The organism is Streptomyces katrae (assembly GCF_000717655.1).
Classification (GTDB): Bacteria; Actinomycetota; Actinomycetes; order Streptomycetales; family Streptomycetaceae; genus Streptomyces; species Streptomyces katrae_B.
Genome location: NZ_JNZY01000020.1, coordinates 56010 through 102323 on the forward strand (window position 1 = coordinate 56010; position 46314 = coordinate 102323).

Consider the following 46314-nt stretch of genomic DNA (forward strand, 5'->3'; position numbering starts at 1 on the left):
GGCCGGGCTGATCGAGGTCGTCGGGCAGTCGGGCGAACAGCGCCGCGGCCCCAACGCCAGGCTGTACGGGATCGTCGCCCGCCGTGCGTACCTGGCGGCCCTGGACGTACGGACGGACAGCGCGACCGCGGTGGTCGCGGACCTGCTCGGCCGCCCTCTCGCCCAGGCCGAGCTCCCGGTGGACGCCGTCGAGGAGGCCGTGGACCTGCTCGAGGCGCTCGCGCGGGAGGCCGGCGCGGACGGGCTGCACACCGTGGTGGCCGGCGCGCCGGGCCTGGTGGCCCCGTCCGACGGGGTGCTGCGCAGCACCGCCGGCCTGCCGGTGTGGCACCGGGACCTGGTGGCGGCCCTCCGGCGGAGGCTGCCGGCCACGGTGGTGGTGGAGAACGAGACGAACCTCGCGGCCCTCGCGGAACAGCGGGTCGGGGCCGCGCAGGACCTGGACTCCTTCGTGCTGCTGTGGCTCGGCGCGGGCGTCGGCGCGGCCGTGGTCCTGGACGGGCGGCTGCGGCGGGGCGCGTCGGGCGGGGCGGGCGAGATCGGCTTCCTGCCGGTGCCGGGCACGGGCCGGCTGCCCTCCGCCACGGACTGCGAGGGCGGCTTCCACGCGTTGGTCGGCCGGGAGGCCGTGGTCGCGCTCGCGGCGGAGCACGGCTGGGCCGGGCCGGTGGAGGAGGCGGTGGCGGGCGCCGCGGGCGAGGCCTTCATCGAGGCCCTGGCGGAACGGCTCGCGCTGGGCGCGGCGGCCGTCGCGGCGGTGCTGGATCCGGGGTGCCTGGTCCTGGCGGGTGGGCTGGGCCACGCGGGCGGCGCCCCCCTCGCCTGCGCGGTGGCCCGCCGCCTGACGACGCTGACCCCGGTCCCGATGGAGGTCCGGGCCACTGCCCTCGGCGACCCGGCGGTCCTGACGGGGGCGCGGCTGGCCGCCCGCGAAGCCGCGCAGGCGGACCTCTTCGCCCCCTGAGCCGCACCGGCCGGCACCGGCCGCACCGGGCCGGTGCGGCCCGGTGTGCATCGGGCCGGACCATGCCGCACCGTGGTTGCACCCGGCCGGACGGCCTACTCGTCGTCGACGCTTTCGTCGTCGTGGAGCCGGCGCCAGATGCGGGTGCGGTGCAGTACGTAGAGCGCGCCGGCCAAGAAGACCACCTGGAGGCCCACGGCGAGCACCCAGAAGATGACCCGGCTCTCCAGCTCGTCCGTCAGGTAGGCGAAGTTCATGCCGAAGAACCCCGTCAGGAAGGTCAGCGGCAGAAAGATCGTCGAAACGATCGCCAGCCGGTTGATCACGCCGTTCTGCTCGCCGGACACCAGCGAGGAGTAGGTGCCGAAGCCCCGCCGGGCGGCCTCCTGGAGTGCCTCGATGTCCGTCAGCACCAGCCTCGACACGCGCTGGTACTCACGGGCGAGCCGCTGGCGCTCCTCCGGGAAGTTGCGGTTCAGCACCCGGCGCGTGATGGCCTCCTCCGCCGCCTGGTGGTAGGGGAGGAGCGTGTGGTGCAGGAGCGCCGAGGTCCGGCGCAGCCGGGCCAGGCTGTAGAGCTGCTCGGGCTCGCGCTGCCGGAACATCTCGTCCTCCAGGTCCTCCACCTCCAGGAGGGCCTGGACGGCGGATCGCCGGTAGGTCTCCAAGGCCTCGCCCAGCAGCAGGAACAGCGTGGCCACCGCGTCGGGGGGCCGTTCGTGCGGGAAGCGGGCGACGAGGCTCTCCACCAGCCCGGCCGGTCCCCGGTGCACCGTGACCAAATACCGCTCGGTGGCCACGACATGGAGGTGGACGACCTGGCCCGCCTCGATCGCCGGGACGACGAACGCGGCGGCGTCACCGAGGAACTCGGCGCGGGCGGATTCTCCCTCCCGGCCCAGCCACGGCAGGTCCTCGGCCTCCAGGCCGAGCAGGTGGGCGATCGGCTGCTCCCCGGGCGGTGCTTCCTCGGGCAGCTCCGCGTCCACCAACACGAAACGGGATTCCGCGAGTCGCTGACGGGCTTCGGAGACCGGGGTGCGCCGCGCGATGCCCTCCGGCATGGACACCACCGAAACGATCATCGCCCCGCCGCTCCGGCCCGCGCCGCCAGGAACTCCGCGAACGTGCCCTTGCCGGACGCGTGGGACGGGGTCAGGTTGCCGCCGCGGCAGAAAGCCGCGTACGCCTTCCCCGCGAGGGGCAGCGGGAACACCTTGCGCCGCCGTCCCGTCGCCGCCAGGTACGACCGGCCCAGTTCCACCAGCGTGTGGATCTCCGGGCCGCCCATGTCCGTGACCCGGCCGGCCGGGGCCGGGACGGCGAGTTCCGCCATCCGGTCGGCGACCTCCTCCACGGCGATGGGCTGCACCCTGACCCCCCTCGGCAGCGGCAGCGGCACCAGCGGCACCTTCGCCAGCCCGTCCACCGCCATCGCCACCAGGTCGTGGAACTGAGTGGTCCGCAGGATCGTCACGCCCAGCCCCGACGCCTCCAGCATCCGCTCGACCTGGTACTTCACCTTGTAGTAGCCGAACGGGACCACATCGACCCCGACGATCGAGATGTAGACGATGTTCGTGACCGTCCCGGCCCGCCGGGCCGCCTCGATCAGGTGCCCGGCGGCCACGTCGTCGCCGCCCCGCGGGGTGCTCGCGCAGTGCACGACCACCTCCGCGCCCGCCATCGCGGCATCGAGCCCGCTGCCGTCCCGGAGATCGACCGGGTGGTCCTTCGCGTGCCGGCTCAGGACCCGTACGTCGTGGCCCGCGGCCCGCAGCCGGCTGACGACCAGCGCGCCGAGGTTTCCGGTGCCTCCGGTGACGAGGATCGTGCTCATGGTGTTCGTTCCTTCCCTGAAGGGGGTGCGTTCACCGGCTGAGACCGGACAGCCCTCAGGAATGTGACAGCTGCCGCTGAAGGAACTCCAGCTTCTCCGGATTCACCACGCTGCGCACCTCGCGCACCAGCCCGTCCTCGATCTCCACCTGCAGGACCGTCCCGCCCACGATCAGCGCGGGCTCCCCGTTGACCTCCGCGAAGGAGATCGGCATCCCGGCCGCGAACTTGCGCAGCACACCCACCAGGAAGCGGGCCACCTTGTCCGGGCCCAGGATCGGCCGCCGTGCCGCGCCCACGATCCCGCCGCCGTCCGCCACGTACCGCACGTCGGCGGTCAGCATGCCCTCCAGCCGGGCCAGGTCGCCGTCGCGCGCCGCCGTCAGGAAGGTCTCCACCAGGCGCTGCCACTGCGCCGGATCCGGTTCGAAGCGGGGGCGCGACTCCCGTCCGCCGGACGGCCCGGCCGTCCGGCCCGCAGCGACCCGGGCCGCGGCCCGCCGGTAGAGCTGCCGGCAGTTGGCCTCGGTCAGGTCCAGGAGCCCGGCGATCTCCCGATGGCCGTACGCGAACGCCTCGCGCAGCACGTACACCGCCCGCTCCACCGGCGTCAGCTGCTCCAGCAGCACCAGCAGGGCCATGGACACGCTGTCCCGCTGCTCCGCAGACTCCAGCGGGCCGAGGGTTCCGTCCCCGGTGAGGACCGGCTCGGGGAGCCAGGGGCCGACGTACTCCTCGCGCCGGGCCCGCGCCGAGGTGAGGCGGTTCAGGCAGAGGCGGGTGACGACCTTGGCGAGCCAGGCCCCGGGGTGCTCGATGTCCTCGCGCCCGGCGGAGCTCCAGCGCAGCCAGGCGTCCTGGACGGTGTCCTCGGCCTCGGCGGCGGAGCCGAGCATGCGGTAGGCGATGCCGAACATCCGGGGCCGGTGCTCCTCGAAGTCCGCGACGGGTGCGGCGTCCTGTGTGATCACCGCAGCAGCCTACGAGGGGCCGCGCCGGCACGTGCGAGGACCCGGTGACCGCCGGGCCACCGGGTCCTCACGTTCGCCCGCCTACGGGAACCGACGGGGTGTCAGCAAGCGCCCTGGTCCTTCCAGACGCCCCACTCACCGGTGGTGCCGGGCTCCTCGTTCTGCGTCCACCACTGGGCCTTCCAGCCGTGGCCCTTGTGCGAGACGACGTCCCCGCCGTTGTAGACGGTGCCCGCGACGTACGCCGGGTTGCTGCAGGTCCCGCCCGGCGGCGTGGTCGGGGGAGTGGTGGGAGGCGTCGTCGGGGGAGTGGTCGGCGGGGTCGTGGGCGGGGTGGTCGGCGGGATCGTCGAGCCCCCCGGCTCGACGAGCGCCGTGCCGCGTGCCAGGTCACCGGCGAGGGCATAGGTGGTGCCGGAGATGTTCACCGTCCAGTTGGAGGGCGTGGACACCGGCAGGTAGTAGTTGAACGCCAGGTCGACGGAGGCGCCGGGGGCCAGCGCCTGCCACGCCGGCAGCTTCAGCGAGACGCGCTGGAAGTCGCCCTTCAGGCCGCCGACGTTGGTGCCGGTGTGGCCGCTGCTGATCACCTTCGTACCGAAGCCGGACTGGTCGGACGCGTTGTCCGGGGCCGAGGTCCCGTAGTCGAACCGGAACTCGGTGCCGCCGGGCAGCGTGGTCTTCGTGTTGTTGGTGATCTTGAGCTTCGGGGTGATGGGGTAGTTGGAGTCGCCCAGCTTGAACTCGGTGAACTCCGTCTTGATGTCCACGGCCTGGGCCGGCAGTGCGCTGCCCGCCTTCTTCGCGCCGTACGGCGCGGCCGCCTTGAACTTGTCGTACATCAGAGAGGTGAGCGTGTCGCCCATCTCGTACTGGCCCTTGGCGGAGTCGTACGCGTAGTCGCCCGCCAGCTCCCAGACCATCGTGCCGCCGATGCCCTTGTCCACCACGTAGTCGGCCTTGGCGGCGACGGACTGCTCGTCCTCCGTCGACAGGAAGACCTTCTTCTGGGCGTTCCACAGCCACGGCGCCACCAGGGTGGAGTCGTACTTGCGGGCGTAGGTGCCGGTCAGCGTGGTGTTCGCCGGGAAGCCGTACCTGGTGACGTAGTCGCCGACGACGCCCTTCTCCAGGTTCTTGGCGTGCCACATCGGGTTGGAGCCCGCCGGGGACTCGGCCCCGTTGGTGTCCAGGTCGTGCCACAGGTTGTCGATGCCGACCGCGCCGTCACCGCACTTGGTCAGCCCCGCCCCGGCGGGGCAGGTGGTCGCCGGGGCCTTGCCCCACATGCCGTCCGTGCCGCCCTGCACGTTCTTGAAGCCGCGGGTGTAGTACGGCAGGCCCATGTTGATGCGGCCGGCCGGCATGGAGCCGCGGAAGTAGTGGTAGGCCCAGTCGGAGTTGAGGTAGCCGATGCCGCCGTACTGGGAGGTGGAGTAGACGCCGGCGGCGGCCAGTTCGCCGTCCTTGCCGTCGTCGAAGAGCGAGGCGTTGGGGCCGACGTACTCGTTCCACGCGCCGTGCAGGTCGTAGGACATGATGTTGACGTAGTCCAGGTACTTCTGCATCTGGAACGTCTCCATGCCCCGCAGCAGGTAGCCGGAGGAGGGGGCGGCGACGGAGAGCAGGTAGTGCTTGCCGTCGGCGGCGCCCGCGCGGTCGAGCTTCTCGCGCAGCGACTTCATCAGTGCGGCGTAGCCCTGGACGAGCCCGGACCGGCGGGCGTTGGAGAGCTGCCAGTCCAGCGGGTTGCCCGCGTCCTTCATGGTGGTCGGGTACTCGTAGTCGATGTCGACGCCGTTGAACCCGTACTTGCGGACGAACTCGACCGAGGAGTCCGCGAACGTGTCGATGCCGGCCTGGTTGACGGAGCCGTCGGCGTTGGTGGCCATCGAGTAGAAGCCGCCCGAGGCGACGCGGTTGCCGTCGTCGCCGAAGTAGCCGCCGGTCTCGGCCCAGCCGCCGACCGAGATCAGCGTCTTCACGTTCGGGTACTGCTTCTTGAATTTGTTCAGCAGGTTGAAGTGGCCCTTGTACGGCAGGGCCGGATCCATCTCGGCGCCGGCAACACCCGGCCAGGTCATCCCGGTGGCGGCGTTGTTCGCGTTGTCCGCGCCGACCGAGATCCTGTTGTCGGCGCCCACGTGGGCGAAGGCGTAATTCAGATGGGTGACCTTGGACCACGGGACGTTGTTGGCGAGGTAGGCGGGGGTGCCGTCCTTGCCGGTCCGCCACCCGGTGAAATATCCGATGACGCGGCGCTGGTGGTCGGCGCCCATCTTCTCGCGGCCCTCGGAGTCGTAGACCGAGCAGTACGGGACGTCGACACCGGCGGTCTTGTACAGCCCGTCCGGGCGACAGCCCTCGTGGTCGGCGGCGTGCGAGACGCCGGACGAGAGCCCGCCCACCAGCAGTCCGGCGATTGCGGCGCCGGATGCCAGGAGCATCGCTCTCGTACGGGTGGGGGACGGCATGGTGCCTCCTGGGGAGGGGAGGATGGCAGGACACGAAAGGGCACAACAGGCGGAAAGTGGTGCGTGTTGGCCCGTGACGTGCGCACATCTGACGGGCTGTCTCCCGAGAGGATGAAGGGAACGTTAAGAGGACTAGACCACCTCGTCAATAGGTCTGTACCAATCGGCGGCGCACTTGACGGACTCCCGCGGAAGACCCCCTCTGTGACCCAGGCCACAGCTCCTCGCTCGCATGGCCGCCGATCACCCGTGGCAAACTGGCAGGAGTACCAGTAAGCAGCGCACTCCGGGGTCGGTGTAATTCCGAACCGGCGGTATAGTCCGCGACCCGTCCGCAGCCAGCGGCCGGTTGACCAGGTGAAATTCCTGGACCGACGGTGAAAGTCCGGATGGGAGGCAGTGCGCGGCGGGCCAGTCACCGGTACGCCGCCGTCGGCGGTTCATCGGCGTATCCCCTGTGGACACGTCCGGGCGGACCGTTTTTTCGGCCTCGGCGTGCCGCGTGTGCTGAACCGCTTCATCTGTCGTATCCCGACAGGCCCCGGAGTCCGTGCCCGACGAGGCAGGAGGACCCGGTGGCGAACCACGCCGCGAACGCACCGCACGACGCCGTCGGCGGTGCCGACGCCGACGCGCAGGCCATGCGCCGCGCCATCGAGCTCGCCGCCCGCGGCCTCGGCTCCACCAGCCCCAACCCGGTCGTCGGCTGTGTCGTCACGGACGCCGCGGGCACCGTCGTCGGCGAGGGCTGGCACGAGCGGGCCGGCGGCCCGCACGCCGAGGTCCACGCCCTGCGCGCGGCAGGCGAGGCAGCCCGCGGCGGCACCGCCTACGTCACCCTCGAACCCTGCAACCACACCGGTCGCACGGGGCCCTGCGCCCAGGCCCTCGCCGAGGCCGGCGTCACCCGCGTGGTCTACGCCGTCGCAGACCCGAACCCGCAGGCCAGCGGCGGCGCCGACACCCTGCGTGCTGCCGGTGTCAAGGCCGAGGGCGGGCTCCTGGAGGCCGAAGCCGCGGCGGGCAACGCCGCCTGGCTCACCTCCGTACGCCTCGGCCGCCCGCACGTGACCTGGAAGTACGCGGCCACCCTCGACGGCCGCAGCGCCGCCGCGGACGGCAGCAGCCGCTGGATCACCGGCCCGGAGTCCCGCGCCGACGTCCACCGGCTGCGCGCCGAGGCCGACGCCGTCCTCGTGGGCGGCGGCACCCTGCGCGAGGACGACCCGCACCTGGCCGTACGCGACGTCGAGGGCGCCACCCAGCCGCTGCGCGTCGCCCTCGACACCCGCGCCGGCCTCCCGCCGACCGCCCGCATCCTCGACGACGCCGCACCCACGCTGCTCGTCACCGGCGAGGACGCCGACACCCGGCACCTCCCGGGCGTCGAGCTGCTCCGCCTCCCCCTGCACGACGGCCGCATCGCCGTCCACGACCTGCTCGCGCAGCTGTACGCCCGCGGCGTGCGCTCCGTACTCCTCGAAGGCGGCCCCACCCTGGCCGGAGCCTTCCTCGAGGCCGGAGCCGTCGACCGCGTCATCGGCTACCTCGCCCCGGCCCTCCTCGGCTCCGGCCCCACCGCCCTCGCCGACGCCGGCATCACGAACATCGCCCACGCGGTACGTCTCGACATCACCGAGGCCGTCCGCGTCGGCACCGATCTCCGCATCACCGCAGTCCCCCAAGCCGCCCCCACCACCGCCCCCAAGGAGCACTGAGTGTTCACCGGAATCGTCGAAGAACTGGGCGAGGTCACCGCCGTCGAGCAGCTCGCCGAGGCCTCCCGCTTCCGCCTGCGCGGCCCCGTCGTCACCGACGGCGCCAAGCACGGCGACTCCATCGCCGTCAACGGCGTCTGCCTGACCGTCGTGGAGACCGCGGACGGCGAGTTCACCGCCGACGTCATGCAGGAGACCCTGAACCGCTCCAGCCTCGGCACCCTCCACCCGGGCTCCCGCGTCAACCTGGAGCGCCCGATGGCCCTCGGCGGACGGCTCGGCGGACACCTGGTCCAGGGGCACGTGGACGGCACCGGCGAGATCCTCTCCCGGACGCCCTCCGAGCACTGGGAGATCGTCAAGGTCGCGCTCCCCGCGCACCTGTCCCGGTACGTCGTGGAGAAGGGCTCCGTCACGGTCGACGGCGTCAGCCTCACCGTGGTCGAAGCCGCCGCCGACTGGTTCACCATCAGCCTCATCCCCACCACCCTCGCGCTGACCACGCTCGGCATCAAGCAGCCCGGCGACCCGGTCAACCTCGAGGTCGACGTCCTCGCGAAGTACGTCGAGCGCCTGATGGCCGCAGGCAGCCTCCGAACTGACCCGCTGACCGCCAAGGAGGACCAGCAGTGACCGCCCTGACCTGGCTCAACGCGGAGGCCTTCACGGTCTTCGGCCAGAAGGTCATCTGGTCCGACATGATCGGCAACCTGATGGGCCTGGCCGCCCTCGCCCTCGGCTGGCGCCGCTCCATATGGACCTGGCCCGCCCAGCTGCTGTCCGGCCTGATCCTCATAGCCGCCTACGCCTCCGCCCACCTCGCCGGCGGTGTCGGCAAGCAGCTCCTCGTCATCGGCGTGGCCGCATGGGGCTGGCGCGCCTGGCAGCTCGGCCGCAAGCAGGCCCAGGACGGCACCCTCGCCGTGCGCACCGCGACCTGGACCGAGCGCGGGCTGCTCCTCGCCGGAGCGGCCCTCGGCACCCTCGCCGTCGGCGGCCTGTTCACGCTCTTCCCGGACCTGTCCTGGAGCCCGTGGGCCGACGCCTACATCTTCGTCGGCACGATCGTCGCGATGGTCGCCCAGGCGCGCGGCCTGGTCGAGTTCTGGTTCGCCTGGCTCCTCGTCGACCTGGTCGGCGTCCCGCTCGCCTTCACCAACGGACTGGCCTTCTCCGGCCTCGTCTACGTCGTCTACTTCGCGCTCGTCCTGTGGGGCGCCCACGACTGGTACCAGCGCTCGCGCACCACCCCCGCCCCGGCCCTGGAAGGAGCAACGGCATGACCACCCTCAAGCCCGTGCCCGACATCGACGCCGTCCTCGAGACCGCCTTCCGGCTCGACCCCGTCGAGCAGGCCATCCGCGACATCGCGGCCGGCCGCCCCGTCGTCGTCGTCGACGACGAGGACCGCGAGAACGAGGGCGACCTCGTCATCGCCGCCGAGAAGGCCACCCCCGAGATCGTCGCGTTCATGATGAGCGAGTGCCGCGGCCTGATCTGCGCCCCCATGGAAGGCCCCGAGCTGGAGCGGCTCGAGCTGCCCCAGATGGTCCAGCACAACACCGAGTCGATGAAGACCGCCTTCACCGTCTCGGTCGACGCGAGCGCCGCCCACGGCGTCACCACCGGCATCTCGGCCGCCGACCGTTCCACCACCCTGCGGATGCTCGCCAGCGGCGTCTGCGAGCCCTCCGACTTCGTGCGCCCCGGCCACGTGTTCCCGCTGCGCGCCAAGCCCGGCGGCGTCCTGGTCCGCAACGGCCACACCGAGGCCGCCGTCGACCTCGCCCGCCTCGCGGGCCTGCGCCCCGTCGGCGCGATCGTGGAGATCGCCGGCGAGGACGGCGTCATGCTGCGCCTGCCCGAGCTGATCCCGTTCGCCCGCAAGCACGGCCTGACGATCATCTCCATCGAGGACCTGATCGCCTACCGCCGCTCCTCCGAGCCGACCGTGCGCCGCGAGGCCGAGGTCACCCTGCCGACCGCCCACGGCGACTTCACGGCGTACGGCTACCGCTCCACCGCCGACGGCGTCGAGCACGTCGCCCTCCTCCACGGCGACATCGGCGACGGCAAGGACGTCGTGGTCCGGGTCCACTCCGAGTGCCTGACCGGCGACATCTTCCACTCGCTGCGCTGCGACTGCGGCCCCCAGCTGCACGCCTCCATGGCCCGCATCAAGGAGGCGGGCCGCGGCGTGGTCGTCTACCTGCGCGGCCACGAGGGCCGCGGCATCGGACTGGTGTCCAAGCTGCGCGCGTACGAGCTCCAGGAGCGCGGCCGCGACACCCTGGACGCCAACCTGGAGCTCGGCCTGCCGGCCGACGCCCGCGACTACGCCGCCGGCGCGCAGATCCTGGCCGACCTCGGCGTCAAGAGCGTCCGGCTGCTGACCAACAACCCCGAGAAGTCCGCCGCCCTCGTCCGGCACGGCATCGCGGTCAACGACCGGGTGGCCATGCCGATGGAGGCGGGCGAGCACAATCTGCGGTACCTGCGCACCAAGCGGGACCGGATGGGCCACGACCTGCCCTGGCTGGAGCAGGCCGTGACCACCTCCGCCTGCGGCAACCAGTAAGTACGAACCACCACCCGTCAAGCACCACGAACCACGAAGCACCGAGGAGCACAGCTGTGAGCGGCAAGGGCGCACCCGAACTGAGTGTCAGGAACTGCGGAGACCTCCGGGTCGCGGTCATCGCGGCCCAGTGGCACGAGAAGGTGATGGACGGGCTCGTCGACGGCGCCCTGCGGGCCCTGCACGAGCTGGGGATCGACGAGCCCACCCTGCTCCGCGTCCCCGGCAGCTTCGAGCTCCCGGTCGTGGCGAAGGTACTCGCCGGTCGCGGTTACGATGCCATCGTCGCCCTCGGAGTCGTCATCCGCGGCGGCACCCCGCACTTCGACTACGTCTGCCAGGGCGTCACCCAAGGCCTGGTACAGGTGTCGATCGACACCGGAGTCCCCGTCGGCTTCGGCGTTCTGACGTGCGACAACGACGAGCAGGCGCTGGACCGTGCCGGGCTCGAGGGGTCGAACGAGGACAAGGGGCACGAAGCGGTCATCGCCGCCGTCTCCACCGCTGCGACCCTGCGGTCCGTCAGCGAACCCTGGCGCTGAGTGGCGGTGGGGGAGCCCGTATTCTGAGGACCATCATGGCGAACACACCCTCCAAGAGCTTCGAAGAGCTCTTCACCGAGCTCCAGCTCAAGGCCGCCGACGGCGACCCCAGCACCTCCCGCACCGCCGAGCTCGTCGGCAAGGGCGTCCATGCCATCGGCAAGAAGGTCGTCGAGGAGGCCGCCGAGGTCTGGATGGCCGCCGAGTACGAGAGCAAGGAAGCCGCCGCCGAGGAGATCTCCCAGCTGCTGTACCACGTCCAGGTGATGATGGTCGCCCGCGGGATCTCCCTCGACGACGTCTACGCGCACCTCTAGGCCGGAGCCCCTCCCGGGCCCCCGCCCGCCGTCCAGCCCACACCTTTCGCAATCCACGCACTGAAGGAAGCCCCATGCTGCGCATCGCCGTCCCCAACAAGGGTTCACTCTCCGGAGCGGCGTCGGCGATGCTCCATGAGGCCGGCTACCGCCAGCGCAAGGAGTCCAAGGAGCTCGTGGTCCTCGACCCCGAGAACGGGGTGGAGTTCTTCTACCTCCGCCCCAAGGACATCGCGATCTACGTCGCCTCGGGCAAGCTGGACATCGGCATCACCGGCCGTGACCTGCTGCTCGACTCCGGCGCCAGCGCGGAGGAGATCCTCCCGCTGAACTTCGGCCGCTCCACCTTCCGCTACGCCACCAAGCCCGGCACGGCGAAGGGCCCCGAGGACTTCCACGGGATGACGATCGCGACCTCGTACGAGGGAATCGTCGCCAAGCACCTCGCCGAGCAGGGCATCGACGCCTCCGTCGTGCACCTCGACGGCGCGGTCGAGACCGCCATCCAGCTCGGCGTCGCCCAGATCATCGCGGACGTCGTCGAGACCGGCACCAGCCTGCGCAACGCCGGCCTCGAGGTCATCGGCGAGCCGATCCTCACGTCCGAGGCCGTGGTCATCCGCGGCAACGGCGCCGACGCCGACAACGCGCAGGCCCAGCAGTTCCTGCGCCGCCTCCAGGGCGTCCTGGTGGCCCGCAGCTACGTGATGATGGACTACGACTGCCGCGCCGAGCACCTCGAGCGCGCGGTCGCCCTCACCCCGGGCCTGGAGTCGCCGACCGTCTCCCCGCTGCACAACGAGGGCTGGGTCGCCGTCCGTGCGATGGTCCCGGCCAAGGAGGCGCAGCGGATCATGGACGACCTGTACGAGCTCGGCGCGCGGGCGATCCTCACCACCTCGATCCACGCCTGCCGTCTCTGACCCGCACGTCCTACCCCCCCTGCAGAAGGCATCACCAGCATCATGGCCGAGTCCGCCGCCCAGCCCGCACCGCCCGCCCTGCCAATCACCTTCCGGCCGACCCGCACGCGGGCCGTCCTGCTGGGCGTCGGGCTCGCCATGTTCGCCACCATCACGGCGATCGCCCTCCTGCTGGAGAACCTCGGGCCGGGGGAGCGGATGAGCTTCATCTTCACCGCCGTCCTGCTGACCTCCGTACTCGTCCTGCTCAGCCGCCCCAAGGTGGTCGCGGACGAGGCGGGCGTCACCGTCGTCAACCTGACCAGCACCCGCCGCCTGGAGTGGGCGCAGATCCTGCGCGTGAACCTCCGCCCGGGCGACCCGTGGGTGTTCCTGGACCTCAGCGACGGCACGAGCCTGCCCGCCCTCGGCATCCAGCCCGGAGTGGCCAGGCAGCAGGCGATCGGCGACGCCCGCGCCCTGCGCGCACTCGCCGAGGCCCGGGGCACCGGACCGCACGACCGCTGAGCCGCCGGCCGCGCGGACCTGGAACGGACGTCGAACATCCATCGAACGGCCCCTGAACGGGCCTCGAGCCGCCCCCGTACGAAGCACCGGAGCCGCAGCCGACCGCTGCGTCCCATTGCGGCGGCGATCTCAGTGACTACCCTGGTGGCGGGGCGCACCCGTGCGCCCTCCCACCGGCCCCCGGGACCCCGAGGTCCGGGGGAACCTGCGACTTGAGGAGTGACTCCCTCCAGCAATGGACGGATCGTCCGGTAGTACCCGCGCCGCCCTCCCCACGGAGGCGGCGGCATGACCATCCCGCTACTCCTGCTCGTGGCGGCATTCGCCCTGATCCTCGCCAACGGCTTCTTCGTGGCGGCCGAGTTCGGCCTCGTCACCGTGGAACGACCCGAGGCCGAACGCGCCGCAGCCGACGGCGACCGCCGTGCCCGCACGGTGGTCGAGGCCCTGCGGGAGCTGTCCTTCCAGCTCTCCGGCACACAGCTCGGCATCACCATCACCTCTCTCGTGGTCGGCATGCTGGCCGAACCGGCCCTCGCCGGACTGCTGGCCGGGCCGCTCGCGGCGACCGGCCTGCCCGCGGGAGCCGTCTCCGGCATCGCCGTCTTCATCGGCATGCTGCTCGCCTCCGCCGTCCAGATGGTCCTCGGCGAGCTCGTCCCGAAGAACTGGGCGGTCTCCCGACCGCTGCAGGTGGCCCGGTTCGTGGCCGGCCCGCAGCAGGTCTTCTCGAGGGCCTTCCGGCCGGTCATCGCAGGCCTCAACGCCGTCGCCAACCGCCTCGTGCGGGCGCTCGGCGTGGAACCCGCCGAGGAGATGGCCTCCGCCCGAACCCCCGGCGAACTGGTTTCCCTGGTCCGCCATTCGGCCCAGGCCGGCGCCCTCGAACAGGACACCGCCGACCTCTTCGTACGGACCCTCTCGCTGGGCGAGCTCACGGCCCAGCACGTCATGACCCCCCGGGTGAAGGTCAGCGCCCTCCAGCACACGGCCACCGCGGCCGACGTGCTCAACCTGACCCGCGCCACCGGACTGTCCCGGTTCCCGGTCTACCGGGAGCGCATCGACGAGGTCACCGGGGTCGTCCACCTCAAGGACGCCCTCGCCGTGCCCGAGTCCGAGCGCGCCCGCACCACCGTCAGCCGGATCTGCGTCGCCCCGCTGCTGGTGCCCGGCTCGCTGCCGGTGCAGCCGCTGCTGGAGCGGCTGCGCAGCGAGCAGCCGATGGCCGTGGTCGTCGACGAGTACGGCGGCACCGCCGGGGTCGTCACCCTGGAGGACATCGTGGAGGAGCTCGTCGGCGAGGTCCGCGACGAGCACGACCTCGCCGAGGACGAGGGCCCCGAACTGGCCGCCGTGCCCGCCGAGGACGGCCGCCCTTCGTGGGAGGCCGACGGCAGCTGCCGGGTGCAGACCCTGCGCCGGATAGGCCTGGAGGTGCCCGAAGGCCCGTACGAGACCGTCGCCGGTCTCGTCGCCGATCTGCTCGGGCGGATCCCCGCCCCCGGGGACCGCGCCGAACTGCCCGGCTGGAGGCTGTCCGTCCGCCAGGTCGGCCGCAACCGCGCCGAACGCGTCCGGCTGGTCCGGCTGGGTACCGTCCCCGCCTCCGCCCACGGGACGGGCCCCGAGGCCGCCCGTGCCACCGTCCGGATCGACGCGGCCGGCTCCGTACGCACGGCGCCCGGCCGGCAGGCCTCCCCGGACGTCCGGTCGCCGCAGCCGGCCCAGCTGGAAGGCGCCGGCCGATGAACGCCCTCCAACTGCTCTTCGCCCTGGTCCTGGTCCTGGCCAACGGTTTCTTCGTCGGCGCCGAGTTCGCGCTCGTCTCCGTACGGCGCAGCCAGATCGAGCCGCTGGCCAAGGAGTCCAAGCGGGCCCGCCAGGTGCTGCACGGCCTGGAGAACCTGCCGCGGATGATGGCCGCGGCCCAGTTCGGCATCACCGTCTGCTCCCTGACCCTCGGCGCGGTAGCCGAGCCGACGATGGCCCGCCTGCTGGAGCCGCTCTTCCACGCGGCGCACATCCCGCAGGGCGTGATCCACCCGCTCGGCTACGCGGTGGCGCTCGCCGCCGTCGTCTTCCTGCACCTGGTCATCGGCGAGATGGTGCCGAAGAACCTCGCCATGGCCGCGCCCGAGAAGACCGCCCTCTGGTTCAGCCCGGGCCTGGTGGCGTTCGCCCGGCTGTGCGGCCCCGTCACCAGCGCACTGGGCTCCTGCGCGCACCTGGTGCTCCGCCTCTTCAAGGTGGAGCCCAAGGACGAGGTCGAGGCCGTCTACACCAGCGCCCAGCTCGGCCGGCTCGTCGAGGACTCCCGGCAGGCCGGGCTCCTGGAGCCGGGCGAGCAGGAGCGCCTGGAGGATGCCCTGGAGCTGGGCAGCCGCCCGGTCACCGACGTCCTGCTCTCCCGGGAGCGGCTCGTCACGGTCGGCCCCTCGGCGACCCCGCGGCAGATCGAGCAGCTGACGGTCCGCACCGGCTACTCCCGCTTCCCCGTCCGCTCCGAGAACGGCGCCTTCATGGGCTACCTGCACGTCAAGGACGTGCTGGACGTCGAGGACCGGGAGCGGGCCGTACCCCAGCGGGTCTGGCGCCGCATGCCCACCCTGTCCGCCACCCTCCCGCTGGACGACGCGCTCAGCGTCATGCGCCGGGACGCCACCCATCTGGCCCAGGTCGCCGACCCGGCCGGGCGGGTGCTGGGCCTCGTCGCCCTGGAGGACGTACTGGAGATGCTCGTGGGCGAGGTACGCGATCCCGCGCACCGCATCCCGGGCCGCCGGACCGGCCCCCGCGCGACCAGCACCGCCGGCGTGTGAGGCACGGGGTGCCGGGGCTCCGGCCCCGGCACCCCGCTACAGCGGCGGCGGCTCCGGGCGGTCGCGGTCCTGCGGGCCCCGGCCCGACAGGACCTCCCCGTACGCCTGCATCAGGTCGGGCAGCCGCAGCGTCGACAGGTCGTCACGGGAGGGCTCGCCGGGGAACCCCGCCAGCCGCAGATCCCGGTACGCGCAGCTCTTCTCGTACAGGGTGCGCAGGAAGCGGCCGTTGCCCAGCTCGTCGATCCAGCCCTGCTCCACCACGTGCCCGCTGATGCTGCGCAGCTCCTCCAGGGCCTCCTCGTCCCAGCAGTCCCCGTTCGCGTCCGCCAGCACCCCGCCGATCGCGGTCAGTTCCAGCGGGCGGTAGCTGGGGAAGTCGACCCGGGTGGTGAAGCGCGAGGACAGCCCCGGATTGGCGGCCAGCAGCCGGTCCATCCCCGCGGGGTAGCCGGCCAGGATCACCACAAGGTGGTCCCGGTTGTCCTCGGCCCGCTTCAGCAGCACCTGCAGGGCCTCGTCGCCGTAGGCGTCGCCCTTGGTGTATCCGGTGTTGGAGAGGCTGTACGCCTCGTCCACGAACAGCACCCCGCCGATCGCGGAATCGATCAGCTCATTGGCCTTCACGGCGGTCTGCCCGAGGAACTCTCCCACCAGATCCGCCCGTTGGGCCTCCACCAGATGGTCCCCGCCCAGCAGCCCGAGCGCGTAGAAGACCCGGCCCAGGATCCGCGCCACGGTCGTCTTGCCCGTGCCCGACGGCCCGGAGAACACGAAGTGCCGCTTCGGGGGCTGCACCGGCAGGCCCTGCCCGGCCCGCAGCCGGGCCATGTGCAGCTGCGCCGAGAGCGCCTTCACCTGCCGCTTCACCGGCTCCAGGCCCACCATCCGCTCCAGCTCCGCCAGCGCCTCGGCGAGCAGCGCCGGATCGGACGGGCCCGCCGGCAGGCCTCCGGGCGCGGTCTGCGGCGGTACCGCCACCTTGCGGCGCACGCCCTCCGCCCGGCCCGTGCCCGTACCCGGAGCCCCGAACCGCGGATCCGGCTCCGGCGCGATCAGCGGGTCCTGCTCCACCTGCCCGTCCGCCGCGATGTCCTGGACGGGGCCGCCGCCGAGGGCCACCGCCGCGAAATCCCCGCCGACCGGCGAGAGATCGTGCCCGGCGTGGCCCTCGTATCCGGACGCGGCGTACCCGGCGTATCCGTCGGCCCCGTCGACGTAGTCGCTGTCCTCGATCGCCGTCAGCCGGGCCGCCGTGTCCATGAACGCCGGGTCCACCCGGTGCACCGCCCGGTACAGCGGCAGCGCCGCCGCGCTGCGCCCGGTCCCCTCGTGCGCCCGGGCCAGCCAGTACCGCAGCTCCTTGCGCTGCGGCTGCTCGCTGCGGCACCGCATCAACGCCGCCGACAGCATCGGCTCGGCCTGCCCGTACATCTCGAGGCGGACCCGGGCCATCCCGCCGAACAGGCCCGCCTCGATCCCGAGCAGCGGATCGTCCACCAGCGGCTCGGTGTGCCGCACCAGCTGCTCCCAGTCCTTGACCAGGTAGGCCCGGCAGGCGTGCAGGAACCGCACCTGCGCATCGGTGTCCACCGGCGGCAGTGCGGCCAGCGCCTGGTCCAGCTCGGGGACGTGCCGGCCGTCCAGCCAGTGCGAGGCGTGGGCCAGCAGGAGGTCGCGCCGGCTCTCCAGGACGGGCTGCACCCACCAGCCGAGCCAGTACCAGGAGTTCAGCGTCCGCCGGTGGCGGGCCCGCTGCTCGCCGAAGCGGTCGCGGTGGGCGTACATGCGCAATAAGGCGTTCGTGGTGTCCACCCGGAGCGCGTGCAGGCCCAGCCATGCGTCGGCCATCGAGGGATCCAGTCGTACGGCCGCCCGGAACTCCTCCTCGGCCTGCGGATAGGCGCCCATCGTGCAGGCGTCCACTCCGCGCAGCCAGGCGAGTTCGGCCGGGGCGTGCGTGCCCGGCGTGCCGAAATCCATCACATCCCCCACAAGCCTGCCCCCGTGGTGCACAGCAACCCCCGCGTTGCGCCCGCGAGTTGTCCACTGCGCCGATGAAATCAGGGCTGCATCGTACCTGCGGCTACGCACCATACGTAGGGTGCGGCGGGCACCGGTCGACCGGGTTCCGGGGCGCACAAGGTGACTCAGGGTGAAGGTTTCGGGGAGGCCGGGCCCCTGCGGCGCCGGCTCCGAGCCGGGCGGGGGCAGAGCGAAGCCCCCGATCACGGGGGAACAATCGGGGGCTTCGCGTCCGCTGCAGCCTGGAAAGACCGCGCATTCAGAACGTAAGGCCGGTCCGGGGGCCAGGTCAAGCAGGTCGGTGCAGGCCCGCGACGGTGGTTTTCCGGAGCGGCTCAGGCCCGGGGGAGTCCGTCACCTTCGGTGACGGAAGCGGCCCTTCCGGCGGTCGCATCCGTCCCGGAAGACCACTCGTATCCCGTACCGCTCTGGCGTACCAAAGTGTCGGCGAAGGGGCGCGAAGGATCATCCGAGAAGTGCGCGAGCTCCGCGCGCTCCCATCCGTCCCAGAAGTCGGAAAGTTCACGCCCGTCCCGATTTCGTCCGCGCCCCCAGGACTGCGCGCGCGGTGTCTCCATCCACAGCAGCCGCGCCAGATACGGGCGCAGCGCCCGCCGGCCGGCGCCCACCCCCTCGATCAGCAGCACCGGCGCCGGCTCCAGCACCCGCTCCGGGCCGAACCGGCGCTCCACCCAGTCGTACGGGGCCCAGTGGGCCGCCCGCCCGGCGGACAGCGGCTCCAGCACCTGGGCGCGCAGCCGCTCCGGCCACTCGAAGAGCTCCTCGTGGGTGGCCACGTCGTCCAGGTGCAGCACCGGAGCCCCGCCCAGCGCCTTCGCGAGCAGCCCGGCGAACGTGCTCTTCCCGGACCCGGCGTGCCCGTCGATCCCGATCAGCCGGACGGGGCCGAGGGAGGGCGGCAGGGCGGCGAGTTCGCGCGCGAGGGACTGAAGTGACTGCTGAGGCTCCACCCGGCCAGCGTATGGCCCCCCCGGCCCCCGCCCCGCGTCACCCCCGACACGGGCCCCGGCTTCGCCGCCGGGTGGGCGGGAACTGGAAGGGTGGAGCAGCCGATCCACCGCACCGACCCCTGGGGGCCACACCGATGACCGCACCCACACCCCGCAGGGCCCTGCTGGCCCTCGCCCTCGCAGCGGCCACCGCGGCCACCGTCCCCGGCGGCAGTGCTTCGGCGGCCGGAACGCACGGAGGCGGCGCGCAGTCCGGATCGGGAGCCGCGGAAGGCGCGCCGGCCGAAGCGGTGGCCGCCGAAGCCGCCGCCGGCGTGACGGTCGACAACCGGTTCTGGTACTCGTACGCCCACTGGCGGGCCGGCACCCACCGGGGCACCGCCGCCCTCGCCGGCGACCGCCCCGGCCTGGTGATCGAGGCCCCGGCCGGCCGCACCGAGTACACCGACCCGCACACCGGGAGGAAAGGCACCTGGGAGTACGCCGCCTGGACCTCCCCGGTACACGGCTCCGCCGTCCCGGGCACCGAGGCCATCGCCTCCTGGAACGCCCACACCCCGCCCGGCACCTGGATCCAGGTCGAACTGCGCGCCGCCTACGGCAGCGGCGCCACCACCCCCTGGTACGTACTGGGCCGCTGGGCCTCCGGCGACGGCGACATCCGGCGCACCTCCGTGGACGGCCAGACCGACGGCACCTCCACCGTGTGGACCGACACCCTGGCCGTCGACGCCCCCGCGCGGGCGAACGGCGTACGGATCACGCACTGGCAGCTGCGCCTGACCCTCCACCGCAAGCCGGGAGCCGCCCAGGGCCCGACGGTGTGGCTGGCCGGGGCCATGGTCTCCGACGTACCGGACCGGTACACCGTCCCCGCCTCCGCCCCCTCGGGCACGGCCCACGAGCTGAAGGTCCCGCGCTACTCGCAGGAGATCCACACCGGCCAGTACCCCCAGTACGACGCCGGCGGCGAGGCCTGGTGCAGCCCCACCTCCTCCCAGATGATCATCGAGTACTGGGGCCGCAAGCCCGCGGCCGAGGACCTGGCCTGGGTCGATTCCCGCTACGCCGACCCGCAGGTCTGCCACGCGGCCCGTTACACCTACGACAGTGCGTACAAGGGCTGTGGCAACTGGCCCTTCAACGCCGCGTACGCGGCCACCTACAGCGGACTCGCCGGGGTCGTCACCCGGCTGCGCTCCCTCGCCGACCTGGAGATCCTGGTCCGGGCGGGCATCCCGGCGATCACCTCGCAGTCCTTCCGTACCGAGGAGCTCACGGGCGCGGGCTACGGCACCGCCGGCCACCTGATGGCCGTCATCGGCTTCACCGCGGCCGGGGACGTGATCGCCAACGACCCGAATTCGCGCGACAACACGGCCGTCCGCCGCGTGTACAAGCGGCGAGAGTGGGAAAACGTGTGGTTGCGGACGAAGCGTCACGATTCCACCGGAAAGGTCGCCTCCGGCTCCGGAGGCATCTGCTACCTGTACGCCCCGGCCCGCCCGAGCCTCGCCCAGATCGCGGCCCTGCGGGCGGTGGGGGTGCTGTGATCCGAGCGTCGGAAGTTCCCGTTGACCCGGGGCACAGATAAGCGGAACATAAAGTCGTAAAGGGCATATAAAGGCTTCTACAGGAGGCGGCCCGCCATGACCACCCACAGCATCGAACACCACCCCGACCTCGCCGAGATGCGCTCGCGGTTCGAGCGGGTCACCAGCACCCCTGCCGCGCAGACCGTGGAGGCGCTGGCCCTCATCACGGGCCTGTACCTGGCGGCCTCGCCGTGGATCGCCGGGTTCAGCGGGCTCAGCTCGCTGGCGATCAACAACCTGATCGCCGGCCTGGCGTACTGCCTGTGCATGAGCGGACTCGGCTCCGCTTATGAACGCACTCACGCGATGGCCTGGACGGCGGTCGCCATCGGAGCCTGGACGATCGTGGCTCCGTGGGTCATCGCCGGCGATGTCAGCACGACCCGCACCGTGGTCAGCAACGTGATCACCGGCGGCGTCGCCCTGTGCCTCGCCCTTGCCATGGCGGGCATGGCGGGCCGCAACCGGGCCGTCTCCGGCTGACATCCGCACACGCCGGGCCCCGACCGCGAGCCGGCCGGGGCCCGGTGGCGTGCCGGGACGTGATACGCGCCACGAGTGACGAGCATCTCTACCGCGAAAGCCGCAAACGCTGTCACATTGGACGGCATGACCGCATACAACTCCGCCCTCGCCTCCCGCGCCCGGAACCTCGTCCGCACCGGCGGCCCCAAGGACCACTCCAAGTGGCTGGAGCACGTGCTCGGCTGGACGCTCGTGGTCGTCGTCGCCATGTTCGTCACCCAGGTCGGCTGGCTCTGACCCGAGGCCCCCTGGACCGGGGGCGTCCGGGACATGGCGGCCAGCCGTACTCCTCGCGGCCGTCGCGAGTGCGCAGCCGGTAGTCGGTGAGCGAAGCGGCGCGCATCTTCACTACGAGCACCTTCAGCGGCCCGTCGGCGGTCGCGACCTCGGGTGCGCCCGCGAAGGCGAAGCCCTGCGGTGCGGGGCGAAGAGCGACGTGGTGACCGTCGGGGGAGTCCGGGGGGCCGTCGGCGGCCCCTGGGGCAAGGCCGCCGCTCTGGCCGGCGGGGCTCCCGTCACCAGCGCGGCCGCCTGCAGCACCGGCAGCACGGCGGCCAGGGCGCGCGGCCCGCTGCCGCCCGGCTGCTGCGCGTTCGCGCCCTCCTCGTACGAACCCGCCTCGTCCGGCGCCCCGCCGGGCAGCGGCGTCCACCCGAAGGCCGGTGCGCTCCCGGCGATCCCGAGCAGCATGCCGGCGAGGAAACCGCCAGGTTGGTCGCCACGAACGACAGCACCGACACCAGCAGGGCGTGCACGCAGACGTACGCCCGGGCCTGCGGCACGAACCACAGGAACAGGCCCGCCGCCATCAGCGCGGCGCCGATCCCGACCGCCGCGATCCCGCCGAGCCCCAGGCTCACCAGCACGGTCAGCGGGAGAGCGGCCCCGCCCAGGAGCACCGGCAGCCCGCCCCAGAACGGCCGGGTCCAGCGCCAGGCGCGCAGCCGGCGCCGCCGCTGCGCCCACGGCAGCCGCAGCCGAGGGCTCAGAAGCACCGCTTGCCGTCCAGGCCGACGCTCACCCGCATGCCCTTGAGGCGGAAGTTCCCGCCGGTCGCGGACCAGGCGTGCGATCTGACGCCGACGACCTCGATGTGCCCGGCCTGCAAGCCAAACTTCCCCGGCTGCCCCTTGACCCCGTCCACCTGGTCGAGGGTCGAGGCGTCCCGGCCGGTCTGCGCCGTGCCGAAGGTGGCGTCGCCGTAGAGGTCCTCGCCGTCGATGACCAGGCTGCCGGCCGTGACCTCCCCGGCCGGGCCGCCGGCGGTGAGCTTGAAGACCACCTTGCCCACCGGAGTGTCCACCTCGGCGGACTGGCAGATCTCGGTGAGCGTGGCCTCCCCGATGCCCAGCAGTGCGACCGGATGCCCCGTGCCGTCGACCGAGCGGTCCGTCTGCACGTCCGAGGCCAGGCCTTTGCTGGTCAGCCTGGAAGAGGAGACCTGGAAGCCCGTACCCGAAACGGCGAACGACGCGGCGAGCGCGCCCTGCGCCACGACCACGGCCATCGCCCCGACCGCGGCCGGCGCGGGCAGGGCGACCGCGGCCGACTTCCTCCAGTCGACCCGGCCTTCGCGCCGCCGGCAGCGTCGTGGTCCGCTGCCTCGTCCGGGTCGTGGCCCGGGCCCTGGCCCTGGTCCGTGCCCCTGTTCGTGCCCGTCGAAGTGCCTCCCGTACGTCGTCCGGTGCGCAGGGGAAGTGGAATGAGGCAGGTCTGCCATACTGCGGGCATCCTGTGGCAGTTCGAGGCTGGGGCCGAATTTGAATAATAGTCAACAGCGTGGTGCGACCGGCCGTTCGCAGGTCCGCAGGGCCGAACTCATAGCAATCGGCCGCAAGTTGTTCGCCGATACGTCGTACGACGCGCTCTCCATGGACGACATCGCCAAACAGGCGGGCGTCGCCAAGGGATTGATCTACTACTACTTCAAGAGCAAGCGCGGCTACTACCTCGCCATCGTCGAGGACTCGGTCGCCGAGCTCGTCGCCCGCGCCGCCGGGGAACCGGACCTGCCCAACGTCGAGCGGGTGCGCCGCACCATCGACGGCTACCTGTACTACGCCGAGCACCACCAGGCCGCTTACCGGACCATCGTCACCGGGGGAGTCGGCTCCGACGCCGAGGTGCTGGCGATCCGCGACGCGGTCCGCGAGGAGCTGGTGGCCACCATCGCCGAGGGCGCGTACGGACGCCGCACCGTCCCGCCGATCGCCCGGCTCGCACTCGTGGGCTGGCTGTCCGCGGTCGAGGGGACCACCCTGGAGTGGATCGGTGCACGGGCCGCCCCTGCGGAAGCCTCTGACAACGCTGTCGTCGCCGACGCCGAGGCCGGGCCCGATGCCGGCGCGGATGCGGATGCGAATGCGGATGCGGATGCGAACGCCGGGGCGGACCCCGCGGTGGGGGCCGACGCCGAGGACGTGTCACCGCAGCCCGACCGGGCCCGGCTCGGCGCCCTGCTCGTACGCCAGCTGCGCGCGACGCTGACGGTGATCGGGGAATTCGTCCCGGAGTGTCCGCCGCCGCCCCTTCTCGAAGGGGCGTTCGAGGAGGCCGGTGATCTTGCCCCGGTGACGGGACGCTCCTGATCGGGCATACTCAAGCCGCCGCAGCCACTGAACTGCCCCTTCCGTGATCCGGGAGGGCAGTATCGGCTGTGAGAGCACCGAGACCCGGCGGCGCGTCCCACACCTCACGCGTCGCCGCCGTGCCCGACGAGGGAGGAGAGCGCCGCCATGACTGACCGCGCCCCGCAGCCGGTGGACCGACAGCTGCCCACCGAGGAGTCCCGGGACCTCCTCGCGCTCGTACGAGAGATCGCCCAGCGGGAGATCCGACCCGTGGCCGCCGAGGAGGAGGACGCCGGGCAGTTCCCGCGTGCGATCTTCACCCTGCTGTCCGAGGCCGGCCTGCTCGGTCTCCCGTACGCGGGCGAGTACGGCGGCGGCGAGCAGCCGTACGAGGTCTACCTCCAGGTCCTGGAGGAGCTCGCGGCGGCCCGCCTGACCGTCGGGCTCGGCGTCAGCGTGCACTCCCTGTCCTGCCACGGCCTGGCCGGATACGGCTCCGAGGAGCAGCAGAAGGCCCACCTGCCGGCCATGCTCGGCGGCGGCCTCCTCGGCGCGTACTGCCTCTCGGAGCCCGCCTCGGGCTCCGACGCCGCCTCGCTGACCACCAAGGCCGTACGTGATGGGGACGACTGGATCATCACCGGCACCAAGGCCTGGATCACCCACGGCGGGGTCGCCGACTTCTACACCGTCCTCGCGCGCACCGGCGGCGAGGGCCCCAAGGGCATCACGGCCTTCCTGGTGCCGGGCGACGCGGAGGGCCTGACGGCCGCCGTCCCCGAGAAGAAGATGGGCATGAAGGGCTCGCCCACCGCCCAGCTGCACTTCGACGGGGTCCGCGTCCCGGACACCCGCCGCATCGGCGAGGAGGGCCAGGGCTTCACCATCGCGCTGGCCGCCCTGGACGCGGGCCGCCTGGGCATCGCCGCCTGCGCCATCGGCGTCGCGCAGGCCGCTCTGGACGAGGCCCTCACGTACGCCCTGGACCGCAAGCAGTTCGGGCACCCCATCGCGGACTTCCAGGGCCTGCGCTTCATGCTCGCCGACATGGCGACCAAGATCGAGGCCGGCCGGGCGCTGTACCTGGCGGCGGCGCGACTGCGCGACGCGGGCAAGCCGTTCTCCCGCCAGGCGGCGATGGCCAAGCTGTTCTGCACGGACGCCGCCATGGCCGTCACCACGGACGCGGTCCAGGTCCTCGGCGGCTACGGGTACACCGCGGACTTCCCGGTGGAGCGGCTGATGCGCGAGGCGAAGGTCCTCCAGATCGTCGAGGGCACGAACCAGATCCAGCGCATGGTCATCGCCCGCCACCTGGCAGGTCCCGAGTCGCGCTGACGGCGACGGGGCTGCGCCGGCTCCGGGCCGGCGCAGCCCCGCGTCACGTCGTCACCCGGGTCGCTTGACCATCGAGATGTAATCGGACATCTCGCTGAAACCGCGGCGGGTGGCACCGCCGAGGTTGAACGAGCCGCCCGCGCCCGGATGGGCCGTTTCATTGAGCATGTACGTGGAGCCGGGCCCCCACTGGTTCTCTTCCTGGGCCTCCTGAGAGGTGATGGACGAGGACGAGGCGATCCCGCTGCGCACGGTCCTCTCGATATTGCGGAATCGGGTCCCCTCGCCGACCGCGGCGATCGCGTGGACCAGGGCGCGCCGCACGGCGTCCCGGTCCTGGTCGCCGTTGGCCGCGTGCCGCCACAGCGTCTGGAAGTGGCCCTGGAGGCCGACCAGGCTGATCTGCAACTGCCTGTTGTTGGCGTCGCCCACCTCCAGGCCCCGATTGCCGTTGCTGCTGCCGTAGCTGCCGCTGTAGCCGAGATTGACCGCGTTGCGGCCGAGTATGTGACCGAGGTTGTATTCCGGGTCGGTGAACTGGAAGACGGGACCGCCGCCGCCGGTGGTCGCGAAACCGCGCAGGTACAGGTTCTGCGTGGTCAGGTAGAGGCTGAGCCGGCGGCCCTCGGGCAGCGCGACGATGACCTCGATGACCTCGTTGCCGGCGTTGGTCTGCCACACGGTGTTGTCGCCGTGGCCCCGCAGGATGGTGCCGGCCCTCTCGTGGAGCGAGCGGATGAAGCGGGTGTACGCGGCAGCGGCGTCGCGCTGGTTGCCTGTCAGGTCCCAGCCGAGCTGAACCTGCTGGATCGACGCGGGCTGGGCGGCGGGCAGGGCGGACGGTGCTTCGGTGGCGGCCTGGGAGGCGGGAGCTGCCGCGCCGAGCAGGGCGAGGCCGAGGAGAGCCGCGGGAAGGGTCTTGCGCATCGGATTCCTTCGTACGAGAGGGCGGGCGTCGGTTGCGGCCGGAACGGGTGCCGGCATCAGTTCACCGAGAAGGTGACGAACGCGTTGTCGCCGCCTCCGCCCGAGGTGGTGCAGCGGTGCGGCGCGGGGACCTGGCACTGGTACTTGTTGCTGCCGGAGAAGGGGTTGTCCCAGCGGATGGCGACCGTGCCGCCGCCCGCCATCGTGTAGTTCGCGTAGCCCTCGGTTCCGGTCATGACACCCTCCGACTCGCTCTCCCAGGAGGCATTGGCGCCGGGGTTGATCAGCGACGGCGGAAGGTTGTTGCCGGTCCAGATGCCGTGGGACAGCCCGGCCCCGGTCCTGGCGAGCAGCGTGCCGCTGTTGTTGATCACGCGGACGACGGTGCTGCGGGCGGCCTGGGCCGTCATCTCCGTCGACGCGGCCTGGGCCGAGAACGCCGCGGGTCCGCCGGTCAGCGTGAAGTTGACGGTGGCGTTGTCGCCGCCCCCACCGGTCCGGGAACAGGCGTAGCCGGTCGGCGCCTCACAGCTGTAACTGTTCGAGCCGGCGTACGGGTTGTTCCAGTGGATCTTGATCTGCTGCCCGGTCGCCGTGACCCGGTAGGTGGTGTAGCCCTCCGTCCCGGTGAGCATGCCGCACGAGCGGCTGCCCCAGGAGGTGGTGATGCCCTTGGCGATGTAGTCCGGCGGCAAGGCGTCGTTGTTCCAGCACCCGTGCGGCAGGGAGGAGCTGACCCGGGTCAGCTGCTGGCTGGTGCTGTTGCTGAAAACGACGTCCGTACTGCGGGCCGAGGACGCCGCGACGGGCGACGGGCCGGCGACCGGCGCGGCCTGGGCTGCGGGGGCGAGCGCGGTGGCACCCGCCGCCAGCGCGGCGACGGCGGAGAGCGCGGTGGCCCACCGGGCCCGGGAACGGGTCAGCTGCATGGGGGTGTATCCCTTCGAGTCGTGAGCGGGGGCGGAGGGGCGGATCAGTCGACGTAGAACAGCTGGTACTGGTTGTTCCAGGTGGGGTTGCACTCGTAGCGGCTGTACAGGCCGAGCGCGACGCTCAGCGAGCCGGCCTGGATGCACTGCGAGAAGGACGGGTACGTCCCGCCCGGCTCCCGGTAACCGGCCGTGGCCGCCTGGGCGGTCGCGACGCCGCCGACGCCGAGCAGCAGGGCCGTGCCCGCGCAGAGGGCGACGGCGAGCGAGCGGCGCCGGGTCGTGGCTGCGGTGCCTGATCTCATGGGGATTCCTTTCGGGCATGCCTCATCACGCCGCGGCGGCGCCGGGCTCATCGAGGGGGAAGCAGGGGGAGAAGAAGAGAAGGAGACTGGGTCGGGCCCACATCCGCCCAACCGGCGGCGGATGGTGTCCGCCGCCCCCGCACCCGGTCTCCCGGATGGTTCAGTTCAGCGGCTTGCCGGGGCACACGGAGCTGCCCCACGCCGTGGTCACGGGGCAGGGCTTGTCGCCGTGGTGTCCGCCGCCTCCGTGCCCGTTGCCGCGTCCGTCGTCGGCTGCGCCGGCGAGTGCGGAGCCGGCGGTGGCCCGGGTGCCGGAGCCGGCCGGGCCGCCGGCCGTGTCGGTGCCGTGGCCGGAGACGGCGGCGCCGCCCCACAGGCAGGCCACGACGGCCAGTCCCGCAGTCAGTCGCAGGGTTTTGACGATCACGGCAACTCCTCTGTCAGGCAAGGCATGGGGACACGCAATCAGACGCCGGTTTCGCTGGTTCCGCCGGTTACGCCGGTTACGCCGGTTACGAGGACGACTCTGCCAGGGCCCGCTGGCACCCGGCAGGCCTGGAAGGGATCATGTGGATGCCATGCACGTTTAGGAGGCAAGCGGTGGAAATGGGCGCGGATGCACGAACAGGCGTACCCCGACTCGATGAACCGGCGACGCTGCTGTACCGGTGGGCCCTCGTCCACGGCCGGCTCACATCCGAGACGCTGCCACGCGCCGCGGCGGAGACCGGCCTGAGCGAGCAGGTCTGCAGAGGGGCGATCGCGCAACTCGCCGAGGTGTACCTGTTCCAGCCGTTGCCCGGGGACAACGGGGGAGAAGGGGACGCCGGCGCGGGCTGGCGGGCGGTGAGCCCACAGTCGGCCGGCGCCCAGGTCCTCGCCGAGAAGGAGACCGAATTACGGGTCCACGAGGCGGCCTTACGGGAGCAGCGGGAACAACTCCAGCGCCAGCGCGACGGATTCAGCGCCCTGGTTCCCGTCTACCTCCAGGCCCGCCGGGACACCTTCCCCGAGGGGACCATCGACCACCTTCCGGACCAGTTCGCGGTCCGCGCGCTCCTCACCGAGGTCATCGACACCTGCCGCAGTGAGGTCCTGGTCTCCAAGCACGGCGGCTCCTTCCCGCCGGCCGCGCTGCGCGAGGCGCTGCCCCGGGACCTGGCCCTGCTCGCCCGCGGGGTCCGGATGCACAGCCTCTACCAGCACGCCACCCGCTTCGACCAGGCGACCCGGGTGCACGCCGAACGGCTCATCGGTGCCGGTGCGGAGATCCGCACGCTGCCCGAGGTGCTCCCGCAGATGATCCTGGTCGACGGCCAGCTCGCCCTGCTGCCCGCGCGGTCCGGTGGCGCGCTGGTCATCCGCGAGCCCGACCTGATCGGCTATCTGCTGGACGTCTTCCAGCGGGACTGGGAGAATGCCACGCCCTTCGCGACCGGCCCGCAGGCGGCCCACGGCGTGTCGGAGGCCATGAAACGGACCATCCTGGTACTGCTCGCCAAGGGGCTCAAGGACGAGTCCATCGCCCGGCGACTGGGAGTCTCCCTGCGGACCTGCCGTCGCCACGTCTCCGAGCTCCTGGACGGCCTCGGGGCGCACAGCCGCTTCCAGGCGGGTGTGATCGCGGAACGAAACGGCCTGACCGGCCACCCGGTCGCCGCCCCGGCGGTGCCCGCGCAGGAAGCCCCCGTCCGGGAAGCCCCGGCTGCCGCCGCGCCGGCCCCAGGGCCGAACCTTCAGGAGCCCAGGGCCGGAACCGCAGCCGGGACCCGAGCCGGGGCCGGGAGCCCGCCGCACTGCCCCGGCTGCGACCGCCCGCTCCCGGTCGTCGCCGCCCAGCGGCAGGGCCGACCGCCCCGCTACTGCTCGGCGCCCTGCCGCTCCCGCGCCTATCGCGCCCGGCTCAAGTCCCGCCAGGCCCCGGACACCCCGTGACGTAATCGCCCGCCGCGACACGAAAGTCGACGAACCGGCTGCACGGCGCGCCGGTTCAGCCGCCGTGGAGTTGGCCGCTCGGCCAGATCGGGGAGGAGACGACCCGGGACCACTCCGGATCGCGCCGGCCCGGCAGGGTGCGGCCGTCGTCGGCCCAGCGGGCCAGCAGCGCACAGTAGATCGGCGGATCGGGCTGCCGCTGCGGAACCGATTCTTCGTAGCCGGGCGGGGTCGGCCGCCGCCGTCGTCCCGTTCTTGCCCCAGGGGTTTCGAGCGTGGTCATACAGCGCCAACGCGCCACCCGACGCGCTGGTAACCGCCCCCGCCCTCCGGGGATCCGTTCGAGGTGTCCCCGCCGCGCCCTCCCCGCCTGTGACCAGACGTGCCGGGCTGTCAGGGAGTGACAGAAGTCTGGCCCAGGACACGGTTTCTGACGTACCGTCATATCCGCTCGAACCGACGCCGCGCCCCGCGGCCCCGCACCCCCGCGCCACCGCCCCGCCCAGGAGGTTTGCCATGCCCGCGGACCGACCCGTACCCCTCGACGAATACCCCGTCCACCAGGCCCCGTTGTCGATGAAGCACCTCGTCAGCGGCGACCGGAACGCCTACGACCGCTGCATCTTCCACGTCTTCGACCACGCCGGCCGGGCCGTCCTCATCCTCGGCCTCGGCGTGTACCCCAACGCCGGGGTCATCGACGCCTACGCCACCCTCCGCACAGGCGACGAACTCCTCGCCGTCCGCGCCTCCGACGCCCTCACCGACGACCGCATGAACCTCTCCGTCGGCCCCCTGCGGATCGTCGTCGACGAACCCCTGAAGCGGATCACCCTCCAGTGCGACGCCGACCCCGCCGACCCGGCAGGGCTCTCGTACGACATCACCTGGACCGCCGAGTTCCCCGCCGTCTGGGAACCCCATCACGTCCAGCGGCGCGGCGACCGCCTCATGCTCGAAGGGCGCCGCTTCGTCCAGGCGGGCAGCGTCACCGGCACCATCCGCGCCAAGGGCGAGCAGCACACCCTCACCGCCGCCGAGTGGACCGGCACCCGCGACCGCAGCTGGGGCGTGCGCCCCATACCCGGCGAGGACGGCGGCCGGGCCGCCGAGGAGTACCGGCCCGAGGGCTTCCACTGGCTCTGGATCCCGGTCCGCTTCGAGGACCGCTTCGTCATGGTCATCGCCCAGGAGGACGCCGACGGGCACCGCACCCTGAACGAGGCCGTCCAGGTCTTCCCCGAGGACAGCGGCCGCCGCGACGTACAGCTCGGCTGGCCCCAGACCGAGATCCGCTACCGCCCCGGCACCCGTCACCCCGAGAGCGCCGTCGTCCACCTCGCCGACCCGGCCCGCAAACCCCTCGAACTCGGCGTCGAGATCCTGGGCTCCTCCCCGCTCGCCGTCGGCGCCGGCTACCCGCCCGCCGCCGACTGGCAGCACGGCACCTGGCAGGGCCGCGGCTGGACCGACCGCCGCGTCTACGACCTCTCCGACCCCGCCGCCCACCCCATGGCCGCCTTCGGCGTCACCGACCACTCCGCCCGCTTCACCCTCGACGGCCGCACCGGCTTCGGCATCTTCGAGCACGGCAGCTTCGGCCGCCACGACCCGAGCGGCTTCACCGACTACGGCTCAGTGGCCCCGTAGCGACGCCCCGTACAAGAAGCCAGCAGAAGAAAGGGGAAGTCATGGCAGCACCGGCACCACGCCCGCGCACCTCCACCCGCGAACCCGAGGATCTCGGCCGGCGCCTCGCCGCCTGGCTCGACGCCGAGCTCCCCGGCGCGAAGATCACAGGCATCTCCGTCCCCGGATCCAACGGCATGTCCAGCGAGACCCTGCTCTTCGACATCGAGCACCCCGACACCCCGGTCCGCGCCTGCGCCCTGCGCCTCGCCGCCGACCCGGCCGCCTACAGCGTCTTCCCCACGTACGACATGCCCCGCCAGCACCGCGTGATGAGCCTGGTCGCCGCCCACACCGACCTGCCCGTACCGCGCGTGCTGTGGCTGGAACAGGACCCCGGCCCGCTCGGGGCGCCGTTCTTCGTCATGGCCCGCGCCGAAGGCCGGGTCCCGCCCGACGTCATGCCCTACACGTACGAGGGAAACTGGCTGCACGCCGCGAGCGACTCCGAACGCGCCGAACTCCAGGAGGCGAGCATCTCGCTGCTGGCCCGGCTGCACGACCAGTTCCCTGCCAAGGAGGCCGAGTTCCTCCTCCCCGAGGGCACGGGCAGCCCGCTGCGCCGGCACGTCGACGCCCAACGCGCCTACTACGCCTGGGTGGTCGGCGGACTCGCGCCGTCACCGCTGCTGGAGCGGGCCTTCGACCGGCTGGAGGAGCTGTGGCCCGCCGACGAGGGCCCCGCCGTCCTCAACTGGGGCGACGCCCGCATCGGCAACGTCGTCTACGAAGCCGGCGGCTTCCGGCCGGTGGCCGTCCTGGACTGGGAGATGGCCGCCTACGCCCCGCGCGAGGTCGACCTCGGCTGGACCGTCTACCTGCACCGCTTCTTCCAGGACCTGACCGTCGGCTTCGGCCAGAGCGGCCTGCCGGACTTCCTGCGCCGCGCCGACCTGGAGCGCCGGTACGCCGAACTCACCGGCCACACCCCGCGGGACATGGAGTTCCACACCCTGTACGCCGCCCTGCGGCACGGGATCGTGATGCTGCGGATCGCCTACCGGCAGGCGTACTTCGGGGAGGTCGAGGTCCCCGCGGACCCGGACGGCCTGATCCTGCACCACGCCAGCCTCGCGGCGATGGTGCAGGGCACCTACTGGTAGATCCGGCAGATCCGGACCATCCGGCGGCGCCGGATGCGCGGTGGATCCGGCCGGGAAAGTCCTCAGGCCGCCTGCGCGTGCTGCCGCATCTGCGGCAGCAGCGTCGGCGCCGGCATCCGCACGGGACGCGAACCGGGACCGCCGACGTGCGAGAAGGGCTGCGTCCGCCAGTCCAGACCCTGCGGCAGGTCCAGCAGAACCACCTCGAGCTCCTGGGGCTCCTCGATGCCCATGCCCACGGTCGGCAGCGCCTCGGACGCCGGGCGGCCCGTGCCCGCGCACACCGTGAGCCCGAACGGGTTCCACGGGGTCAGGCAGAGTGCATGCTCCGGCAGGTACTCCTCGTCCGCGACGAGGGCGATCGACTGGCCGCAGTCGGGGCAGATCGCGTGGTGGATATCGAAACCGTCGACGTCTTCGAGGTACTCCCCGTCGTCCGCGTACCCGGTTTCGGCGAATTCCGCGGGCTCCGGTTCGGTGCGACCGGCACGCTTGGTGTTCAGCATGGTTGTACTCCCCCTTGGGTGGGCCGGGCGGGCAGGTTCTGCGGCCTCGGCCACACGAAGCACTTCCCGCCGCGCGGCACGAGTAACCACAACATCCCGGCGTACGCCTGCATACCCTTGTGGCCTTGGTCACATGCCCGACGCAGGTGCCACTTGTACGTGGACAGCACTGTGCCTGAAGCGCCCTTGGGCCTTAGGTTGAGCGGCTATGAGCGCAATGGAGGAGCTGGACCGCCAGATCGTGGATCTGCTCGTGCGGGACGGGCGGATGAGCTACACGGACCTGGGCAAGGCCACCGGACTGTCCACATCGGCCGTCCACCAGCGAGTACGCCGTCTGGAACAGCGCGGGGTGATCCGCGGATACGCGGCCGTCGTCGATCCCGAAGCCGTCGGCCTGCCCCTGACGGCCTTCATCTCGGTGAAGCCCTTCGACCCGAGCGCGCCGGACGACATCGCGGACCGGCTGGCCGGCGTACCGGAGATCGAGGCCTGCCACAGCGTCGCCGGCGACGAGAACTACATCCTCAAGGTCCGCGTCGCGACCCCGCTGGAGCTGGAGGACCTCCTGGGCCGCCTGCGCGCCCTCGCCCACGTCTCGACCCGCACCACGGTGGTCCTCTCCACCCCGTACGAGGCCCGCCCGCCCCGCGTGTGACGCCTTTTCCGCCGCGCCCCGCGGGGGCGCGGTCGAGGCGGGTCCCCGGACCCGCGAAACTGAGGGCATGACTGACCGCACCGCCAGCTCCGTCGACGCCGCCGGCGCCCCCGCATCCGAACGGACCGTCCTCCTGCGCGGGGGCGAGGTACACAGCCCCGCCGACCCCTTCGCCACCGCGATGGTCGTCGAGCGGGGACACATCGCCTGGGTCGGCTCCGAAGGCGCCGCCGACGCCTTCGCCCAGGGCGTCGACGAGGTCGTCGACCTCGGCGGGGCGCTCGTCACCCCCGCCTTCACCGACGCGCACGTCCACACCACCTCCGCCGGCCTCGCCCTCACCGGCCTGGACCTCACCGGCGCCGCCTCCCTCTCCGACGCCCTCGGCCTCGTCCGCGCGTACGCCGAGCGCCGCCCCGCCGACCGGGTGCTCCTCGGCCACGGCTGGGACGCCTCCCGGTGGCCCGAGCGCCGCGCGCCCCGCCGCGAGGAGCTCGACGAGGCCGCCGGCGGTCGGCCGCTCTACCTCAGCCGCATCGACGTGCACTCCGCCGTGGCCACCACCGCCCTGCTGGACCTCGTCCCGGCCGTCTCCGTCCGCGGCGACGAGCCGCTGACCCGCGACGACCACCACGCCGTCCGCAGGGCCGCGCTCGCCGCCGTCACGCCCGCCCAGCGCGCCGAGGCCCAGCGGGCCGCCCTCGACCGGGCCGCCTCCCTCGGCATCGGCTCCGTCCACGAGTGCGGCGGGCCCGACATCTCCTCCGCCGAGGACTTCGCGGACCTCCTCAACCTCGCCCGCGAACGGCCCGGACCCCGCGTCTTCGGGTACTGGGCGGACCGGGACCTCGAACAGGCCAAGGCGCTCGGCGCCATCGGCGCCGCCGGCGACCTCTTCGTGGACGGCGCCCTCGGCTCCCACACCGCGTGCCTGCACGCCCCGTACACCGACGCGGGCCACACCGGCACCGGCTACCTCGACGCCGCCGAGGTCGCCGAGCACGTCGCCGCCTGCACCGAGGCGGGCCTCCAGGCCGGTTTCCACGCCATCGGCGACGCCGCCCTCACCGCCGTCGTCGAGGGCGTGCGCGCCGCCGCGGAAAAGGTCGGCCCGGCCCGCATCCGCGCCGCCCGGCACCGCGTCGAGCACGCCGAGATGATGACCCCCGCCACCATCGCCGCCTTCGCGGACCTCGGTCTCACCGCCTCCGTGCAGCCCGCCTTCGACGCCGCCTGGGGCGGCGAGGACGGCATGTACGCCGACCGGCTCGGCGCGGAGCGCGCCCGTACCCTCAACCCCTTCGCCGCGCTGCTCAAGGCCGGTGTGCCCCTCGCCTTCGGCTCCGACGTCCCGGTCACCCCGTTCGACCCCTGGGGCACCGTCAGGGCGGCCGCCTTCCACCGCACCCCCGAGCACCGGATCTCCGTACGGGCCGCCTTCACGGCCCACACCCGGGGCGGCTGGCGGGCCCTGGGCCGCGACGGCGCGGGCGTGCTGGTGCCCGGCGCCCCCGCCGACTACGCGCTCTGGGAGACCGCCGAACTGGTCGTTCAGGCCCCCGACGACCGGGTCGCCCGCTGGTCCACGGACCCCCGTTCCGGGACCCCCGGACTGCCCGACCTGACCCCCGGCCGGGAACTGCCGGTGTGCCTCGCCACGGTCGTCGGCGGGCGGGAGGTATTCGTACGGCCACAGGGGTGATCCGGTCGGCCTCGGTTCGGTACGGGCGCTCGGACCCGGATAGGTTCGGCCGGGTCCACCACCGGACGTCCGTACCGGGCGGATCCGTCTGCTCAGCGCGCCCGCGCCTCGGGGGCGAGGGAAGGTTTCGTCGGGATGGGGGTCCCCCCTGCTCCGAAGGGAGCTCGGGGGAGGGTGGCCCCGCGTCGGGGCCCTGCGGCCCAGTAGACAACGGTTACGGAGACCCGCAGCCAGCGGGAGCCTGACCGGCCCGAAGGACCGCGGGCCCCGACCACTGTTCTAAAGTCATCCTCTGTGACAGGACGTACAAGAACACGAAGGCGGACTCAGTGAGCGACGGCGGACAGCGAAGCCACGGACCGCTCGGCACGGCCTTGGTGATCATTCCGACCTTCAACGAGGCGGAGAACATCGGGCCGATCGTCGCCCGCGTGCGCGCGGCGGTGCCCGAGGCGCACATCCTGGTCGCGGACGACAATAGCCCCGACGGCACCGGCAAGCTCGCCGACGAGCTGGCGGCCGGCGACGACCACGTGCACGTCCTGCACCGCAGGGGCAAGGAGGGTCTCGGCGCCGCCTACCTGGCGGGCTTCTCCTGGGGCCTGGAGCGCGACTACGGCGTGCTCGTCGAGATGGACGCCGACGGCTCCCACCAGCCGGAGGAGCTGCCGCGGCTGCTCACCGCGCTGGCCGGCGCCGACCTCGTGCTGGGCTCGCGCTGGGTGCCGGGCGGCCGGGTGGTCAACTGGCCCAAGAGCCGCGAGTTCCTCTCCCGCGGCGGCTCGACGTACTCGCGGCTGATGCTCGACGTCCCGATCCGCGACGTGACGGGCGGCTACCGCGCCTTCCGCCGCGAGACCCTGGAGGGTCTTGGCCTCGATGAGGTGGCCTCTGCGGGCTACTGCTTCCAGGTCGACCTGGCCCGCCGGGCCGTGCGCGAGGGCTTCCGCGTCGTCGAGGTGCCCATCACGTTCGTCGAGCGTGAGTTCGGCGACAGCAAGATGAGCAGGGACATCGTCGTGGAGGCCCTGTGGCGGGTCACCCAGTGGGGGCTCAAGGCCCACGCGGCGAAGCTGACCGGCCAGGACAAGCCCAAAGGCACGGACAAGGGCACGGACAACGGCACGGACAAGGGCACGGACAAGGGCACGGACAAGGGCGGAAACCGCGACTGACAGGTGCCCGGTACCCCTTAGGGGATGTCCGGTACCTCCGGCTGAGGTCGCTTTTACGCCGCCCCAGGCACACTGGGTGTCATGACGACCGGCGTTCCCCTCTCGACGGCTCCCCGGCGGCGCTCGCGCGCCCGCACGTTCCTCCCCTTGGCGGTCGCCGCCTGGCTGATCCTGGAGATCTGGCTGCTCAGCCTGGTCGCGGGCGCGGCCGGCGGGCTGACCGTCGCCGCGCTGCTCGCGGGTGGAATCGTGCTCGGCGTCGTGGTCATCAAGCGGGCGGGGCGGCGTGCCTTCAAAAACCTGACGACCACCTTCCAGCAGGCTCAGCACGGCCAGCAGCCCACCCCGCAGCAGCCGGGCAGTGGCAACGGCCTCACGATGCTGGCCGGCCTGCTCCTGATCCTGCCGGGCCTCGTCTCCGACGTGGTCGGCCTGCTCTGCCTGCTCCCGCCCGTCCGGGCGTGGATCGGCCGCCGGGTCGCGGGCTCCCTGGAGCGCAAGATGGCCACGGGCCCGGCCGGCAGTTTCGGTGACGCCTTCCGGCAGGCCCGCATCCACTACCCCGACGGCAAGGTCGTCCAGGGCGAGGTCATCCGCGAGGACGAGCCCCGGCAGCCGGGCCCGGACGCCGGGTACCGGCCTCCGCTGGCGCCCTGAGCCCCTTAGGGCACAGGCCGTACCGGCGTCCGGCGCAGCCGGACCGCAAACGAACGAAGCCGAGGGCCCCTGCCACAGTTCGTGGCAGGGGCCCTCGGCTTCGTTCTCCGTGTCCGGCTGTCAGGCGGACTTGCGGCTGTCCCGCGGATGCACGGCAATGTTCATGGCGCCGGAACGCAGGACCGCCAGCCTCTCGGCCAGCACCTCCTCCAGTTCCTCGCGGGTGCGCCGCTCCATGAGCATGTCCCAGTGCGTTCGCGCAGGCTTGCCCTTCTTCTCTTCGGGCCCGTCCCCGTCAACCAGGAGTGCCATGGCGCCGCACGCCTTGCACTCCCACTCCGGCGGAATCTCTGCCTCAACCGAGAACGGCATCTCAAATCGATGTCCGTTCTGGCATGCGTACTCCACCGCCTGGCGCGGGGCCAGATCGATGCCGCGGTCCGTCTCGTAGCTGGTAACCACGAGCCGCGTACCGCGGAGAGCTCGCTCACTCATGAATCGTGCCTCCCGGGCTTGTCGCCCACAGGACAGGTGTCGCTGTCGTCGTCATCCGGTCAACGTCCGGTCGGCGGTATAGATTCCCGCTCCGGGTGATGCGTCGCCCGTCGTGCCGCCCCTTGTTGTACCCACCAGTGCCCGTTTTGTCACATCTGGCAGCAGATGTCACCCAACGTCTTCACTTCTTCAGCGCGCAGTAACGGTCCCGCTGGCAGGCCAAAGGCGTACACTACCGGCCCTTCGCTTCAACGTCGAAATCCGTTCGGAATTCGTATGAAGATCCGGGCCGGATCCGCTGCCGGAGCGCCCGCCGGATCCGCTCAGATCCGCTCGGGAACAGGATTCCCCGCCGCCTCCACCGCGCGCCGCACCGGCACCCGTGCCAGCAGCACGAAACCCAGTGCGAAGAACACCACCAACGAGATGATCGCGTCCCGGTAGCTGCCCGTGACCTGGTACGTCAGGCCGAACACCAGCGGTCCGATCCAGCTCAGCCCGCGGTCGCTCATCTCGTACGCGGAGAAGTACTCGGCCTCCTTGCCCGCCGGCACCAGGTGCGAGAACAGCGAGCGCGACAGCGCCTGGCTGCCGCCCAGCACCAGTCCGATCATCGAGGCGAGGGCGAAGAACCACACCGGCGTCCGGGCCGGCAGGAAGTACCCCGCCGCCAGCGTCAGCGCCCACGCCGCCAGCGAGCCGAGGATCGTCCGCTTCGCGCCGTAGATCACGGCCAGCCGACCCATGCCAAGGGCGCCCGCCACGGCCAGCACCTGCACCAGCAGCACCGCCGCGATCAGCGTGGACTGCTCGAGCTCGAGCTCCTGCTTGCCGTAGATCGAGGCCTGCGAGATCACCGTCTGCACGCCGTCGTTGTAGATCAGATAGGCGAGCAGGAACGACAGGGTCAGCGGGTAGCGCCGCATGTCCTTCAGCGTGGCGACGAGCTGCTTCCAGCCACTCACCGCCGGTGCCGCCCCGGGCTCACGCACCACGGCGCGGTCCCGCAGCCGGCGCAGCGGGACGATCGCGAAGGCCCCCCACCACAGGCCCGCCGAGGCCAGGCAGATCCGTACCGCTTCGCCCTCGCTGAGCCCGAAGGAGTCGTGGCCCAGGTAGAGCACCAGGTTGACCACGAGCATCAGCGAGCCCGCCGTGTAGCCGAAGGCCCAGCCCCGCGAGGACACCGCGTCCCGCTCGTCCGGGGTGGAGATCTGCGGCAGGTAGGCGTTGTAGAGCACCATCGAGACCGAGAGCGCGGCGTTCGCCACGATCAACAGCAGCCCGCCCAGCAGGTAGCGCTCGCCGCCCAGGAAGAACATTCCGGCGGTGGCCGCGGCGCCCGTGTACGCCGCCACCGCGAGCAGCGGCTTCTTCCGGCCGGTCCGGTCGGCGACGGCCCCGACCAGCGGCATGAGCAGCAGGGCGAGGATCACCGACGCCGAGACCGAGTAGGCGAAGAACGACCCGACCCGCACCGGAATGCCCAACGGGTGCACGAACCCGGGGGTGCCCTGCGCCTTCGCGGCGGCCTCGGCCACCGAGGTCAGGTAGGGCCCGAGGAACACGGTCAGCACGCTCGCCGAGTACACCGAGACCGCGAAGTCGTAGAAGTACCAGCCCCGCTGCTCGCGCTTGCGCGCGGCCGCGCCGGCTCTGCCGTCCTCGGCCCCCGGTTCCGCTTCATCCATGGTCTGCGCACTCATAGGTGCCCCCTCGCTGGTCCCCGTACCGCACGGCCCACCGGATCCGCACGGCGGCCGTACGGGCCCGTCAGGCCCAGGCCCCGCGCCGGTCCAGCACCGTGCGCAAGATGTCGATCCGGTCGGTCATGATGCCATCGACTCCCAGGTCCAGGAGAGCCTCCATGCGTTCCGGTTCGTTCACGGTCCAGACGTGCACCTGGAGTCCCCGCTCGTGCGCCGCGCGCACGAACCGCCGGTCGACCACGCGGACGCCCGCCTGCGTCTCCGGAACCTGCGCCGCCACCGCCCCGGCCCGCAGCGCCGCCGGGATCGCGTACGAGCGCAGCCGCAGCCCGAGCACCCCGCGCACCCCGTACGAGGTCGCCAGCCGGGGTCCGGCGGTCTTCTGCGCGCGCGCCACCCGGCTCTCCGAGAAGGAGCCCACGCACACCCGGTCCCAGACGCCCGCCCGGGCGATCAGATTGACCAGCGGATGCAGGGCCGACTCGGACTTGATGTCGATGTTCCAGCGGGCGTCGGGGAACTCCTCCAGGAGCTCCTCGAACAGCGACAGCGGCTCGGTGCCCGCCACCCGGACCTCGCTGACCTTGCTCCAGGTCAGCTCGGCGATCCGGCCCTGCCCGTCGGTGACCCGGTCGAGCGTGGAGTCGTGGAACGCGACGAGCTTCCCGTCGGCGGTGGCATGCACATCCGTCTCGAAGTACCGGTAGCCCGCCTCGGCGGCCCGCCGGAAGGCCGCGGCGGTGTTCTCCAGCCCGTCCGCGGCACCTCCCCGATGCGCGAAGGGGATCGGAGCGGGGTGGTCCAGATACGGATGGCGAAGGCGTACGTGCGTCACCCGCCGCAGTATGCACGGTGTCACCGGTGGGGAGGGAGCGGCCGGATGGCTGCGTGGTGAACGCCGCACCGCTACTGGTCCGGGTGGACCGCGGCGTGACAGGCTGTGGGGGCGGAAGCAATCCAATACCGGCCGCGCCCGGGGTGCGGGCGGGGCCAATTCGATAAAGGTGGACCGGACAGCATGGCAGAGTGGACCTCGGCGGTGGGTGCCGCACAGCTCGCCCGTCTCATCACCTCCCAGCAGGAGCGGCCCGGTGTCCCCGGGGCGCGGAAGCTGCCCGCCTACCGCAGCCTCGCCGACGGCATCCGGCTGCTCGTCCTCGAAGGCCGCGTCCCCGTCGCCGCCCGGCTGCCCGCCGAACGGGAGCTCGCCGTCTCCCTCTCCCTCTCCCGCACCACCGTCGCCGCCGCGTACGAGGCCCTGCGCGGGGAGGGCTTCCTGGAGTCCCGGCGCGGCGCCGGCAGCTGGACCTCCGTACCGGCCGGGAACCCGCTGCCCGCCCGGGGGCTGGAACCGCTGCCGCCCGAGTCCCTCGGCTCGATGATCGACCTCGGCTGCGCCGCGCTCCCGGCCCCCGAGCCCTGGCTCACCAAGGCCGTGCAGGGCGCCCTCGAAGAGCTCCCCCCGTACGCGCACACCCACGGGGACTACCCCGCCGGGCTGCCCGCCCTGCGGCGGATGCTCGCCGACCGCTACACCGAGCGCGGCATCCCCACGATGCCCGAGCAGATCATGGTCACCACCGGCGCGATGGGCGCCATCGACGCCATCTGCAGCCTCTTCGCCGGCCGCGGAGAGCGGATCGCCGTCGAATCCCCCTCCTACGCCAACATCCTCCAGCTCATGCGCGCCGCCGGCGTCCGGCTCGTGCCCGTCGCGATGGCCGACGGCCTGGCCGGCTGGGACATGACCGTGTGGCGCCAGGTACTGCGCGACGCCGCGCCCCGCCTCGCCTATGTCGTCGCCGACTTCCACAACCCCACCGGCGCGCTGGCCTCGGACGAGCAGCGCCGCGCCATGGTGGAGGCCGCCCGCTCGGCCGGCACCGTACTCGTCGCCGACGAGACCATGGCCGAGCTCCAGCTGGACCCGGCGCTGGAGATGCCCCGCGCGGTCTGCTCCTTCGACCCGGCCGGCTCCACCGTGATCACCGTCGGCTCCGCCAGCAAGGCCTTCTGGGCCGGCATGCGGATCGGCTGGGTCCGCGCGGCGCCCGACGTCATCCGCAGCCTGGTCGCGGCGCGCGCGTACGCCGACCTCGGCACACCGGTGCTCGAGCAGCTCGCGGTCAACTGGCTGATGCGGACCGGCGGCTGGGCGGAGGCCGTGGAGATCCGCCGCGACCAGGCCCGCGAGAACCGGGACGCGCTCGTCTCCGCGGTGCGCCGGGAGCTGCCCGACTGGGAGTTCGAGGTGCCGCAGGGCGGGCTGACCCTGTGGGCCCGCGCCGGCGGCCTGTCCGGCTCCCGGCTGGCCGAGGTGGGGGAGCGGGTCGGCGTACGGGTCCCCTCGGGGCCGCGGTTCGGCGTCGACGGGGCCTTCGAGGGCTATGTCCGGCTGCCGTTCACCGTCGGCGGGCCGGTGGCCGAGGAGGCCGCGGTCCGCCTCGCGGCGGCCGCCCGCCTGGTGGGCACGGGCGCGGGCGGCAGCGGCGCCGAACCCCCGCGCACGTTCGTCGCGTAGGACCCGGGGGACGGCGGGCGCAGCGGTTCAGGGCTCAGGGGCCGACGGGCCAGGGGCCGCGGGCCGGCGGGGCCTCGGCCGGGGCCTCCTCGACCGCCTCGGCGTCGGCCGACGGGTCCTGCGCCCGGGCCGGCGACTGGACGATGTGCAGCGGCTTCGACAGCGTCACGCGGCCCGGCCCGCCCGGGGCCGGCAACTGCCGGCCGGGCAGCAGCTCCTGCACCGCATGCCGGTGCGCCGGGTGCGTGGCGTCGTCGTACGGGTCCGGCGTGGCGGGCACCTGCAAGCGGTGCACGGGACCCGCGCCGAGCCGCGCGTACCCGCGCCCCGGCGGCACCTGGGCCGTCGGAGTGGTGTGCGGCGGCAGTCCCAGTACGTCGGTGATCTGCTGGATCGCGGCGGCCCCGAGCACGACCCGGGCCCGGGTGTGCTGCCAGACGGCGTCGTTCAGCAGCTCCAGTTGGTCGAACTGCTCGGCCACCACGACCGTGATGTGCGCGGTGCGCCCGTGCCGCAGCGGCACCTGGAGCCGGGCGAGGGGGTCGGGGCTCCCGTCGGCCGCCGCGAGGTGCGCGAGCACGCTGGGCCGGTCCAGCAGGATCCACAGCGGCCGCCGGGTGTCCTCGGGCGCGGGGCGGCCGGCCTCGCGGGCCCGGTGAGCGGCGATCAGCCGCCGTTCGGTCTCGCGTGCGGCCCACTCCAGGGTGGCCAGCGCCCCGGCCGGACCGCACTCCACGGCCAGCACGCCCGTCCGCCCGGACAGGCAGGAGAACTCCCCGCTGCCGCCGCCCTCGACGACCAGCACCTCGCCCCCGTGCTGCAGGGCCTGCAGGGCGATCGAGCGCAGCAGGGTCGAGGTGCCGCTGCCGGGCTGGCCGACGGCCAGCAGGTGCGGCTCGGTGGAGCGGGGGCCGGTGCGCCAGATCACCGGCGGCACGTCGCGCGGCTCGTCGTCCTCCAGGACCGGCAGGGTGCGCTGCACGCTGCCGGCGTCGGTGAAGCCGAGCACGGTCTCGCCGGGAGAGGTGATGAACGGCTGGGCGGCGATGCCCGTCGGCAGCGCCGTGAGCACCGTCAGGTCGAGCTGGTTGCCCTCCTCGTCCCAGTCGAAGAGGTACTCCCGGCCGCGCCCGGACTTGGCGTGCAGCAAGGCCTCGATCCGGGCCCGCGAGGCGGCCTCGCCGTCGGTGAAGTAGGCGGGGTAGCGGATCCGGAGCCGGGTGATGCGGCCCGCGTCGTCGAAGGCGTAGTCGCTGAACGCCTTGTCCCACTCGCCGCCGTGGGCGAAGAGCGGGCTCGGGTCCTCTGGGGTGGAGAAGTACGGCACGAGCGCCTCGTAGAGGGACCCGAGCCGTTCGGTCTCGGCGTCGCTGGGCCCGGTCTTCACCGGCGTCCGGTCGCGCCCCTGCCAGGCCGCCGCCGCCATCAGGGTGATCAGGGCGGCGAGGGGCCCGTACGGGACGAGCGCGACCACGAGGACGCAGGCGGCTCCCAGGAACAGCGCGGGACCACGCTTGTCCCCGGGGGTCTGCGTCCACTTGCGCCGCCCGGCCGAGGCCAGGACGCGCAGGCCGCGCCCGATGACGAGGAGCGGATGGAGGACGTCCGTGGCACTGTCGGCGGCCGTGCGAGCAAGGTCGCGGCCCCGGGCCAGCGACGTGGTGCCGCTGCTGAGGATGCGGGGGAGTGGGCGCCGGGCCACGGGCGTCTCCTGGAGTTGGGGTGGAGCGGGACGGTGTGGTCGGGGGCGGGGAGGGCCTGATCCGCCGGGCAACCCGCTACAGCTTGATCCCGCCGAGCAGGCTCGCGAGGCTCGCGGTGCTCGCCGTGATGCTCGGCGCGATGGCGGAGCCGGCGAGGAAGAAGCCGAACAGCGCACAGACGAACGCGTGGGACAGCTTCATCCCGTCCTTCTTGAAGAAGAGGAAGGCGATGATGCCGAGCAGGACGACGCCTGAGATGGACAGGATCATGAGAGGTTCTCCTGGTGGGTGGGGACAGTCACCATCAGTTGTTCCAGGCTCACAGGAAGTATCAATGCGATAAAAGGTGCATACGGGTGAACGTGGGCTTTTTTCACTTGACCGGCGCAGCCCGGCTGGCGCGTCCGGCGCCGAGCAGGGCCAACCGGCCCGGCCCGGCCCCCACCAGCGCCAACGGGGATCCTTGCCTCAGGTCCGGCCCCCGTATGTGCAGGTCCGGGCGCTACTCTGGCGATTCACCCGTACGGCCGCAGCGCCGTACGCCCCCCTGCCCGCCGGCCTGGGGAACCACATGCCGACAGCGAGTGAAAGGCGGTACGACAGATGAGCGAGCACGAGCCCACCGAGGGCGGCTCCCAGGGCGCTCCCGACGAGGACGTCATCGAACTGGCCACCAAGATCTTCGACCTCGCCCGCCAGGGCGAGACCGAGACGCTCACCGCGTACCTCGACGCCGGAGTCCCGGCCAACCTCACCAACGACCGCGGTGACACCCTCGTCATGCTGGCCGCGTACCACGGCCACGCCGCCACCGTCACGGCCCTGCTGGCCCGCGGCGCCGAGGCCGACCGCGCCAACGACCGGGGCCAGACCCCGCTCGCCGGCGCCGTCTTCAAGGGCGAGGAAGCCGTCATCCGCGCCCTGCTCGCCGGAGGCGCAGACCCGACGGCCGGAACCCCCTCCGCCCTGGACACCGCCCGCATGTTCGCCAAGGCGGACCTGCTGGAACTCTTCGGAGCCAACTAGTCCGTTTTTGCCCGTGACCTGGCACGGTCCGACCGGTCCCCCACCTCACGGGTTGATCACGGCGGCCGTAAATGTGGTCGCGGCGCACAAACCGGCTGGGTCATCATGGCGTCGGATTCGATTTGCGAACACGGCGGACGGGCAGGAGCGGGCAGGACACGAAGGGTGTCCGTACCCACCCCCTGCGCAGACCGGCCGTCCTGGTCGCGAAGCACCGACGAGAGTGAGAAGGCAATGGTCTACATCGAGCGGAACATGACGGCGAACGTCCTCACATGCTGTTACGCGGCCCTGTGAATCCCGATTCCCGGTTGCGTCCCCAGCTTGATTTGAGGCCATTCCCATGTTCGAACCAGTCATAGCGCCAAGCGGCACCCTGCTCGGGCTCCTCCAGCGGGGCCGCGGCGACGGCACGCTGCACGCCCTTGCGGCGCCCCGCACGGAGGCCCTCGCGGCCCTCAACCAGTGCGTGGTCAGCGATCCGCGCCAGGACTGGCAGGTCGAGAACCGCTCGCTGTACTACGCGCGCCTGTACCTGGACCTCGACGGCCCCCTCGGCGAGATCGAGAGCCACCTCTTCAGCGCCGACGACCTCGTCGACGACACGGACCACCGGACCGGCCTCGCCCTGTCCGTCCTGGGCCACCTGGCCTCGTACGGCCGCGACGACGCGCTCATGCTGCTGCGCCGCTACGCCGCCTCCGGCTCCAACTGGGCCTGGGCCCTCGACGAGCTCGCCCTGCGCGACGACGACGAGGGGCTGCGCAGCCTCGTCACGCCCGTCCTCGCCAGATTCCCGGCCACCGCCGAGGGCGAGGCGCGGCTGGCCGCCGCCGTCCGCGACGCTTACGAGCCCCGGCCGTGGTGCCTGTGGGAAGAGTCACCCGAGTACGGCGACCGCCTGCGCGCGGCCCGCCAGCAAGGCTCCTTCGACCGCTGGCAGCGCCAGCTCACCCCCAACGGCCCCCGGCCCGGCTGGGGCGTACAGGCCGTCTTCGACTGGGCCGCCGACGGGCTGCGCCGCGGCACCCCGCTGCACGTGCCCGCCGCACGCTGTCTCGCCGCCGTCGCCGCACCCGAGGACCGCTCCGCGATCCTCGCCGCCGCCGCCGGCGCCGCGGGCGAGGCCGCCCGGGCCACCGCCCTGCACCACCTGGTCCTCGCCGAGCCGGAGAACCCGGCCGTGCTGGACCTCATCGAAGCCGCCGGGGACGAGCCCGCCGTGGCCGCCTACGAGCGCATGTGCGGCCCCGCGGCCGTCGACCGGGCCCGGCAGTGGGTCCACCGGCCCGACGTGCTGGGCGCGGCCGCAGCCGCCCTCCTGGCCGCCCGTGGCGCAGCCGAGGACGCCGGACTCGTCCTGGGCGCCCTCCGCTCCACCGTCCGCGGCTGCGGTCCGGACGCCCAGCGGCTGTTCGCCCTGGTCGACGGAGCGGGCCGGCTCTCCATCGGCTGCGCGGCACCGGTGCTGCGCCACATCTACCGCGAGACGGCCTCGTCCCACCTGCGCGGGCGCGCGGCGCGCGCCCTGGCCAGCACGGACCCGTCGTTCGCGGCGGGCTTCGCCGTCGAATGCCTCTGGGACTGCGAGGAGACCACCCGCGAGGTGGCGGCCCGCCACGCGGAAACGGCGGACGCCCGCGTAGCGCCGAGGCTCCGCAGGCTTGCGTCGGACCCGGCGGAGGAAGAGGACGTCCAGTCGGCGGTCCGCAGCCGCATCGCCCCGGAGTCGGCGGTGTAGGGCGGGGGCTGCCGACTCGGCACCGGGGACGGCGGGCGGGGTGCCGGGGGCGGGGGTGGGCGTTCGGCGTCGGAGGGGCCGACGGGATCCCGGGGGTGGGGCCCCTCGGACTCGGCACCGGAGGCCGGCCGGGACGCCGCGGCCGCGCGAGCGGGGTCGGGGGAGCGGATGGGGACGCCGGGGGCGGGTTCGCGCATCGGCGCCGGGAGAGCGGATCGGGACGTCGGGGGGCGGGGTCCGCGCAATCGGCGTCGGGAGAGCGGGTCGCGCGGGTTCGGGGGCGGGGTCTGTGTGCTCGGGGTCGCTAAGGCGAGCTGGGGCCTTGGGGGCGGGGCCTGTGTGCTCGGGGTCGGGAGAGTGGATCGGGGGCCGGGGGCGGGGTCTGCCGACTCGGTGTCGGTGTGTGTCCGGGGGTGTCCCGTCAGTCCACTGTCCTTCCGTGTCGTGCCGGTCCCTCAAGGGCGCTCCTCCTTCGTCGTCGCGTCGCTTCGCGATGGCCTTCGGCCACCCTTGACCGACCCGCCCCGGAAAGACAACAGACTGCCGGGAAGCCCCCGAAGGAATGGCCGGGGGTTCATGTTCCGACCAGCCCAGATCAGAGATGCCGAGCAGGGGCTCCTGTCTATCCGCACCCCATGCCCCGGGACCACCGACCCGGGCCGGCGACGGGGCCGCGGGGAGGGGAACGCCTCCCTCAAGGGCCCATGGGCACCCTTTCCGGGTCTGGGTGGGGTCAACCTGCACCAGACAGCGAAGAGATGACGCTGGGGTGCCGCTCGGGCCGTGGACGCCCCAAATCGCTACGCGCTCCGCCCGGTTTGGCGTCCGGCGGCCGTCTGGGGCTGGGCATAGGC

At 72.6% G+C, this 46314-nt stretch carries 44 protein-coding genes, 1 pseudogene and 1 riboswitch (1 of these 46 cut by a window edge); of the genes and pseudogenes, 26 read left to right on the forward strand and 19 right to left on the reverse strand.

Annotated elements, in window-relative coordinates; translation table 11 throughout:
• A protein-coding gene (locus IF09_RS0123635; RefSeq protein ID WP_051832777.1) for an ROK family transcriptional regulator crosses the window boundary here: on the forward strand, nucleotides 1-964 show its 3' portion. Its footprint begins 203 nt before the window's first position; the window shows 964 of its 1167 coding nt (coding positions 204-1167); its start codon lies beyond the left edge, outside the window; it ends in the stop codon at nucleotides 962-964.
• A 95-nt stretch (nucleotides 965-1059) separates the two neighbouring features.
• On the opposite strand, the gene IF09_RS0123640 is transcribed toward IF09_RS0123635, so the two are convergent.
• The 4 genes from IF09_RS0123640 to IF09_RS0123655 form a co-directional block, all read right to left on the reverse strand.
• On the reverse strand, nucleotides 1060-2049 hold the full coding sequence (locus IF09_RS0123640) for a CorA family divalent cation transporter (RefSeq protein WP_030298858.1): 990 nt from the start codon (nucleotides 2047-2049) through the stop codon (nucleotides 1060-1062).
• Nucleotides 2046-2804: an SDR family oxidoreductase gene (locus IF09_RS0123645; protein WP_030298860.1), complete on the reverse strand. Its 759-nt coding sequence runs from the start codon at nucleotides 2802-2804 to the stop codon at nucleotides 2046-2048. Before IF09_RS0123645 ends, IF09_RS0123640 begins: the two co-directional genes overlap by 4 nt.
• A 55-nt stretch (nucleotides 2805-2859) precedes the next feature.
• Entirely contained in the window at nucleotides 2860-3774 is a 915-nt protein-coding gene (locus IF09_RS0123650) for an RNA polymerase sigma-70 factor (protein WP_267882168.1), read from the reverse strand.
• Between the two features lie 101 nt (nucleotides 3775-3875).
• Nucleotides 3876-6248: a chitinase C-terminal domain-containing protein gene (locus tag IF09_RS0123655; RefSeq protein ID WP_030298864.1), complete on the reverse strand. Its 2373-nt coding sequence runs from the start codon at nucleotides 6246-6248 to the stop codon at nucleotides 3876-3878.
• A gap of 277 nt (nucleotides 6249-6525) precedes the next feature.
• Nucleotides 6526-6655, forward strand: a riboswitch (FMN riboswitch).
• 234 nt (nucleotides 6656-6889) lie between these two features.
• Between IF09_RS0123655 and ribD the strand changes: the two genes are divergently transcribed.
• The 10 genes from ribD to IF09_RS0123705 all read left to right on the forward strand — a co-directional run bounded on the left by ribD (nucleotide 6890) and on the right by IF09_RS0123705 (nucleotide 15655).
• The gene (gene ribD / locus IF09_RS0123660; protein WP_030298865.1) at nucleotides 6890-7966 is read left to right on the forward strand and encodes a bifunctional diaminohydroxyphosphoribosylaminopyrimidine deaminase/5-amino-6-(5-phosphoribosylamino)uracil reductase RibD; all 1077 of its coding nucleotides are present in this window, start codon (nucleotides 6890-6892) and stop codon (nucleotides 7964-7966) included.
• Nucleotides 7967-8599: a riboflavin synthase gene (locus IF09_RS0123665; RefSeq protein WP_030298866.1), complete on the forward strand. Its 633-nt coding sequence runs from the start codon at nucleotides 7967-7969 to the stop codon at nucleotides 8597-8599.
• Complete coding sequence (locus IF09_RS0123670) at nucleotides 8596-9249, forward strand: nicotinamide mononucleotide transporter family protein (protein WP_030298867.1); 654 nt, start codon at nucleotides 8596-8598, stop codon at nucleotides 9247-9249. Before IF09_RS0123665 ends, IF09_RS0123670 begins: the two co-directional genes overlap by 4 nt.
• Complete coding sequence (locus IF09_RS0123675; protein WP_030298868.1) at nucleotides 9246-10544, forward strand: bifunctional 3,4-dihydroxy-2-butanone-4-phosphate synthase/GTP cyclohydrolase II; 1299 nt, start codon at nucleotides 9246-9248, stop codon at nucleotides 10542-10544. The genes IF09_RS0123670 and IF09_RS0123675 overlap by 4 nt, the downstream gene beginning before the upstream one ends.
• A gap of 56 nt (nucleotides 10545-10600) precedes the next feature.
• Nucleotides 10601-11086 carry a 6,7-dimethyl-8-ribityllumazine synthase gene (gene ribH / locus IF09_RS0123680; protein WP_030298869.1) on the forward strand — a complete coding sequence of 162 codons (486 nt, stop codon included), beginning with the start codon at nucleotides 10601-10603 and terminating at the stop codon, nucleotides 11084-11086.
• A 35-nt stretch (nucleotides 11087-11121) separates the two neighbouring features.
• Entirely contained in the window at nucleotides 11122-11403 is a 282-nt protein-coding gene (locus IF09_RS0123685) for a phosphoribosyl-ATP diphosphatase (protein ID WP_030298870.1), read from the forward strand.
• 74 nt (nucleotides 11404-11477) lie between these two features.
• Nucleotides 11478-12326 carry an ATP phosphoribosyltransferase gene (gene hisG / locus IF09_RS0123690; RefSeq protein WP_030298873.1) on the forward strand — a complete coding sequence of 283 codons (849 nt, stop codon included), beginning with the start codon at nucleotides 11478-11480 and terminating at the stop codon, nucleotides 12324-12326.
• A gap of 42 nt (nucleotides 12327-12368) precedes the next feature.
• Nucleotides 12369-12833 carry a PH domain-containing protein gene (locus tag IF09_RS0123695; protein ID WP_030298875.1) on the forward strand — a complete coding sequence of 155 codons (465 nt, stop codon included), beginning with the start codon at nucleotides 12369-12371 and terminating at the stop codon, nucleotides 12831-12833.
• A gap of 288 nt (nucleotides 12834-13121) precedes the next feature.
• Nucleotides 13122-14585 (forward strand): hemolysin family protein, encoded by a 1464-nt coding sequence (locus IF09_RS0123700; protein WP_037635789.1) that lies wholly within the window; start codon nucleotides 13122-13124, stop codon nucleotides 14583-14585.
• Nucleotides 14582-15655, forward strand: a complete 1074-nt coding sequence (locus tag IF09_RS0123705; RefSeq protein ID WP_030298879.1) for a hemolysin family protein — start codon at nucleotides 14582-14584, stop codon at nucleotides 15653-15655. The genes IF09_RS0123700 and IF09_RS0123705 overlap by 4 nt, the downstream gene beginning before the upstream one ends.
• A gap of 36 nt (nucleotides 15656-15691) precedes the next feature.
• On the opposite strand, the gene IF09_RS0123710 is transcribed toward IF09_RS0123705, so the two are convergent.
• Both IF09_RS0123710 and IF09_RS0123715 read right to left on the reverse strand, forming a co-directional pair.
• Entirely contained in the window at nucleotides 15692-17638 is a 1947-nt protein-coding gene (locus tag IF09_RS0123710) for an AAA family ATPase (RefSeq protein WP_030298881.1), read from the reverse strand.
• Between the two features lie 377 nt (nucleotides 17639-18015).
• The gene (locus IF09_RS0123715; protein ID WP_030298883.1) at nucleotides 18016-18651 is read right to left on the reverse strand and encodes a uridine kinase family protein; all 636 of its coding nucleotides are present in this window, start codon (nucleotides 18649-18651) and stop codon (nucleotides 18016-18018) included.
• Between the two features lie 134 nt (nucleotides 18652-18785).
• Between IF09_RS0123715 and IF09_RS0123720 the strand changes: the two genes are divergently transcribed.
• From IF09_RS0123720 to IF09_RS44780, 3 genes are all read left to right on the forward strand, one after another.
• The gene (locus IF09_RS0123720; RefSeq protein ID WP_030298884.1) at nucleotides 18786-20204 is read left to right on the forward strand and encodes a C39 family peptidase; all 1419 of its coding nucleotides are present in this window, start codon (nucleotides 18786-18788) and stop codon (nucleotides 20202-20204) included.
• A gap of 96 nt (nucleotides 20205-20300) precedes the next feature.
• Nucleotides 20301-20729 carry an SPW repeat protein gene (locus IF09_RS0123725; protein ID WP_030298886.1) on the forward strand — a complete coding sequence of 143 codons (429 nt, stop codon included), beginning with the start codon at nucleotides 20301-20303 and terminating at the stop codon, nucleotides 20727-20729.
• Between the two features lie 126 nt (nucleotides 20730-20855).
• The gene (locus IF09_RS44780) at nucleotides 20856-21008 is read left to right on the forward strand and encodes an SCO1431 family membrane protein (protein WP_106975121.1); all 153 of its coding nucleotides are present in this window, start codon (nucleotides 20856-20858) and stop codon (nucleotides 21006-21008) included.
• A 278-nt stretch (nucleotides 21009-21286) separates the two neighbouring features.
• Here IF09_RS44780 and IF09_RS45720 read toward each other — a convergent pair whose 3' ends face one another.
• Together IF09_RS45720 and IF09_RS0123740 are read right to left on the reverse strand one after the other, a co-directional pair.
• Nucleotides 21287-21766, reverse strand: a complete 480-nt coding sequence (locus IF09_RS45720; protein ID WP_158710022.1) for a DUF6114 domain-containing protein — start codon at nucleotides 21764-21766, stop codon at nucleotides 21287-21289.
• Nucleotides 21757-22278 (reverse strand): DUF6230 family protein, encoded by a 522-nt coding sequence (locus IF09_RS0123740; protein ID WP_051832781.1) that lies wholly within the window; start codon nucleotides 22276-22278, stop codon nucleotides 21757-21759. The genes IF09_RS45720 and IF09_RS0123740 overlap by 10 nt, the downstream gene beginning before the upstream one ends.
• A 253-nt stretch (nucleotides 22279-22531) precedes the next feature.
• Here IF09_RS0123740 and IF09_RS47180 point away from each other — a divergent pair.
• Together IF09_RS47180 and IF09_RS0123750 are read left to right on the forward strand one after the other, a co-directional pair.
• Nucleotides 22532-23062 (forward strand): annotated as a pseudogene (locus IF09_RS47180) (TetR/AcrR family transcriptional regulator); the annotation flags it as partial.
• A gap of 444 nt (nucleotides 23063-23506) precedes the next feature.
• Complete coding sequence (locus IF09_RS0123750; protein ID WP_030298892.1) at nucleotides 23507-24679, forward strand: acyl-CoA dehydrogenase family protein; 1173 nt, start codon at nucleotides 23507-23509, stop codon at nucleotides 24677-24679.
• Nucleotides 24680-24730: 51 nt separating this feature from the next.
• Here IF09_RS0123750 and IF09_RS0123755 read toward each other — a convergent pair whose 3' ends face one another.
• From IF09_RS0123755 to IF09_RS0123770, 4 genes are all read right to left on the reverse strand, one after another.
• Nucleotides 24731-25606, reverse strand: a complete 876-nt coding sequence (locus IF09_RS0123755) for a ribosome-inactivating family protein (RefSeq protein ID WP_030298893.1) — start codon at nucleotides 25604-25606, stop codon at nucleotides 24731-24733.
• Nucleotides 25607-25662: 56 nt separating this feature from the next.
• A complete protein-coding gene (locus IF09_RS43220) occupies nucleotides 25663-26535 on the reverse strand; it encodes a hypothetical protein (protein WP_051832791.1) in 873 nt (290 codons plus the stop codon).
• 44 nt (nucleotides 26536-26579) lie between these two features.
• Nucleotides 26580-26840 carry a hypothetical protein gene (locus tag IF09_RS0123765; RefSeq protein ID WP_030298897.1) on the reverse strand — a complete coding sequence of 87 codons (261 nt, stop codon included), beginning with the start codon at nucleotides 26838-26840 and terminating at the stop codon, nucleotides 26580-26582.
• A gap of 160 nt (nucleotides 26841-27000) precedes the next feature.
• Nucleotides 27001-27267 carry a hypothetical protein gene (locus IF09_RS0123770; RefSeq protein ID WP_030298900.1) on the reverse strand — a complete coding sequence of 89 codons (267 nt, stop codon included), beginning with the start codon at nucleotides 27265-27267 and terminating at the stop codon, nucleotides 27001-27003.
• A 179-nt stretch (nucleotides 27268-27446) separates the two neighbouring features.
• Between IF09_RS0123770 and IF09_RS0123775 the strand changes: the two genes are divergently transcribed.
• Complete coding sequence (locus IF09_RS0123775; RefSeq protein ID WP_051832793.1) at nucleotides 27447-28775, forward strand: helix-turn-helix transcriptional regulator; 1329 nt, start codon at nucleotides 27447-27449, stop codon at nucleotides 28773-28775.
• A 55-nt stretch (nucleotides 28776-28830) separates the two neighbouring features.
• On the opposite strand, the gene IF09_RS43225 is transcribed toward IF09_RS0123775, so the two are convergent.
• Entirely contained in the window at nucleotides 28831-29058 is a 228-nt protein-coding gene (locus tag IF09_RS43225) for a hypothetical protein (RefSeq protein ID WP_078613403.1), read from the reverse strand.
• 233 nt (nucleotides 29059-29291) lie between these two features.
• On the opposite strand from IF09_RS43225, the gene IF09_RS0123780 reads away from it, so the two are divergent.
• The gene (locus IF09_RS0123780; protein ID WP_030298904.1) at nucleotides 29292-30425 is read left to right on the forward strand and encodes a hypothetical protein; all 1134 of its coding nucleotides are present in this window, start codon (nucleotides 29292-29294) and stop codon (nucleotides 30423-30425) included.
• 41 nt (nucleotides 30426-30466) lie between these two features.
• The gene (locus tag IF09_RS0123785; protein ID WP_030298906.1) at nucleotides 30467-31567 is read left to right on the forward strand and encodes a phosphotransferase family protein; all 1101 of its coding nucleotides are present in this window, start codon (nucleotides 30467-30469) and stop codon (nucleotides 31565-31567) included.
• A gap of 62 nt (nucleotides 31568-31629) precedes the next feature.
• Here the strand turns inward: IF09_RS0123785 and IF09_RS0123790 are convergent, their stop codons facing one another.
• Nucleotides 31630-32073 (reverse strand): hypothetical protein, encoded by a 444-nt coding sequence (locus IF09_RS0123790; protein WP_030298908.1) that lies wholly within the window; start codon nucleotides 32071-32073, stop codon nucleotides 31630-31632.
• 217 nt (nucleotides 32074-32290) lie between these two features.
• Between IF09_RS0123790 and IF09_RS0123795 the strand changes: the two genes are divergently transcribed.
• The 4 genes from IF09_RS0123795 to fxsA all read left to right on the forward strand — a co-directional run bounded on the left by IF09_RS0123795 (nucleotide 32291) and on the right by fxsA (nucleotide 36265).
• Nucleotides 32291-32731, forward strand: coding sequence for an Lrp/AsnC family transcriptional regulator (locus IF09_RS0123795; RefSeq protein ID WP_030011705.1), 441 nt, complete (start codon nucleotides 32291-32293; stop codon nucleotides 32729-32731).
• A 67-nt stretch (nucleotides 32732-32798) separates the two neighbouring features.
• Entirely contained in the window at nucleotides 32799-34433 is a 1635-nt protein-coding gene (locus IF09_RS0123800; RefSeq protein WP_030298909.1) for an amidohydrolase, read from the forward strand.
• 329 nt (nucleotides 34434-34762) lie between these two features.
• The gene (locus tag IF09_RS0123805; protein WP_078613404.1) at nucleotides 34763-35608 is read left to right on the forward strand and encodes a polyprenol monophosphomannose synthase; all 846 of its coding nucleotides are present in this window, start codon (nucleotides 34763-34765) and stop codon (nucleotides 35606-35608) included.
• A gap of 81 nt (nucleotides 35609-35689) precedes the next feature.
• Complete coding sequence (fxsA, locus tag IF09_RS0123810; RefSeq protein ID WP_030298911.1) at nucleotides 35690-36265, forward strand: FxsA family membrane protein; 576 nt, start codon at nucleotides 35690-35692, stop codon at nucleotides 36263-36265.
• A 120-nt stretch (nucleotides 36266-36385) separates the two neighbouring features.
• Here fxsA and IF09_RS0123815 read toward each other — a convergent pair whose 3' ends face one another.
• The 3 genes from IF09_RS0123815 to IF09_RS0123825 form a co-directional block, all read right to left on the reverse strand.
• A complete protein-coding gene (locus IF09_RS0123815; RefSeq protein ID WP_007262928.1) occupies nucleotides 36386-36760 on the reverse strand; it encodes an RNA polymerase-binding protein RbpA in 375 nt (124 codons plus the stop codon).
• A 323-nt stretch (nucleotides 36761-37083) separates the two neighbouring features.
• The gene (locus IF09_RS0123820) at nucleotides 37084-38466 is read right to left on the reverse strand and encodes an MFS transporter (protein ID WP_030298912.1); all 1383 of its coding nucleotides are present in this window, start codon (nucleotides 38464-38466) and stop codon (nucleotides 37084-37086) included.
• Nucleotides 38467-38533: 67 nt separating this feature from the next.
• A complete protein-coding gene (locus tag IF09_RS0123825; protein ID WP_030298919.1) occupies nucleotides 38534-39304 on the reverse strand; it encodes a glycerophosphodiester phosphodiesterase family protein in 771 nt (256 codons plus the stop codon).
• A gap of 183 nt (nucleotides 39305-39487) precedes the next feature.
• Here IF09_RS0123825 and IF09_RS0123830 point away from each other — a divergent pair, with 183 nt between their 5' ends.
• Nucleotides 39488-40990, forward strand: coding sequence for a PLP-dependent aminotransferase family protein (locus IF09_RS0123830; RefSeq protein ID WP_030298921.1), 1503 nt, complete (start codon nucleotides 39488-39490; stop codon nucleotides 40988-40990).
• Between the two features lie 34 nt (nucleotides 40991-41024).
• Here the strand turns inward: IF09_RS0123830 and IF09_RS0123835 are convergent, their stop codons facing one another.
• Together IF09_RS0123835 and IF09_RS0123840 are read right to left on the reverse strand one after the other, a co-directional pair.
• The gene (locus IF09_RS0123835; protein ID WP_030298923.1) at nucleotides 41025-42692 is read right to left on the reverse strand and encodes a membrane protein; all 1668 of its coding nucleotides are present in this window, start codon (nucleotides 42690-42692) and stop codon (nucleotides 41025-41027) included.
• A 76-nt stretch (nucleotides 42693-42768) separates the two neighbouring features.
• Nucleotides 42769-42963, reverse strand: a complete 195-nt coding sequence (locus IF09_RS0123840) for a hypothetical protein (RefSeq protein ID WP_030162614.1) — start codon at nucleotides 42961-42963, stop codon at nucleotides 42769-42771.
• Nucleotides 42964-43296: 333 nt separating this feature from the next.
• Between IF09_RS0123840 and IF09_RS0123845 the strand changes: the two genes are divergently transcribed.
• Nucleotides 43297-43719 carry an ankyrin repeat domain-containing protein gene (locus IF09_RS0123845; RefSeq protein WP_051832795.1) on the forward strand — a complete coding sequence of 141 codons (423 nt, stop codon included), beginning with the start codon at nucleotides 43297-43299 and terminating at the stop codon, nucleotides 43717-43719.
• 343 nt (nucleotides 43720-44062) lie between these two features.
• Entirely contained in the window at nucleotides 44063-45460 is a 1398-nt protein-coding gene (locus tag IF09_RS0123850) for a hypothetical protein (RefSeq protein WP_030298928.1), read from the forward strand.
• Nucleotides 45461-46314 lie beyond the last annotated feature (854 nt).

Bases quoted from the DNA above. Each gene is read 5' to 3' on its own strand.
- IF09_RS0123775 (WP_051832793.1), top strand. From the start codon at position 27,447: ATGGGCGCGGATGCACGAACAGGCGTACCCCGACTCGATGAACCGGCG.
- IF09_RS0123800 (WP_030298909.1), top strand. From the start codon at position 32,799: ATGACTGACCGCACCGCCAGCTCCGTCGACGCCGCCGGCGCCCCCGCA.
- IF09_RS0123675 (WP_030298868.1), top strand. From the start codon at position 9,246: ATGACCACCCTCAAGCCCGTGCCCGACATCGACGCCGTCCTCGAGACC.
- IF09_RS0123780 (WP_030298904.1), top strand. From the start codon at position 29,292: ATGCCCGCGGACCGACCCGTACCCCTCGACGAATACCCCGTCCACCAG.
- ribD (WP_030298865.1), top strand. From the start codon at position 6,890: ATGCGCCGCGCCATCGAGCTCGCCGCCCGCGGCCTCGGCTCCACCAGC.
- IF09_RS0123720 (WP_030298884.1), top strand. From the start codon at position 18,786: ATGACCGCACCCACACCCCGCAGGGCCCTGCTGGCCCTCGCCCTCGCA.
- IF09_RS0123850 (WP_030298928.1), top strand. From the start codon at position 44,063: ATGTTCGAACCAGTCATAGCGCCAAGCGGCACCCTGCTCGGGCTCCTC.
- IF09_RS0123815 (WP_007262928.1), bottom strand. From the start codon at position 36,760: ATGAGTGAGCGAGCTCTCCGCGGTACGCGGCTCGTGGTTACCAGCTAC.
- IF09_RS43225 (WP_078613403.1), bottom strand. From the start codon at position 29,058: ATGACCACGCTCGAAACCCCTGGGGCAAGAACGGGACGACGGCGGCGG.
- IF09_RS43220 (WP_051832791.1), bottom strand. From the start codon at position 26,535: ATGCAGCTGACCCGTTCCCGGGCCCGGTGGGCCACCGCGCTCTCCGCC.
- IF09_RS0123820 (WP_030298912.1), bottom strand. From the start codon at position 38,466: ATGAGTGCGCAGACCATGGATGAAGCGGAACCGGGGGCCGAGGACGGC.
- IF09_RS0123640 (WP_030298858.1), bottom strand. From the start codon at position 2,049: ATGATCGTTTCGGTGGTGTCCATGCCGGAGGGCATCGCGCGGCGCACC.
- IF09_RS0123755 (WP_030298893.1), bottom strand. From the start codon at position 25,606: ATGCGCAAGACCCTTCCCGCGGCTCTCCTCGGCCTCGCCCTGCTCGGC.
- IF09_RS0123705 (WP_030298879.1), top strand. From the start codon at position 14,582: ATGAACGCCCTCCAACTGCTCTTCGCCCTGGTCCTGGTCCTGGCCAAC.
- IF09_RS0123645 (WP_030298860.1), bottom strand. From the start codon at position 2,804: ATGAGCACGATCCTCGTCACCGGAGGCACCGGAAACCTCGGCGCGCTG.
- IF09_RS0123750 (WP_030298892.1), top strand. From the start codon at position 23,507: ATGACTGACCGCGCCCCGCAGCCGGTGGACCGACAGCTGCCCACCGAG.
- fxsA (WP_030298911.1), top strand. From the start codon at position 35,690: ATGACGACCGGCGTTCCCCTCTCGACGGCTCCCCGGCGGCGCTCGCGC.
- hisG (WP_030298873.1), top strand. From the start codon at position 11,478: ATGCTGCGCATCGCCGTCCCCAACAAGGGTTCACTCTCCGGAGCGGCG.
- IF09_RS0123725 (WP_030298886.1), top strand. From the start codon at position 20,301: ATGACCACCCACAGCATCGAACACCACCCCGACCTCGCCGAGATGCGC.
- IF09_RS0123790 (WP_030298908.1), bottom strand. From the start codon at position 32,073: ATGCTGAACACCAAGCGTGCCGGTCGCACCGAACCGGAGCCCGCGGAA.
- IF09_RS44780 (WP_106975121.1), top strand. From the start codon at position 20,856: ATGACCGCATACAACTCCGCCCTCGCCTCCCGCGCCCGGAACCTCGTC.
- IF09_RS0123655 (WP_030298864.1), bottom strand. From the start codon at position 6,248: ATGCCGTCCCCCACCCGTACGAGAGCGATGCTCCTGGCATCCGGCGCC.
- IF09_RS0123685 (WP_030298870.1), top strand. From the start codon at position 11,122: ATGGCGAACACACCCTCCAAGAGCTTCGAAGAGCTCTTCACCGAGCTC.
- IF09_RS0123830 (WP_030298921.1), top strand. From the start codon at position 39,488: ATGGCAGAGTGGACCTCGGCGGTGGGTGCCGCACAGCTCGCCCGTCTC.
- IF09_RS0123765 (WP_030298897.1), bottom strand. From the start codon at position 26,840: ATGAGATCAGGCACCGCAGCCACGACCCGGCGCCGCTCGCTCGCCGTC.
- IF09_RS0123700 (WP_037635789.1), top strand. From the start codon at position 13,122: ATGACCATCCCGCTACTCCTGCTCGTGGCGGCATTCGCCCTGATCCTC.
- IF09_RS0123795 (WP_030011705.1), top strand. From the start codon at position 32,291: ATGGAGGAGCTGGACCGCCAGATCGTGGATCTGCTCGTGCGGGACGGG.
- IF09_RS0123845 (WP_051832795.1), top strand. From the start codon at position 43,297: ATGAGCGAGCACGAGCCCACCGAGGGCGGCTCCCAGGGCGCTCCCGAC.
- IF09_RS0123695 (WP_030298875.1), top strand. From the start codon at position 12,369: ATGGCCGAGTCCGCCGCCCAGCCCGCACCGCCCGCCCTGCCAATCACC.
- IF09_RS0123840 (WP_030162614.1), bottom strand. From the start codon at position 42,963: ATGATCCTGTCCATCTCAGGCGTCGTCCTGCTCGGCATCATCGCCTTC.
- IF09_RS0123740 (WP_051832781.1), bottom strand. From the start codon at position 22,278: ATGGCCGTGGTCGTGGCGCAGGGCGCGCTCGCCGCGTCGTTCGCCGTT.
- IF09_RS0123710 (WP_030298881.1), bottom strand. From the start codon at position 17,638: ATGGATTTCGGCACGCCGGGCACGCACGCCCCGGCCGAACTCGCCTGG.
- IF09_RS0123785 (WP_030298906.1), top strand. From the start codon at position 30,467: ATGGCAGCACCGGCACCACGCCCGCGCACCTCCACCCGCGAACCCGAG.